The organism is Citrobacter sp. wls710, from assembly GCF_005281115.1.
Classification (GTDB): domain Bacteria; phylum Pseudomonadota; class Gammaproteobacteria; order Enterobacterales; family Enterobacteriaceae; genus Citrobacter; species Citrobacter werkmanii.
Genome location: NZ_SZXD01000058.1, coordinates 230,687 through 273,992, shown reverse-complemented (window position 1 = coordinate 273,992; position 43,306 = coordinate 230,687). Strand labels below are relative to the sequence as shown.

At 50.2% G+C, this 43,306-nt stretch carries 41 protein-coding genes, 2 tRNA genes, 6 other RNA genes, 1 pseudogene and 1 other annotated feature (1 of these 51 only partly in view); of the genes and pseudogenes, 21 read left to right on the top strand and 29 right to left on the bottom strand.

Annotated features, from left to right (window positions below; genetic code table 11):
- From FDX14_RS22865 to FDX14_RS22820, 10 genes are all read right to left on the bottom strand, one after another.
- Positions 1-66, bottom strand: a non-coding RNA gene (locus FDX14_RS22865) — RtT sRNA; the annotation flags it as partial.
- A gap of 45 nt (positions 67-111) precedes the next feature.
- Positions 112-242, bottom strand: a non-coding RNA gene (locus FDX14_RS22860) — RtT sRNA.
- 45 nt (positions 243-287) lie between these two features.
- A non-coding RNA gene (locus FDX14_RS22855) (RtT sRNA) lies at positions 288-418 on the bottom strand.
- 45 nt (positions 419-463) lie between these two features.
- Positions 464-595, bottom strand: a non-coding RNA gene (locus FDX14_RS22850) — RtT sRNA.
- A gap of 45 nt (positions 596-640) precedes the next feature.
- Positions 641-772, bottom strand: a non-coding RNA gene (locus FDX14_RS22845) — RtT sRNA.
- Positions 773-817: 45 nt separating this feature from the next.
- Positions 818-902, bottom strand: a tRNA-Tyr gene (locus FDX14_RS22840).
- A 36-nt stretch (positions 903-938) separates the two neighbouring features.
- A tRNA-Tyr gene (locus tag FDX14_RS22835) sits at positions 939-1,023 on the bottom strand.
- A 33-nt stretch (positions 1,024-1,056) separates the two neighbouring features.
- Positions 1,057-1,188: non-coding RNA, RtT sRNA (locus FDX14_RS22830), on the bottom strand.
- Positions 1,189-1,361: 173 nt separating this feature from the next.
- Positions 1,362-2,204: a formyltetrahydrofolate deformylase gene (purU, locus tag FDX14_RS22825; RefSeq protein WP_003020737.1), complete on the bottom strand. Its 843-nt coding sequence runs from the start codon at positions 2,202-2,204 to the stop codon at positions 1,362-1,364.
- 55 nt (positions 2,205-2,259) lie between these two features.
- Complete coding sequence (locus FDX14_RS22820) at positions 2,260-2,715, bottom strand: YchJ family protein (protein ID WP_042308037.1); 456 nt, start codon at positions 2,713-2,715, stop codon at positions 2,260-2,262.
- 111 nt (positions 2,716-2,826) lie between these two features.
- On the opposite strand from FDX14_RS22820, the gene rssA reads away from it, so the two are divergent.
- From rssA to galU, 3 genes are all read left to right on the top strand, one after another.
- Positions 2,827-3,738 carry a patatin-like phospholipase RssA gene (rssA, locus tag FDX14_RS22815; RefSeq protein WP_061381231.1) on the top strand — a complete coding sequence of 304 codons (912 nt, stop codon included), beginning with the start codon at positions 2,827-2,829 and terminating at the stop codon, positions 3,736-3,738.
- An 89-nt stretch (positions 3,739-3,827) separates the two neighbouring features.
- A complete protein-coding gene (gene rssB / locus FDX14_RS22810) occupies positions 3,828-4,841 on the top strand; it encodes a two-component system response regulator RssB (protein ID WP_038641109.1) in 1,014 nt (337 codons plus the stop codon).
- Positions 4,842-5,045: 204 nt separating this feature from the next.
- Positions 5,046-5,954, top strand: coding sequence for a UTP--glucose-1-phosphate uridylyltransferase GalU (gene galU, locus FDX14_RS22805; RefSeq protein ID WP_038641107.1), 909 nt, complete (start codon positions 5,046-5,048; stop codon positions 5,952-5,954).
- Positions 5,955-6,091: 137 nt separating this feature from the next.
- Here galU and hns read toward each other — a convergent pair whose 3' ends face one another.
- Complete coding sequence (hns, locus tag FDX14_RS22800) at positions 6,092-6,505, bottom strand: histone-like nucleoid-structuring protein H-NS (RefSeq protein ID WP_003020723.1); 414 nt, start codon at positions 6,503-6,505, stop codon at positions 6,092-6,094.
- Between the two features lie 629 nt (positions 6,506-7,134).
- Between hns and tdk the strand changes: the two genes are divergently transcribed.
- Positions 7,135-7,752, top strand: coding sequence for a thymidine kinase (tdk, locus tag FDX14_RS22795; RefSeq protein ID WP_042308040.1), 618 nt, complete (start codon positions 7,135-7,137; stop codon positions 7,750-7,752).
- A gap of 228 nt (positions 7,753-7,980) precedes the next feature.
- Here the strand turns inward: tdk and adhE are convergent, their stop codons facing one another.
- Positions 7,981-10,659: a bifunctional acetaldehyde-CoA/alcohol dehydrogenase gene (gene adhE / locus FDX14_RS22790; protein WP_061381232.1), complete on the bottom strand. Its 2,679-nt coding sequence runs from the start codon at positions 10,657-10,659 to the stop codon at positions 7,981-7,983.
- A 487-nt stretch (positions 10,660-11,146) separates the two neighbouring features.
- Here adhE and ychE point away from each other — a divergent pair, with 487 nt between their 5' ends.
- The 7 genes from ychE (at position 11,147) to FDX14_RS22755 (ending at position 19,072) form a co-directional block, all read left to right on the top strand.
- Positions 11,147-11,794, top strand: coding sequence for an NAAT family transporter YchE (ychE, locus tag FDX14_RS22785; RefSeq protein WP_042308505.1), 648 nt, complete (start codon positions 11,147-11,149; stop codon positions 11,792-11,794).
- 773 nt (positions 11,795-12,567) lie between these two features.
- The gene (gene oppA, locus FDX14_RS22780; RefSeq protein ID WP_061381233.1) at positions 12,568-14,199 is read left to right on the top strand and encodes an oligopeptide ABC transporter substrate-binding protein OppA; all 1,632 of its coding nucleotides are present in this window, start codon (positions 12,568-12,570) and stop codon (positions 14,197-14,199) included.
- Positions 14,200-14,319: 120 nt separating this feature from the next.
- Positions 14,320-15,240 (top strand): oligopeptide ABC transporter permease OppB, encoded by a 921-nt coding sequence (gene oppB, locus FDX14_RS22775; protein WP_137350297.1) that lies wholly within the window; start codon positions 14,320-14,322, stop codon positions 15,238-15,240.
- Positions 15,241-15,254: 14 nt separating this feature from the next.
- Positions 15,255-16,163, top strand: a complete 909-nt coding sequence (gene oppC, locus FDX14_RS22770; RefSeq protein ID WP_008784950.1) for an oligopeptide ABC transporter permease OppC — start codon at positions 15,255-15,257, stop codon at positions 16,161-16,163.
- Between the two features lie 11 nt (positions 16,164-16,174).
- Positions 16,175-17,188, top strand: coding sequence for a murein tripeptide/oligopeptide ABC transporter ATP-binding protein OppD (oppD, locus tag FDX14_RS22765; RefSeq protein WP_038641097.1), 1,014 nt, complete (start codon positions 16,175-16,177; stop codon positions 17,186-17,188).
- Entirely contained in the window at positions 17,185-18,189 is a 1,005-nt protein-coding gene (gene oppF, locus FDX14_RS22760; RefSeq protein ID WP_061381235.1) for a murein tripeptide/oligopeptide ABC transporter ATP-binding protein OppF, read from the top strand. The genes oppD and oppF overlap by 4 nt, the downstream gene beginning before the upstream one ends.
- 46 nt (positions 18,190-18,235) lie before the next feature.
- Entirely contained in the window at positions 18,236-19,072 is an 837-nt protein-coding gene (locus FDX14_RS22755; RefSeq protein ID WP_042308053.1) for an ion transporter, read from the top strand.
- Between the two features lie 33 nt (positions 19,073-19,105).
- On the opposite strand, the gene FDX14_RS22750 is transcribed toward FDX14_RS22755, so the two are convergent.
- Both FDX14_RS22750 and cls read right to left on the bottom strand, forming a co-directional pair.
- Positions 19,106-19,435, bottom strand: a complete 330-nt coding sequence (locus FDX14_RS22750) for an HI1450 family dsDNA-mimic protein (protein WP_003020691.1) — start codon at positions 19,433-19,435, stop codon at positions 19,106-19,108.
- Positions 19,436-19,469: 34 nt separating this feature from the next.
- Entirely contained in the window at positions 19,470-20,930 is a 1,461-nt protein-coding gene (gene cls, locus FDX14_RS22745; protein WP_038641094.1) for a cardiolipin synthase, read from the bottom strand.
- A gap of 142 nt (positions 20,931-21,072) precedes the next feature.
- Here cls and FDX14_RS22740 point away from each other — a divergent pair, with 142 nt between their 5' ends.
- Positions 21,073-21,246 carry a YciY family protein gene (locus FDX14_RS22740; protein WP_094301000.1) on the top strand — a complete coding sequence of 58 codons (174 nt, stop codon included), beginning with the start codon at positions 21,073-21,075 and terminating at the stop codon, positions 21,244-21,246.
- A gap of 50 nt (positions 21,247-21,296) precedes the next feature.
- Here FDX14_RS22740 and FDX14_RS22735 read toward each other — a convergent pair whose 3' ends face one another.
- Positions 21,297-21,593 carry a YciI family protein gene (locus FDX14_RS22735; RefSeq protein ID WP_042308055.1) on the bottom strand — a complete coding sequence of 99 codons (297 nt, stop codon included), beginning with the start codon at positions 21,591-21,593 and terminating at the stop codon, positions 21,297-21,299.
- A 224-nt stretch (positions 21,594-21,817) separates the two neighbouring features.
- Between FDX14_RS22735 and tonB the strand changes: the two genes are divergently transcribed.
- Positions 21,818-22,534, top strand: a complete 717-nt coding sequence (gene tonB / locus FDX14_RS22730) for a TonB system transport protein TonB (RefSeq protein WP_137350306.1) — start codon at positions 21,818-21,820, stop codon at positions 22,532-22,534.
- An 87-nt stretch (positions 22,535-22,621) separates the two neighbouring features.
- Here the strand turns inward: tonB and yciA are convergent, their stop codons facing one another.
- From yciA to FDX14_RS25555, 4 genes and pseudogenes are all read right to left on the bottom strand, one after another.
- Positions 22,622-23,023, bottom strand: coding sequence for an acyl-CoA thioester hydrolase YciA (gene yciA / locus FDX14_RS22725; protein WP_038640996.1), 402 nt, complete (start codon positions 23,021-23,023; stop codon positions 22,622-22,624).
- Positions 23,024-23,187: 164 nt separating this feature from the next.
- Positions 23,188-23,727: a septation protein A gene (locus FDX14_RS22720; RefSeq protein WP_042308056.1), complete on the bottom strand. Its 540-nt coding sequence runs from the start codon at positions 23,725-23,727 to the stop codon at positions 23,188-23,190.
- Positions 23,728-23,781: 54 nt separating this feature from the next.
- Complete coding sequence (locus FDX14_RS22715) at positions 23,782-24,525, bottom strand: YciC family protein (RefSeq protein WP_042308057.1); 744 nt, start codon at positions 24,523-24,525, stop codon at positions 23,782-23,784.
- A gap of 28 nt (positions 24,526-24,553) precedes the next feature.
- A pseudogene (locus tag FDX14_RS25555) lies at positions 24,554-24,640 on the bottom strand (YkgJ family cysteine cluster protein); the annotation flags it as partial.
- A 283-nt stretch (positions 24,641-24,923) separates the two neighbouring features.
- On the opposite strand from FDX14_RS25555, the gene ompW reads away from it, so the two are divergent.
- On the top strand, positions 24,924-25,562 hold the full coding sequence (gene ompW, locus FDX14_RS22710) for an outer membrane protein OmpW (RefSeq protein WP_137350296.1): 639 nt from the start codon (positions 24,924-24,926) through the stop codon (positions 25,560-25,562).
- A gap of 65 nt (positions 25,563-25,627) precedes the next feature.
- On the opposite strand, the gene FDX14_RS22705 is transcribed toward ompW, so the two are convergent.
- Positions 25,628-27,208, bottom strand: coding sequence for a phosphoethanolamine transferase (locus FDX14_RS22705; RefSeq protein WP_061381236.1), 1,581 nt, complete (start codon positions 27,206-27,208; stop codon positions 25,628-25,630).
- A gap of 699 nt (positions 27,209-27,907) precedes the next feature.
- Between FDX14_RS22705 and FDX14_RS22700 the strand changes: the two genes are divergently transcribed.
- Positions 27,908-28,180 (top strand): hypothetical protein, encoded by a 273-nt coding sequence (locus FDX14_RS22700; RefSeq protein WP_137350295.1) that lies wholly within the window; start codon positions 27,908-27,910, stop codon positions 28,178-28,180.
- A gap of 194 nt (positions 28,181-28,374) precedes the next feature.
- Positions 28,375-29,847, top strand: coding sequence for a GGDEF domain-containing protein (locus FDX14_RS22695; RefSeq protein ID WP_137350294.1), 1,473 nt, complete (start codon positions 28,375-28,377; stop codon positions 29,845-29,847).
- Positions 29,848-29,879: 32 nt separating this feature from the next.
- Here FDX14_RS22695 and trpA read toward each other — a convergent pair whose 3' ends face one another.
- The 6 genes from trpA to trpL form a co-directional block, all read right to left on the bottom strand.
- Positions 29,880-30,686, bottom strand: a complete 807-nt coding sequence (gene trpA, locus FDX14_RS22690) for a tryptophan synthase subunit alpha (RefSeq protein WP_137350293.1) — start codon at positions 30,684-30,686, stop codon at positions 29,880-29,882.
- Complete coding sequence (gene trpB, locus FDX14_RS22685) at positions 30,686-31,879, bottom strand: tryptophan synthase subunit beta (RefSeq protein ID WP_042308063.1); 1,194 nt, start codon at positions 31,877-31,879, stop codon at positions 30,686-30,688. Before trpB ends, trpA begins: the two co-directional genes overlap by 1 nt.
- A 10-nt stretch (positions 31,880-31,889) precedes the next feature.
- A complete protein-coding gene (gene trpCF, locus FDX14_RS22680; protein WP_137350305.1) occupies positions 31,890-33,248 on the bottom strand; it encodes a bifunctional indole-3-glycerol-phosphate synthase TrpC/phosphoribosylanthranilate isomerase TrpF in 1,359 nt (452 codons plus the stop codon).
- Between the two features lie 3 nt (positions 33,249-33,251).
- Positions 33,252-34,847 (bottom strand): bifunctional anthranilate synthase glutamate amidotransferase component TrpG/anthranilate phosphoribosyltransferase TrpD, encoded by a 1,596-nt coding sequence (gene trpD / locus FDX14_RS22675; RefSeq protein WP_038640980.1) that lies wholly within the window; start codon positions 34,845-34,847, stop codon positions 33,252-33,254.
- On the bottom strand, positions 34,847-36,409 hold the full coding sequence (locus FDX14_RS22670) for an anthranilate synthase component 1 (RefSeq protein ID WP_137350292.1): 1,563 nt from the start codon (positions 36,407-36,409) through the stop codon (positions 34,847-34,849). Before FDX14_RS22670 ends, trpD begins: the two co-directional genes overlap by 1 nt.
- Positions 36,410-36,432: 23 nt before the next feature.
- Positions 36,433-36,527: a sequence feature (Trp leader region), on the bottom strand.
- Entirely contained in the window at positions 36,504-36,548 is a 45-nt protein-coding gene (gene trpL, locus FDX14_RS22665) for a trp operon leader peptide (RefSeq protein ID WP_012905981.1), read from the bottom strand. (Overlaps the previous feature by 24 nt.)
- Before the next feature lie 135 nt (positions 36,549-36,683).
- Here trpL and rnm point away from each other — a divergent pair, with 135 nt between their 5' ends.
- From rnm to rluB, 3 genes are all read left to right on the top strand, one after another.
- Positions 36,684-37,562 (top strand): RNase RNM, encoded by an 879-nt coding sequence (gene rnm, locus FDX14_RS22660; protein ID WP_042308068.1) that lies wholly within the window; start codon positions 36,684-36,686, stop codon positions 37,560-37,562.
- Positions 37,559-38,179 carry an L-threonylcarbamoyladenylate synthase gene (locus FDX14_RS22655; RefSeq protein WP_042308069.1) on the top strand — a complete coding sequence of 207 codons (621 nt, stop codon included), beginning with the start codon at positions 37,559-37,561 and terminating at the stop codon, positions 38,177-38,179. The genes rnm and FDX14_RS22655 overlap by 4 nt, the downstream gene beginning before the upstream one ends.
- 100 nt (positions 38,180-38,279) lie before the next feature.
- Positions 38,280-39,155: a 23S rRNA pseudouridine(2605) synthase RluB gene (gene rluB, locus FDX14_RS22650; RefSeq protein WP_038640972.1), complete on the top strand. Its 876-nt coding sequence runs from the start codon at positions 38,280-38,282 to the stop codon at positions 39,153-39,155.
- A gap of 83 nt (positions 39,156-39,238) precedes the next feature.
- Here the strand turns inward: rluB and cobO are convergent, their stop codons facing one another.
- Positions 39,239-39,829 carry a cob(I)yrinic acid a,c-diamide adenosyltransferase gene (gene cobO / locus FDX14_RS22645; RefSeq protein ID WP_061381239.1) on the bottom strand — a complete coding sequence of 197 codons (591 nt, stop codon included), beginning with the start codon at positions 39,827-39,829 and terminating at the stop codon, positions 39,239-39,241.
- Complete coding sequence (locus tag FDX14_RS22640) at positions 39,826-40,587, bottom strand: YciK family oxidoreductase (RefSeq protein ID WP_137350291.1); 762 nt, start codon at positions 40,585-40,587, stop codon at positions 39,826-39,828. Before FDX14_RS22640 ends, cobO begins: the two co-directional genes overlap by 4 nt.
- 222 nt (positions 40,588-40,809) lie before the next feature.
- Between FDX14_RS22640 and sohB the strand changes: the two genes are divergently transcribed.
- Positions 40,810-41,856, top strand: coding sequence for a protease SohB (gene sohB, locus FDX14_RS22635; RefSeq protein ID WP_137350290.1), 1,047 nt, complete (start codon positions 40,810-40,812; stop codon positions 41,854-41,856).
- Between the two features lie 108 nt (positions 41,857-41,964).
- Here sohB and FDX14_RS22630 read toward each other — a convergent pair whose 3' ends face one another.
- Entirely contained in the window at positions 41,965-42,216 is a 252-nt protein-coding gene (locus FDX14_RS22630) for a YciN family protein (protein WP_003020616.1), read from the bottom strand.
- Positions 42,217-42,614: 398 nt separating this feature from the next.
- Here FDX14_RS22630 and topA point away from each other — a divergent pair, with 398 nt between their 5' ends.
- On the top strand, positions 42,615-43,306 hold the start of the coding sequence (gene topA / locus FDX14_RS22625; protein WP_137350289.1) for a type I DNA topoisomerase. The gene runs 1,906 nt beyond the window's last position; 692 of the gene's 2,598 nt are visible here — the first part of the coding sequence; its start codon is at positions 42,615-42,617; the stop codon falls past the right edge of the window.

Sequence of the window (43,306 nt, the reverse complement as noted above, 5' to 3'; positions counted from 1 at the left end):
GCTTTCTCGCTGACGCTCGAATCGAACCTTAGTCGAAGATTCTCATCCTTCCAGCATGGGCAGAATATAGGGCATTACAGTTAAATTGGGGGTTGATGCTTTATGAAGTGATGGTGGTGGGGGAAGGATGACTCAGCGCTGCGCGCTTCGCCCTTCGGGTCGTTGCCTGCGGCAACGCTTTCTCGCTGACGCTCGAATCGAACCTTAGTCGAAGATTCTCATCCTTCCAGCATGGGCAGAATATAGGGCATTACAGTTAAATTGGGGGTTGATGCTTTATGAAGTGATGGTGGTGGGGGAAGGATGACTCAGCGCTGCGCGCTTCGCCCTTCGGGTCGTTGCCTGCGGCAACGCTTTCTCGCTGACGCTCGAATCGAACCTTAGTCGAAGATTCTCATCCTTCCAGCATGGGCAGAATATAGGGCATTACAGTTAAATTGGGGGTTGATGCTTTATGAAGTGATGGTGGTGGGGGAAGGATGACTCAGCGCTGCGCGCTTCGCCCTTCGGGTCGTTGCCTGCGGCAACGCTTTCTCGCTGACGCTCGAATCGAACCTTAATCGAAGCTTCTCATCCTTCCCGCATAGGCAGAATATAGTGCAGTAAGGTTTGATTTTGCTGAAGTGCGACAGGGAAATGATGGTGGTGGGGGAAGGATGACTCAGCGCTGCGCGCTTCGCCCTTCGGGTCGTTGCCTGCGGCAACGCTTTCTCGCTGACGCTCGAATCGAACCTTAATCGAAGCTTCTCATCCTTCCCGCATAGGCAGAATATAGTGCAGTAAGGTTTGATTTTGCTGAAGTGCGACAGGGAAATGATGGTGGTGGGGGAAGGATTCGAACCTTCGAAGTCGATGACGGCAGATTTACAGTCTGCTCCCTTTGGCCGCTCGGGAACCCCACCAGGGGTATACTAATTTTATGAATCTACAGGAATGAATGGTGGTGGGGGAAGGATTCGAACCTTCGAAGTCGATGACGGCAGATTTACAGTCTGCTCCCTTTGGCCGCTCGGGAACCCCACCACAGGGTAAATTCATTATGCTGCTCGCATTCTATAGCGGTAAGGATTATTCGGAGCTAAAGCTCCTCACCCTTCGGGCCGTTGCTTGCGGCAACGTTCTCTCACTATCGCTCGAGTCGAACCTTGAAGTCGATGACGGCAGATTTGCAGTCAGCTCCCTTATTATCGCTCGGGAACCCCACCACGGGGTAATGCTAATTACTGGCCTGCTTCCTTTGGAAGCGGGGCGCATCATATCAGATGATGCGCCCCTGTAAAGTATTCCGTTGATAAAAAAGAACTGGTTGCCTGATTTTTACGCGTAAAGATGTAAAGGTAACCAATTATATTATCAATCGATTACAGAATAATCGTTCGGTTACCGTAAACAAAAACGCGTTGAGCCAGAACCTGATACAGCGCACGGCTTAATACATTTTTTTCAACGTCACGGCCGGCACGCATCATGTCCTCTGCGGTGTAGGTGTGATCAACATGAATTACGTCCTGCATAATGATAGGGCCTTCATCCAGGTTATCATTCACATAGTGGGCCGTTGCGCCAATGATCTTCACCCCGCGCTCGTAAGCCTGGTGGTATGGGCGAGCGCCAATAAACGCCGGCAGGAATGAATGGTGAATATTGATAATCTTATTCGGGAAGCGTGAAACAAAGGTCGGCGTCAGAACGCGCATATATTTTGCCAGCACAACATAGTCTGGTTGGTGCGCGTCGATAGCATCGGCCATTTTCTGATCATGTTCATCGCGGGTTAAACCCTCGTGGCTAACCAGCTCAAACGGAATATCAAAGCGCTCAACCAAAGGACGCAGCGTCTCGTGGTTGCCGATCACCGCAGCGATTTCAACATCCAGTCCGCCATAATTCGCTTTCATTAACAGATCGCCCAGGCAATGTGCTTCCTTGGTGACCAAAATGACGATACGGCGGCGTCCTGCTGGCGTTAATTCACGAATAGATCCTTCGGGTAAGGCGCTATCAAGATCGGCAAGCAGCGTGACGTCGTTAAAAATGCCCTCCAGTTCGGTACGCATAAAAAAGCGCCCGGTACGGTGGTCCACGAACTCATTGTTCTGCACGATATTCAATTCATGCTTGTAACAGATATTTGTAATGCGTGCGATCAGACCTTTTTGGTCCGGGCAAATAGTACGCAGCACTTTTCGTTGTAATGAATGCATTTGCAGCGGTGATCCTGTTGAGAATGTTTGCAAAATTGATACTGTCGGGCGTTGACTAGCCGCAGCACTTCTTAAATTTTTTACCCGAGCCACAAGGGCAGGTGTCGTTTCGTCCAATTTGAGGGCGTGTACCGTCTATATAGTACCACTGACCGTTTTCTTTTAAAAAACGAGAGCGTTCAATAATGGCGCCAGTTTTTCCCTGTTCAGAAAACCGCGCGACAAAACTGACGTAGCCGATATTTTCTGAATCTACCGTCTGTTGCTCAAAAACGGTCAGTCCCAGCCATTCGGTATGCGTAAATCCTGCGATAATGTCGTCACGAAACGCAGCGGCATGGCAGTCCGCATGCCAGGTCTTGATAAGGTAATCTGCGTCTTTCATCACAAAAGCGCAGTAACGAGAACGCATGAGGTGTGACGGCGTAGGTGCTACTTGCGCGCCGGACACATAACGGTAGCAACATAGGCTATACTCGACAGCGCTACCACAGGGACAAAGCTGAGACACAAAGTACTCCCTGGAATAAAAAAACGGCGTAAAAACGCCACGGTGGCACTATGTTAACTGAGCGGTAGCGATGTTGCTACGTCTGCAAGCCAGGGGAAGTTTGTACGTACAATGAGAAAAATTAAAATTGGGCTGGCGCTAGGTTCCGGCGCTGCGCGCGGCTGGTCGCATATTGGCGTAATTAAAGCCCTTAAGCATATGGGGATTGATGTAGATATTGTGGCAGGGTGCTCCATTGGTTCGCTGGTTGGCGCGGCCTACGCCTGCAATAAATTGCCTGCACTCGAACAGTGGGTTTGTTCATTCAGTTATTGGGACGTCTTACGCCTGATGGATCTCTCGTGGCGCAGGGGAGGACTATTGCGCGGAGAACGGGTGTTCAACCAGTACCGTAATGTCATGCCGGTAGAATCGATTGAACAATGCACACGCCGCTTTGCAACTGTTGCAACCAATTTAAGTACGGGCCGGGAACTCTGGTTCACCGAAGGTGATTTGCACCTGGCTGTCCGGGCATCCTGCAGTATTCCTGGTCTGATGTCCCCCGTAGCGCATAATGGCTACTGGTTGGTCGATGGCGCGGTGGTGAATCCCGTGCCCGTTTCCCTGACGCGTGCGCTGGGCGCCGATATCGTTATTGCGGTCGATCTGCAACACGATGCGCACCTGATGCAGCAAGATTTACTCTCCTTCAACGTCAGTAGCGATGCTGAATCAGGTGATGGCGCTGACGAACTCTCATGGCATGGCCGTCTGAAAGAGCGTCTGAGCAACATTACGGCGAGGCGGACAGTGACCGCGCCGACGGCGATGGAGATCATGACGACCTCTATTCAGGTTCTGGAAAACCGTCTGAAACGTAACCGTATGGCTGGCGACCCGCCTGATATCCTGATTCAGCCGTTTTGTCCGCAAATATCCACGCTGGATTTCCACCGCGCCAGTGCAGCAATTGCTGCCGGGCAGTTGGCGGTTGAGAAGAAAATGGATGAGCTTCTACCTCTGGTGAAGACCAACGTCTAGGCACTTTTTATCAATACTTAAGTTAAATCTGACAGGCGTGAGTAGCAATAGCATGCCACTATTTATTAAAGCCAGTCAGGGGGGAGAATATGACGCAGCCATTGGTCGGAAAACAGATTCTTATCGTTGAGGATGAGCCGGTATTCCGCTCACTCATGGACTCATGGTTTTCCTCTTTGGGAGCGACAACAGCGGTGGCCGGCGATGGGCTTGAAGCACTGGACTTACTAGGTCACTTTACGCCTGACTTAATGATCTGCGATCTGGCTATGCCGCGAATGAACGGTCTTAAACTGGTTGAGTATTTACGCAATCGGGGCGATCAAACACCGATACTGGTGATTTCAGCGACGGAAAACATGTCTGATATAGCCAAAGCGCTGCGACTCGGTGTCGACGACGTTCTTCTGAAACCGGTGAAGGATCTTAATCGCCTGCGAGAAACGGTTTTTGCGTGCCTGTATCCTAATATGTTCAATTCACGAGTTGAAGAAGAAGAGCGGCTGTTTCGCGACTGGGATGCCATGGTGGACGATCCTGCTGCTGCAGCTAAGCTGCTGCAGGAGTTACAGCCTCCAGTATCGCAAGTGATTTCACAATGTCGCATAAACTATCGGCAATTGGTTGCCGCCGATCAACCGGGACTGGTGCTGGATATTGCGCCGCTGTCGGATCACGACCTTGCTTTTTATTGTCTGGATGTCACGCGGGCAGGGGATAATGGCGTGCTGGCCGCATTATTACTGCGAGCCTTATTTAACGGCTTGTTGCAGGAGCAGCTAACGCAACAAAATCAGCGGTTGCCAGAGTTAGGTGCGTTATTGAAACAGGTGAACCATTTGCTGCGTCAGGCTAATTTACCCGGCCAGTTTCCTTTGCTGGTAGGGTATTACCACAGCGGGTTAAAAAACCTGATTCTGGTATCAGCAGGACTGAATGCGACATTAAATACGGGTTCCCATCAGGTACAAATCAGCAATGGCGTACCGCTGGGAACGCTCGGCAATACCTATCTTAATCAGTTGAGCCAGCGCTGCGAGTCATGGCAGTGCCAAATTTGGGGGGCGGGTGGTCGCCTGCGCCTGATGTTGTCTGCAGAATGAACAATTGAGCGGGGGAGGAATGAAATTGCTTCACCTCCCTCATGCTGCGAGTGCTACTATCAGCGCCAGATTTATTCGTATTTATCTTAATTATACCGACGTGCGTCCTTTTCAGACCAGAGGCTTACCGCTGTACTGATATACTTGGATGCGATACAGATTGATGAACACGTTCAATACATGAACAGTCCAGGAGAGTTTTAAATGGCTGCTATTAATTCAAAAGTCAAAAAGGCCGTTATCCCGGTTGCGGGATTAGGAACCAGGATGTTACCGGCTACGAAGGCAATCCCGAAAGAGATGCTACCGTTGGTTGATAAGCCATTAATTCAGTACGTGGTAAACGAATGTATTGCTGCGGGTATCACTGAAATTGTACTTGTAACTCACTCGTCTAAAAATTCCATTGAAAACCACTTTGATACCAGCTTTGAGCTAGAAGCTATGCTGGAAAAACGTGTAAAACGTCAGCTGCTGGAAGAAGTGCAATCTATTTGTCCACCGCATGTCACTATTATGCAGGTACGTCAGGGACTGGCTAAAGGTCTGGGACACGCAGTATTGTGCGCACACCCTGTTGTTGGCGATGAACCGGTTGCGGTTATCCTGCCAGACGTAATTCTGGATGAATACGAATCGGATTTATCCCGCGAAAACCTGGCCGAAATGATTCATCGTTTTGATGAAACTGGCAGCAGCCAGATTATGGTTGAACCCGTAGAAGATGTTACCGCTTATGGCGTAGTGGATTGTAAAGGCGTTGAATTAGCGCCGGGCGAAAGCGTGCCGATGGTTGGCGTTGTTGAAAAGCCGAAAGCTAATGTAGCGCCGTCTAATTTGGCGGTTGTGGGTCGTTATGTTCTCAGTGCGGATATCTGGCCTCTGCTGGCAAAAACGCCTCCGGGAGCGGGCGACGAAATTCAGCTGACTGACGCTATCGATATGCTGATTGAAAAAGAAACGGTTGAAGCCTATCACATGAAGGGCAAAAGCCATGACTGCGGTAATAAACTGGGCTATATGCAGGCGTTCGTTGAATATGGTATTCGCCATAATACCCTCGGCGCTGAATTTAAGGCCTGGCTGGAAGAAGAGATGGGTATTAAGAAGTAACCACCAGTAATTATCAGGTCAGAACGGTGCTGTTAATCCAGCGCCGTTTTTTTATACCTAATCCGGGGAGGGGCCATGCGAAGTACAGGTAAAAAAAATCCCGCCAGCGGCGGGATTTTAAGCAAACTATTTCTGAATTATTCCTTGATCAGGAAATCGTCCAGTTGCTTACCTTGTTCTTCCATCGCTTTTTTGATCACAGCCGGTGTACGACCCTGGCCAGTCCAGGTTTTAGTTTCACCGTTTTCGTCAACATAGCTATATTTAGCCGGACGCGCAGCGCGTTTAGCTTTGGTGCCAGATTTAACAGCAGCCATGCTATTCAACAGTTCGTTCGGATCAATGCCGTCAGCAATCAGCATTTCACGATATTGTTGCAGTTTACGAGTACGTTCTTCAACTTCAGCAGCGGCAGCGCTTTCTTCTTCACGACGCTCGCTAACTACAACTTCTAATTTTTCCAGCATTTCTTCAAGCGTTTCCAGAGTACATTCTCTTGCCTGCGCACGAAGAGTACGGATGTTGTTCAGAATTTTAAGTGCTTCGCTCATTGTAGTAATCTCAAACTTATATTGGGGGTGGTTTGTTGAGCTAATAATAGAGCGATAATTTCAGTTGTGCAATAGCCAGGAATGTAAGGAATTCAAAATTGCGCTTTATTTAGTATCAGAATTAATTCCTCTGTCTTAAATTCTCAGCGATGTTGGGCATAAAAAAGGCTTATTGGTGGGGGGGCTTCTCAACGGCTGAGAGTAAAAATTCAAGATTCAGGTCACATTTTATCGTGTGCAAATAGTATCACTTTGCAGTGATTTCAACCTTTTGTATTAGTTTTGCTTACGTGAATTCGCTATTACATGGCGGCGGTGGGGAGATTCAATAACAATAAGGGAACGGTTTCTTAATTGTCGACGCTTGATAAGCGAGACTGATAAATTTCATGAGCACTATTTGTGAAAGAATGTGTATATACGGTTCAGCTCCGGCTGTTTGGGCTAAGACGCCGCGCTATCATACTCCCACCCATAAAGGGCACCTGCATTTTCTGGTTATTAAGGCGGCACTGAGCGAGTCGGTACGCGCCTTTATACGTCTTTCGGGACAACGCTGCACCGACATGTTCGTGAAATATGATACAATCCAGCCCATATTTATTTCCCCAGATGAGGGTCTACGGTCAATGGCACAGCTATATTTTTACTATTCTGCAATGAATGCCGGTAAGTCGACTGCATTGCTGCAATCTTCGTACAATTATCAAGAGCGTGGAATGCGCGCTGTTGTATATACAGCGGAAATTGATGACCGTTTTGGCACTGGAAAAGTAAGTTCACGTATAGGTCTGTCGTCACCTGCAAAATTGTTTAACCAAAATTCATCATTGTTCGAAGAGATTCGCGCCGACAATGAGCAGCAAAGAATTCACTGCGTACTGGTTGATGAGTCTCAGTTTCTGACGCGACAACAGGTTTATGAATTATCTGAAGTTGTCGATCGGCTGGATATTCCCGTGTTGTGTTACGGCTTACGCACCGATTTTCGTGGTGAGCTATTCGGCGGCAGTGAATACCTGCTTGCATGGTCAGATAAGCTGGTTGAATTAAAAACTATTTGCTTCTGTGGCCGTAAGGCCAGCATGGTGTTACGTCTTGATCAGGCAGGAAGACCGTTTAACGAGGGCGAGCAGGTGGTTATAGGCGGAAACGAGCGCTATGTGTCGGTATGCCGTAAGCATTATAAGCAGGCGCAGTCTGAAGGCTCTCTGACGGCAATACAAGAACGACACAGCCACGATTAACCCTATGCGCTTCTGGGCGCTTATAAGCACAGGGTAGGCAACGAGTTCTCTACCCTGTCACACGCTCTTCTGACGCTATTCTGGCTTCTTCCCTGCATGTAATCTTCATCAGGCCATATCTCGCAAGTGGCCGAGTCAGGTATTACCTCATTTTTATAGCGTAAGGCACAAAAAAAACGGTCCCGAAAAGGGACCGTTTAGAGTCAGACTAAAACTTATCTGAACGAATTAAGCGGATTTCTTCGCTTTTTTCTCAGCTTTCGGTGCAGCTGCTACTTCAGGCTTAGCAGTGGTTTCACCTTCGGTGTACTCACGGCCGTAGTAGGTATCCAGCAGAATCTGCTTCAGCTCAGCAATCAGCGGATAACGCGGGTTAGCACCAGTACACTGGTCGTCAAACGCATCTTCAGACAGTTTGTCAACGTGTGCCAGGAAGTCAGCTTCCTGCACGCCAGCTTCACGGATAGACTTAGGAATACCCAGTTCAGCTTTGATTTCGTCCAGCCAGCCCAGCAGTTTCTGGATTTTCGCGGCAGTACGGTCGCCCGGTGCACTCAGACCCAGGTGGTCAGCGATTTCAGCGTAGCGACGACGTGCCTGAGGACGGTCGTACTGGCTGAATGCTGTCTGTTTAGTCGGGTTGTCGTTCGCGTTGTAACGAATAACGTTGCTAATCAGCAGGGCGTTCGCCAGACCGTGAGGAATGTGGAACTGAGAACCCAGCTTGTGCGCCATAGAGTGACATACACCCAGGAAGGCGTTCGCAAACGCGATACCGGCGATGGTCGCTGCACTGTGTACACGCTCACGGGCTACCGGGTTCTTGGAACCTTCGTGGTAGGACGCCGGCAGGTTTTCTTTCAGCAGTTTCAGCGCCTGCAGAGCCTGACCGTCAGAGAACTCAGAGGCCAGTACGGAAACGTAAGCTTCCAGAGCGTGAGTGACGGCATCCAGACCACCGAACGCACACAGGGACTTCGGCATATCCATCACCAGGTTGGCATCGACAATCGCCATATCCGGGGTCAGCGCGTAGTCAGCCAGCGGGTATTTCTGGCCGGTTGCGTCGTCGGTTACTACCGCAAACGGTGTTACTTCAGAACCGGTACCGGAAGTGGTGGTGACGGCGATCATTTTCGCTTTCACGCCCATTTTCGGGAACTTGTAGATACGTTTACGGATGTCCATAAAGCGCAGCGCCAGTTCTTCGAAGTGGGTTTCCGGATGTTCGTACATAACCCACATAATTTTCGCGGCGTCCATCGGGGAACCACCACCCAGCGCGATAATCACGTCTGGTTTGAAGGAGTTAGCCAGCTCAGCGCCTTTGCGCACAACGCTCAGAGTCGGGTCAGCTTCAACTTCGAAGAACACTTCGGTTTCAACGCCAGCCGCTTTCAGCACAGAGGTGATCTGGTCAGCATAACCATTATTGAACAGGAAGCGGTCGGTCACGATCAGCGCACGTTTGTGACCATCAGTAATCACTTCATCCAGCGCGATTGGCAGAGAGCCACGACGGAAGTAGATAGATTTCGGAAGTTTGTGCCACAACATGTTTTCAGCTCGCTTAGCAACGGTTTTCTTGTTGATCAGGTGCTTAGGACCAACGTTTTCAGAGATGGAGTTACCACCCCAGGAACCACAACCCAGAGTCAGGGAAGGTGCGAGTTTGAAGTTGTACAGGTCACCGATACCACCCTGAGAAGCAGGGGTGTTGATCAGGATACGCGCGGTTTTCATCATCTGACCGAAGTAAGCAACGCGTTCTGGCTGGTTATCCTGGTCGGTGTACAGGCAAGAGGTATGACCGATACCGCCCATCGCAACCAGTTTCTCAGCTTTGTCCACTGCGTCTTCGAAGTCTTTCGCACGATACATAGCCAGTGTCGGAGACAGTTTTTCGTGAGCAAAAGGCTCGCTTTCGTCAACAACCTTAACTTCACCGATCAGAATCTTAGTGGTTTCTGGTACGGAGAAGCCTGCCAGCTCAGCAATTTTGTAGGCCGGCTGACCAACGATAGCGGCGTTCAGCGCGCCATTTTTCAGGATAACGTCCTGAACAGCTTTCAGCTCTTTGCCCTGCAGCAGGTAGCCGCCGTGTGTGGCGAAGCGCTCACGTACTGCGTCATATACAGAGTCAACCACGACAACAGACTGTTCAGAAGCACAGATCACACCGTTGTCGAAGGTTTTAGACATCAGAACAGATGCAACAGCGCGTTTGATATCAGCGGTTTCGTCGATAACAACAGGGGTGTTACCTGCGCCTACGCCGATTGCTGGTTTACCAGAGCTGTATGCCGCTTTAACCATGCCTGGACCACCGGTCGCAAGGATCAGGTTGATGTCCGGGTGGTGCATCAGTGCGTTAGACAGTTCTACGGAAGGTTGATCGATCCAGCCGATCAAGTCTTTCGGTGCGCCAGCAGCGATTGCCGCTTGCAGAACGATGTCAGCAGCTTTGTTAGTGGCATCTTTAGCACGCGGATGCGGAGAGAAGATGATGGCGTTACGGGTCTTCAGGCTGATCAGCGATTTGAAGATAGCAGTAGAAGTCGGGTTAGTGGTTGGAACGATACCGCAGATGATACCAATCGGTTCAGCAATAGTAATGGTACCGAAAGTGTCGTCTTCAGACAGCACACCACAGGTTTTTTCATCTTTGTAAGCGTTGTAAATGTATTCAGAAGCAAAGTGGTTTTTAATCACTTTATCTTCGACGATGCCCATGCCAGATTCGGCAACGGCCATTTTCGCGAGAGGGATTCGAGCGTCTGCGGCAGCCAGAGCGGCGGCGCGGAAGATTTTGTCAACCTGTTCTTGAGTGAAACTGGCATATTCACGCTGGGCTTTTTTTACGCGCTCTACAAGTGCGTTAAGTTCAGCGACATTAGTAACAGCCATAATGCTCTCCTGATAATGTTAAACTTTTTTAGTAAATCATCTGCTCGATACGAGAGTATAGACAGACCGACGAAAATTTGTGTAACGGTTTGAAAATCAAACGGTTAATTAACGCCCACTTTACCTTGATTTACTAAAAGAGCTTATACGCAAGCGCCAGTTAACTCTCACGCTTTACCTCCAGGGGACGTAAGCAAGGTTACTCACTTCTGAGTAGTAATTGCGTGATCTGGATCAAAATTTCGCAAAGCTGACACCTTTCAGCAGGCCCTTTTAGCGTTTATCGGTAAGTGTTAAAAAATTGGTGTGGTGAATGCTAATCACATTAGCATATTTAATACATATTAATAACACTAAGTATTAGTAGCGTATTTACGTAGATATACGCAGATAGGAGGTGAAGTATGCTGACAAAAGGCGTATCTTCAGCGCGGATTTTATAACTTTTTATGACTCATTTTATCCGGCTAACGCTTCGGAGCTAACCGTGATCCAAACGCTATTTGATTTTCCTGTTTATTTTAAATTTTTTGTTGGGTTATTTGCCCTGGTCAACCCGGTAGGGATCATCCCTGTCTTTATCAGTATGACCAGCTATCAAACTGCGGCTGCGCGAAATAAAACCAATCTCACGGCAAATCTGTCGGTCGCTATCATCCTGTGGACTTCGCTGTTCCTGGGGGACGGTATTCTGCAACTTTTCGGTATTTCTATAGATTCGTTCAGGATTGCTGGCGGTATTCTGGTTGTGACCATTGCGATGTCGATGATTAGCGGAAAGCTTGGCGAAGATAAGCAGAACAAACAGGAAAAATCAGAAACGGCCATTCGTGAAAGCATTGGCGTGGTGCCGTTGGCATTGCCGTTGATGGCGGGGCCTGGGGCAATTAGCTCGACTATCGTTTGGGGGACGCGTTACCACAGTGCAATTAACCTGTTTGGCTTTTTTATCGCGATTGCGTTGTTTGCCTTGTGTTGCTGGGGGCTGTTTCGCATGGCACCGTGGCTAGTGCGCTTGCTGGGCCAAACGGGTATCAACGTCATTACGCGTATTATGGGGCTGTTACTCATGGCCTTAGGGATTGAATTTATTGTTACTGGTATCAAATCCATTTTCCCCGGTTTGCTTGCCTGATATTCCTTCTTGAGTACAAGCGGAGCCGCTGCAGGCTCCGCTTCCTTTCATTATCAGTAAAACTTCTCACTAAAGTTGATAATCAGCATAACAACAATGAAAAATGCTGATGGTTAACGATTTAGTTATTCATTGATTTTATGGATATAACACTCAGCGCTGCGTCAGAGTGAGCACGATATTGCTGTTATTTTATTAACATCATACTCTGGGGCTTGCTGTGGGATTATCGAAATGTTATTAGTTATTTCAGCGTTTTTTTTAGATGAATGTGCTAATTAACAACCAATTGTTAAATTTATGTGCATTTTGGCGTGGGGTTGAGACCGGACAGGGGAGTCAACCATGATAATCAGCTAATTCGTTGATTATTAATATTTTATTGTTATGGGTTTTCATTCGCAAGCCTTTGCCAGTGACATTTATTTCTAATAAAAGAGAATTAGTTAACAAATTTGTAAAATGTATTGGCGGTGAAGAAACGCATTTGGTACTTTCCGGCCAGGTATTTGGCAGAAGAATTGACGTTGATGAGAATGATTTTCAGTTGCCTTCTCTCAACAGGGTAATAGCGTGTTTCCGGCAGGGGAGACACGTAGATAATCGACGCAAGGCGGTCGTACGAATCGCCAGAATAAATAAAGTCGGTGATAGCAAGCAGTAAAACAATAAACCACCTGACGGCAGAAAATCTCCGGTGCCGTACAGGGATCCTGACAGGATTAACAGTCTGGTTAAAAAACCAGCCATAATAATGAGGGAGTACAAACACAATGACGATCATCACTAAAAAAAGTTTAGTCGCTGCGGGGATCCTCACTGCGCTAATCGCTGGAAATGTGGCCACGGCGGCAGTTGTGCCAGCGGGTGTGCAGCTTGCTGAAAAGCAGACTCTGGTGCGTAATAACGGTTCGGAAGTTCAGTCTCTCGATCCACATAAAATCGAAGGTGTACCGGAATCCAACATTAGCCGGGACCTGTTTGAAGGTTTATTAATCAGTGATGTCGATGGCAAACCATCGCCGGGCGTGGCTGAAAAATGGGATAATAAAGATTTTAAAGTCTGGACATTCCATCTGCGTAAAGATGCTAAATGGTCTGACGGTACGCCTGTTACCGCGCAAGATTTTGTGTATAGCTGGCAACGTTTGGCGAACCCAAATACTGCCTCACCGTACGCCAGTTATTTGCAGTACGGTCATATCGTCAATATTGATGACATCATCGCCGGTAAAAAGCCGGTCACCGATCTCGGTGTGAAAGCGATTGACGATCATACTTTTGAAGTCACCCTGAGCGAACCTGTTCCTTATTTCTACAAACTGCTCGTGCACTCTTCCGTTTCACCGGTTCCTAAAGCCGCCGTAGAAAAATACGGTGATAAGTGGACCCAGCCCGCGAACATTGTCACTAACGGCGCGTATAAACTGAAGGACTGGGTGGTTAACGAGCGCATTGTGCTTGAGCGTAATACCAACTACTGGGACAACGCCAAAACCATTATTAACCAGGTGACCTATCTGCCAATTTCTTCAGAAGTAACCGACGTTAACCGCTATCGCAGCGGTGAAATCGACATGACCTATAACAACATGCCGATCGAGTTATTCCAGAAACTGAAAAAAGAGATCCCGAACGAAGTTCACGTTGACCCGTATCTGTGCACCTATTATTACGAAATCAACAACCAGAAAGCACCGTTCAACGATGTTCGTGTTCGTACGGCTCTGAAGCTGGCGATGGATCGTGACATCATCGTCAACAAAGTGAAAAACCAGGGTGACCTGCCTGCTTATAGCTTTACCCCTCCTTACACCGATGGCGCGAAACTGGTTGAGCCAGAGTGGTTCAAATGGTCACAGGAAAAACGCAACGAAGAAGCGAAAAAACTGCTGGCTGAAGCCGGTTATACCGCTGAAAAACCGTTGACCTTTGACTTGCTGTATAACACCTCAGACCTGCACAAGAAGCTGGCTATCGCCGCAGCTTCTATCTGGAAGAAAAATCTGGGCGCCAACGTCAAGCTGGAAAACCAGGAATGGAAAACATTCCTCGATACGCGCCATCAGGGTAACTATGATGTATCGCGTGCGGGCTGGTGTGCGGATTATAACGAGCCGACTTCCTTCCTGAATATGGTGCTGTCCGACAGCTCGAACAACACCGTTCACTATAAGAGCCCTGCATTTGACAAGCTGATTGCAGATACCCTGAAAGTGACTGATGAAGCGCAGCGTAGTGAGCTGTATTCGAAAGCGGAGCAGCAACTGGATAAAGATTCTGCGATTGTACCGGTTTATTACTATGTTAACGCCCGCCTGGTGAAACCATGGGTTGGCGGATACTCCGGTAAAGACCCGATGGATAATATCCATGTAAAAGACTTGTATATTATCAAGCATTAATGGCAAGACGTGGGGCAATCATTTTGCCCCACAGTGTCTTTTTCTTCGAACTATTAACACCTCTTTACCTGAAGATCTGGGTAGAAGAGGTGTAAAGGCACACGCCAGAAGGTACGGGCAATGTTAAAATTCATATTACGTCGCTGTCTGGAAGCGATTCCGACGCTGTTTATTCTTATTACGATTTCATTCTTTATGATGCGCCTTGCGCCGGGTAGTCCATTCACCGGTGAACGCGCATTGCCGCCAGAAGTGCTGGCTAATATTGAAGCGAAATATCATCTCAACGATCCCATCTCCACACAGTATTTCAGCTACCTGAAACAGCTGGCGCATGGCGATTTTGGGCCATCCTTTAAATATAAAGATTACACGGTTAACGACCTTGTCGCTTCAAGTTTTCCGGTGTCAGCGAAGCTTGGCGCTGCGGCTTTTATTCTGGCGGTGATCGTTGGCGTTAGCGCTGGGGTAACCGCCGCACTGAAGCAAAATACGCGCTGGGACTACACGGTAATGGGGGTAGCGATGACCGGGGTGGTTATCCCCAGTTTCGTCGTCGCTCCCTTATTGGTCATGATATTTGCCATAACGTTGAAATGGCTGCCCGGCGGTGGCTGGAACGGCGGGGCGTTGAAATTTATGATCCTGCCGATGGTGGCGTTATCGCTCGCCTATATCGCCAGTATCGCCCGTATTACTCGCGGCTCGATGATTGAAGTGCTGCACTCAAACTTTATTCGTACCGCGCGAGCTAAAGGACTGCCGATGCGGCGGATTATTTTCCGCCATGCGTTAAAGCCTGCGTTACTTCCCGTGCTGTCTTATATGGGGCCTGCGTTTGTCGGCATTATTACCGGCTCAATGGTTATTGAAACAATCTATGGTTTGCCGGGCATTGGGCAACTGTTCGTGAATGGCGCTTTAAACCGCGACTATTCGCTGGTGCTGAGTCTGACCATTCTGGTCGGTACGCTGACTATTGTGTTTAATGCGATTGTCGATGTGCTGTATGCCGTTATCGATCCGAAGATTCGTTACTGATACTGGAGCTCGCTATGATGTTAAGTAAGAAAAACAGCGAGGCGCTGGAAAATTTCAGTGAGAAGCTGGAGGTTGAAGGTCGCAGCCTGTGGCAGGACGCGCGTCGACGTTTTATGCATAACCGCGCGGCGGTGGCAAGCCTGGTAGTGCTGGTGATTATTGCGCTATTTGTGACGCTGGCGCCAATGCTGTCGCAGTTTACCTACTTTGATACCGACTGGGGAATGATGTCCAGCGCGCCGGATATGGAGTCCGGGCACTATTTTGGCACCGACTCATCGGGTCGCGACCTGCTGGTGCGTGTGGCGATTGGCGGGCGCATCTCGCTGATGGTCGGTATTGCCGCCGCGTTGGTGGCGGTCGTGGTTGGCACGCTATATGGTTCATTGTCAGGTTATCTCGGCGGCAAAATCGACTCGGTGATGATGCGCCTGCTGGAAATCCTCAACTCCTTCCCGTTCATGTTCTTCGTGATTCTGCTGGTGACCTTCTTTGGGCAAAACATTCTGCTGATTTTTGTCGCTATCGGGATGGTTTCCTGGCTGGATATGGCACGTATCGTGCGTGGACAAACGCTGAGCCTGAAGCGCAAAGAGTTTATTGAAGCGGCGCAAGTCGGCGGGGTGTCTACCGTGCGCATCGTTATCCGCCATATTGTGCCAAACGTGCTGGGCGTAGTGGTGGTATATGCTTCGTTGCTGGTGCCCAGCATGATTCTGTTTGAATCCTTCCTGAGTTTTCTGGGGCTAGGGACGCAGGAGCCGTTAAGTAGCTGGGGCGCACTGCTGAGTGATGGTGCCAACTCAATGGAAGTATCGCCATGGCTGTTGCTGTTCCCGGCCGGTTTCCTGGTGGTTACTTTGTTCTGTTTTAACTTTATTGGCGATGGCTTGCGTGATGCCCTCGACCCGAAAGACCGTTAAGGAGCGCCGCCATGAGCGTAATTGAGACCGCAACCGCGCCGCTCGCGCAACAACAGGCTAACGCACTGCTGAACGTTAAGGATCTGCGCGTGACGTTTGCCACCCCCGATGGCGATGTTACTGCAGTAAACGATTTAAACTTTTCCCTGCGAGCCGGAGAAACGTTGGGTATTGTCGGTGAGTCCGGTTCGGGCAAATCGCAAACGGCCTTTGCCCTGATGGGGTTGCTGGCGGCGAATGGCCGTATCGGAGGTTCCGCAACGTTTAACGGGCGTGAAATATTGAATTTACCGGAGCATGAGCTGAACAAACTGCGCGCCGAGCAAATCTCAATGATTTTTCAGGATCCGATGACCTCTCTGAATCCGTACATGCGGGTCGGAGAGCAACTGATGGAAGTTCTCATGCTGCATAAAGGCATGAGTAAAGCAGAAGCATTTGAAGAGTCAGTAAAAATGCTGGATGCAGTGAAAATGCCGGAAGCGCGCAAGCGCATGAAAATGTATCCGCATGAATTCTCTGGCGGAATGCGTCAGCGCGTAATGATCGCCATGGCGCTGCTGTGCAGACCAAAATTATTGATCGCCGATGAGCCGACTACCGCGCTCGATGTTACGGTACAGGCGCAAATTATGACGCTGCTGAATGAACTGAAAAGTGAATTTAACACCGCAATTATCATGATCACCCACGATCTGGGGGTTGTCGCCGGTATTTGTGACAAAGTGCTGGTGATGTACGCTGGACGAACCATGGAATATGGCAGCGCACGGGATGTCTTTTATAAGCCCGTTCATCCGTATTCAATTGGTCTGCTGAATGCCGTACCTCGTCTGGATGCTGAAGGGGAAGAGATGTTGACTATCCCGGGCAACCCACCGAACCTGCTGCGTCTGCCAAAAGGCTGTCCATTCCAGCCCCGCTGCCCGCATGCGATGGAAATCTGTAGCAGTGCTCCGCCACTGGAAGAGTTTAGCCCGGGCCGCCTGCGCGCCTGCTTTAAACCCGTGGAGGAACTGGTATGAATACGGTCATCGAACAACGAAAAGTACTCCTTGAAATTGCCGATTTAAAGGTCCATTTCGACATTAAAGACGGCAAGCAGTGGTTTTGGCAACCGTCTAAATCCCTCAAAGCGGTTGATGGCGTGACCCTGCGATTGTATGAAGGTGAAACCTTAGGCGTGGTGGGGGAGTCCGGCTGCGGAAAATCGACCTTTGCTCGGGCGATTATCGGTCTGGTGAAAGCCACTGATGGAAAGGTCGCCTGGTTGGGTAAAGATTTGCTGGGGATGAAACCCGATGAATGGCGCGAGGTGCGCAGTGATATCCAGATGATTTTCCAGGATCCGCTGGCATCATTAAACCCGCGTATGACCATTGGTGAAATTATTGCCGAGCCGCTGCGGACTTATCATCCGAAACTGCCGGGGCAGGAAGTCCGTGACCGCGTGAAGGCAATGATGATGAAGGTTGGGTTGCTGCCAAACCTGATTAACCGTTATCCGCATGAGTTTTCCGGCGGCCAATGTCAGCGTATCGGTATTGCCCGCGCACTGATTCTTGAACCGAAGCTGATTATCTGCGACGAGCCAGTTTCTGCGCTGGACGTATCCATTCAGGCCCAGGTCGTTAACCTCTTGCAGCAGCTACAGCGTGAAATGGGGCTGTCATTAATTTTCATTGCCCACGACCTGGCGGTGGTTAAGCATATCTCCGATCGCGTACTGGTGATGTATCTCGGACACGCGGTGGAATTAGGCACCTATGACGAGGTGTACCATAATCCGCTACATCCTTATACCAAAGCGCTAATGTCTGCTGTGCCGATCCCCGATCCGGATATGGAAAGGAACAAAGTTATCCAGTTGCTGGAAGGCGAGTTGCCGTCGCCGATTAATCCTCCTTCGGGCTGTGTGTTCCGTACGCGCTGCCCGATTGCCGGACCAGAGTGTGCAAAAACACGCCCGGTTCTCGAAGGCAGTTTTCGACACGCCGTTTCCTGCCTGAAAGTAGACCCGCTATAATCGTGAGGGCTGACAAAGGTCAGCCCTTCTTTTTGGTGAGGTATTTGTGTCTGGCTTAGTTTCTTCTGTTCGCCGTACGCTTTATCGTACATTATTTGATTTAGACACACGCTCGGGGCGCCGTTTTGAAGGTATGTGCGCACTGTTCGCGCTGCTCAGCGTGATTGTTATCTTCGTTGAGTCCGGGGTCGGGACGCAATACCATTTGACCTTTGAGGAATGGCGCGTATTTGTCTGGCTGGAAGTCTTTATCACTCTGGTCTTTACTATCGAATATCTGCTGCGATTATGCTGCTGGGCCAATCCCGCTAAATATGTCTTTAGCTTCTGGGGGATTATCGATCTTGCCACCATTTTGCCACTGTATGTGATGTGGTTATGGCCGGAAATCAGTCTGAGTTATGTTTTCGCCTGGCGGGCGATGCGTGTCCTGCGCGTACTGCGAATTCTCAAATTGCTGCGCTTTATGCCTTCTCTGCGTATATTCTGGAGCGCAATAAAAAGCGCCCGTCATCAGCTAATCCTGTTCTATTCATTTATTGCTATTCTGATGATTGTTTTCGGCGCGCTGATGTATCTGATAGAAGGGCCCAAATATGGCTTTAGTACGTTGAATGCGTCAGTGTATTGGGCCATTGTCACGGTAACCACCGTCGGCTATGGTGATATCACTCCCCACACGCCGCTCGGGCGCATGGTAGCGTCAGTGCTGATTTTGATTGGTTATTCCGTGATTGCGATCCCGACTGGTTTGATAACGACGCATATGAGCAGTGCGTTCCAGCATCGGCAGAATCAGCGTAAATGTCCGCAGTGTCAGCAAAGTCAGCATGAGCACAGCGCGCAGTTTTGTAACCGGTGCGGAAGCAAATTACCGGGCTAAAAGTAAAAAAGCTGCGAGAGCAGCTTTTTTTAATTATTCGCGCCAGAGAATGTGGCAGAGCTTGTGATCTTTTTCGCGACACAACAGAACGCGGGCAAAAATATCGTTAATCTCGCCGTCTTCTGTATCTGCCAGACCAATCACCACTTCGGCAAAGAAGTCAGGATTCAGGTCAAAATCGACGTGTTCCTGCCAGTCCTCTGCCGGGTCAAATAATTCTGCACCGCCGCGCTCTTCAAACTGCAAATTGAACAGAATGATATCTGCCGGATCGAGGTTGTCCGCAGCCAGTTCGAGAAAAATATCGTAAGCCTGCTCAAGCGTTTCGTCTTCGGTCAGGCGGTTGTTCAAATCCATATCCATAATGACTACCTGTTTACTGTCTGATGGGCACGTTTTACAGCAACGGACTAAAGAAGTAAAACAGTCGCTCGGCAATCCGCTGCCAGAGTGGTCGTTTTACCCACAAACGAGCGTCAAGAAGGCGGGAACGAGAAATATAATCATCCTGCACTGCGGCGAGGTCGCCCCCGAATCCTGCGTCATCAATAACCAGCGTGATTTCAAAATTCAGCCACAAACTGCGCATATCCAGGTTAACGGTACCGACCAGGCTCAGTTCGCCATCAACCAGTACGCTCTTGGTGTGCAGCAAGCCGCCTTCGAACTGATATATTTTGACGCCCGCGGCCAGCAGTTCGGTGAAAAAGGCCCGGCTTGCCCAGCCAACCAGCAGGGAATCATTCTTCCGCGGAAGAATGATACTGACGTCGACCCCACGCTGTGCTGCTGTACAGATCGCATGTAGTAAATCATCGCTGGGGACGAAATAGGGCGTGGTCATAATTAAATATTCACGCGCCGAATAAGCAGCAGTTAATAGCGCCTGATGGATCAAATCTTCAGGGAAACCAGGACCCGAGGCGATAGTGTGAATGGTGTGACCGCTGGCCTGCTCAAACGGCATGATATTGACGTCCGGCGGCGGGGGTAAAATGCGTTTCCCGGTTTCAATTTCCCAGTCGCAGGAGTAGACGATGCCCATCGCGGTGGCAACAGGTCCTTCCATTCTCGCCATCAAATCGACCCATTGCCCCACGCCCGCATCCTGCTTAAAGAAGCGCGGGTCGACCATGTTCATGCTGCCGGTATAAGCAATATAGTTGTCGATCATCACCATCTTACGGTGCTGGCGCAGGTCCATTCGGCGCAAAAACACACGCATCAGGTTAACCTTGAGGGCTTCGACAACTTCAATACCCGCATTACGCATCATCGCCGCCCACGGGCTACGGAAGAATGCCACGCTGCCGGCAGAGTCCAGCATCAGGCGGCAGTGAACGCCTCTTCTGGCGGCCGCCATTAACGATTCGGCAACCTGATCGGCCATACCACCCGGTTGCCAGATGTAGAACACCATCTCGATGTTATGACGCGCCAGTTGAATATCACGGATCAGCGCCTGCATCACGTCATCGGAACTGGTGAGCAGTTGCAGTTGATTCCCCTTAACGCCGGCGATTCCCTGACGACGCTCGCACAGCTTAAATAATGAAGAAGCAACGCTGCTGTTTTCCTGCGCGAAAATATGTTCACAGGCTTTGAGGTCGTTTAGCCATTTGGCCGTGGAAGGCCACATTGCCCGGGCGCGTTCGGCGCGGCGTTTACCCAGGTGGAGTTCACCGAAGGACAGATAAGCTATGATCCCTACCAATGGCAGTATATAGATGATCAACAGCCATGCCATTGCGGAGGGCACTGCGCGTCGCTTCATTAGAATGCGTAATGTGACGCCAGCAATGAGTACCCAGTAACCCAGAATGACCAGCCAACTCACCACGGTGTAGAAGGTTGTCATAAATTTAAAAATCCTTTTGAAAGCGTATTGTTAAGAGTTTACGCATCAGGATAAATCTGGCAAATAAAAACACGGGAAAACCTCTGGTCTGCATTCGGTGTGGCGTTATAATGGCCGCTCAGTGACTGGAAGAGTAGTTAACATGAAGCGTAGTAGAACGGAAGTGGGACGCTGGCGGATGCAGCGTCAGGCTAGCCGCCGTAAAGCACGTTGGCTTGAAGGACAATCGCGTCGTAACATGCGTATCCACACCATCAGAAAGTGTATTCTAAATCATCAACGTAACTCGTTGCTGTTTGCAATCCACAGTATCTGATCTCAAAAGGGCACCGCTGGTGGTGCCCAATGTCTGCTTTCGTTCTGTTTTTAAAATACTTTCTTGTAGGGTTTTACTGAAACCTGCGCGTACACGCCAGCAGCCACATAGGGGTCGGCTTCTGCCCACGCCTGCGCGGCCTCGATAGATTCAAATTCTGCAATCACCGTCGAGCCGGTAAAACCCGCGACACCTGGATCGTTACTGTCAACGGCTGGCATCGGTCCTGCCGTGAGCAGTCGTCCTTCGTCATGCAGGAGTTGCAGACGGGCCAGATGAGCAGGGCGCACGGAAAGGCGTTTGTCGAGAGAGTCTGCGATATCTTGAGCATAAATAACGTACAGCACGGGTAGAGCTCCTTAATCGGTAAAAGTCGTTAATTACGTTATTGGAAAGGCATGTCAACTGCAACGTAAAGATAACGGATTTGTTAAGACCATATTGTCATGAAGGTTTTTTTACATAAAATCGTGTTTTAAATGCAGCTTACCGTCCAGACCTTATTGAATATGATTGCTATTTGCATTTAAAATCAGGGCCTGGTTTTTTAACTGAAACGATTATGACTTCAATGACCCTTGATTTACCTCGTCGCTTTCCCTGGCCAACGTTACTCTCCGTCGGCATCCATGGTGCTGTAGTGGCGGGTCTATTGTATACCTCGGTACATCAGGTTATTGAACTGCCTGCGCCAGCGCAGCCGATCTCCGTTACGATGGTCGCGCCTGCCGATCTCGAACCACCTCAGGCCGTTCAGCCGCCGCCGGAACCCGTCGTCGAGCCTGAACCGGAACCTGAGCTGATCCCGGAGCCGCCAAAAGAGGCGCCGGTAGTGATTGAAAAACCGAAGCCCAAGCCTAAACCGAAGCCAAAACCGGTGAAAAAAGTGGTAGAGCAGCCCAAACGTGATGCTAAACCAGCAGAGCCGCGTCCGGCGTCCCCGTTTGAAAACACGGCGCCAGCGCGTCCAACGACCAGTAGCGCGCCGGCAACCAGTAAACCGGCGGTAAGTGCGCCAGCAGGCCCACGCGCTTTAAGCCGAAATCAGCCACAGTATCCGGCGCGAGCACAGGCGTTGCGCATAGAGGGGCGCGTCAAAGTCAAATTTGACGTTACACCAGACGGGCGTGTTGAAAATGTGGAAATACTGTCCGCGCAGCCGGCGAATATGTTTGAGCGTGAAGTAAAAAATGCGATGCGCAGATGGCGCTATGAAGCCGGTAAACCAGGTTCCGGACTGGTAGTGAATATCGTGTTCCGTCTGAACGGCGCAACGCAGATCGAATAAGGCGCAAGCCGGATTTGGCGGTTCGCCGCCATCCGGCAATAAGCAATGAATTGTGTGATTGCCGGATGGCGATGCTATCGTGACTTATCAGCCCAGGGTAGGGATTGGGCGAGGCTTACCGTCTTTATCAACGGCAACATAGATAAACAGGGCTTCGGTGGCTTTATAGCGCTGGCCGATAGGTTCTGAAGCAACTTTCTTCACCCAGACTTCAATATTAATGCTGATCGAAGTCGTCCCGCGCTTCACGCAGCGCGCATAGCAACAAACCACATCACCTACGGCAACCGGGCGTAAAAAGCTCATTCCTTCAACGCGCACCGTTACCACACGACCATGCGCGATCTCTTTGGCCTGAATAGCGCCACCTATATCCATTTGTGACATCAGCCAGCCGCCAAAAATATCACCGTTCGCGTTGGTATCGGCAGGCATAGCCAGAGTGCGTAAAACCAGTTCACCCTGGGGAGTATTATTCGTTGTTGTCATTGTTGAACCGACTATAGAGAAAGATTACAGGCGCGATGCTACTAGAATTTGCACGTTGAGAACAGAGGGATGCGGCGTGTGGAGCGGAAGTTAGCCGGGTTAATGGCAATGAGGAACGTGAGGGGATAAAAATTCGCCAGATCGGTTGATCTGGCGAGCAAGTATTACGATTTATCTTCCTGCGGCAGATGGCGGTAAATATAGACACCGCTCAGCAGCGTGAACAATAAGGTCAGGGCTGTCAGGCCGAATACTTTAAAGTTGACCCAAATATTCTGCGGCAGCCAAAAAGCGATATAGATATTCGCCAAACCACACAGAATGAAAAAGATGGCCCAGGCTACATTAAGCTTCGACCACACTGGCTGCGGCAGGGTAAGCTCTTTGCCTAACATCCGCTGAATCAGCGGCTTTTTCATCACCCACTGGCTAACCAGCAGCGCACCGGCAAACAGTCCGTAAATCACCGTAACTTTCCACTTAATGAATTCATCGTTGTGGAAGAAGATAGTCAGGCCGCCGAATACGGCCACCAGAACAAATGTGATTAACGCCATCTTCTCGACCTTGCGATAGCGAACCCAGCTGTAAATCAGAACCACAGCCGTCGCAACAATCAGTGCCGAGGTCGCCGCGTAGATGTCGTAAAGCTTATAAAAAGCAAAAAAGACAACCAGCGGTAAAAAATCAAGAAACTGCTTCATTCATCGATTCCGTCATCAAAAGCACCAGGCATGCGCCCGGTATGCGTTCAGGGTTTATTGGCGAATCAGCATGTACAGGCGGAACAAATAGATCAGCAACACGGCGGAGATCATATTGCTCAGCGTATTCGCCAATACCGCGCCTACGTTCGGCGTAAGTACCGCAAAACTTGGCGCAAAAAGCAACAGCAGCGTTTTTGCCAGCAGCCAACCGATCACTGCCGGCGCTACCAGTCGCATATTAGACCATGCCAGACGCACACTGTTGCGCATAGCGGCAAAGACACCCATTTTATCCTGTACCAACATCACCGGTGCGAGTGCTAACAGGATGGCCAGCAGAATACCGGGCACAACCACCAGCATAATACCGATTTGTACCAGCAGAGTAGTCAGAAAAATCAGAATAAACAGCTTAGGCAGTACTGGCGCACTGGCGCCGATGGCGCGTAACGCGCTGACCCGATGACCTGCTGAAATCAGCTGAATCATCAGGATGATACCTCCCGCGAGGATGGCATTACCAATCAGGCCTGAAAATGTCGACGCCGCGGAAGCGCGTAGCAGAATTTGCTGTTGCTCCGGGGTCATATTTTGTACCAGATCAAACAGACCCACGCTACTGGTTAACTGATCCCCTTCACTGAGTTGCGCAATTTGGGCGTCGGTGGGAGAAAAGGCATGCCCTAACACCACTGTGATAAACGCGCACAACAACGATACCAGCAAGATGGTAATGAATTGATTACGGAAAAAGTTCCCCGTGTCACGGTAAACGGATTTCGCCGTGATAGACATGCACTCTCCTTGAGTTTTGCAGGTGTTCATTTGCGGGCAATTGTACCCTGGATAACTCTACAGTGGCAGCATCGCACGATGTATGGAAAGGCATATCTTTGTAAAGCTCCGGTAATTTTTGGCTATGACTTCAGCGTTATGCAAGAACGCTGGTTGTTCTCTGCCCATCATGAGCAAATAAGCAACGCTTATCATCAGCGGGTGTCGGACACTTGCATGGCGAAAATATATCAAAATTGATCTGAATTAATTTAACCAGGATTTTGAATGCAAGTTCTAACTTAATCTGGATCAATAAATGTTAAATTATCAAAGTCAATGTGATCCAGGTAAGATCACTTATTACTCCAATGTGGGTATATTTGTTCCGCTTTTATAACCATAACGATGGAGCGGACATGAAAAAATTAACAGTTGCAGCATTGGCTTTAACAACTCTTCTCTCTGGTAACGCATTCGCGCATGAGGCTGGAGAATTCTTCATTCGTGCGGGTTCTGCCACCGTCAGGCCGACGGAAGGTGCGGGGGGAACGCTGGGAAGTTTAGGCGGCTTTGATGTCAGTAATAACACCCAGTTGGGGCTAACATTCACTTACATGGCAACCGACAATATCGGTGTTGAATTACTGGCTGCGACGCCGTTCCGTCATAAAATTGGGACTGCCACGACGGGCGATATTGCCACTGTGCACCACTTACCGCCGACGTTAATGGCACAATGGTACTTCGGCGACTCCAGCAGCAAACTGCGTCCTTACGTTGGTGTCGGTGTGAACTACACCACCTTCTTCGATGAGGGCTTTAATGATAACGGCAAAAAAACCGGCTTATCGGACCTGAGTCTGAAAGATTCTTGGGGGGCGGCAGGGCAAGTCGGTATGGACTATCTGATTAACCGCGACTGGCTGATTAACATGTCGGTCTGGTACATGGATATCGACACCACCGCAAGCTATAAAATGGGTGGCGTCCAGCAGCGAGACAGCGTACGCCTCGATCCGTGGGTGTTTATGTTCTCTGCGGGTTATCGTTTTTAAATTTTTCTGTAAAGTTATTCTGCAAAACTGGTCGTAAAACGACCAGTTTTGCTAACTCTTCAGCATTAACGAACATCATTCCAATTGTATTTTTTTCCTGTGGTATCCATGACGAAAATCTCCTTTTTGTAGTTTATTAACCAGGATTTCATAGACTTTTTCGCATTACCCTGACGATGGATGCCAAGCCACAATTCTGCAAGCGAATTAAGATCATCGGAAGACCACGGAGTATTATAATCTCCGGTGAACTTTGTTTTTTCATCAACTAACTGGCTGTACCAAATATACATGGGGATTTGTAATGCCTCTTTAGGCGGTCTGACACCACCGTGGGAATAAACCACAGAGCGTGCAGGATCACGGATCAGCGCATGATCGGAAAAATACATTACTGATGAGCGAGTGTTTTCCAGTTCATTGAATATATTACCCATAAGTTTATCGGTATAGCGAATTGAATTGTCATAACAGTCATCGGCTTTGCTTTGGCCAAATAAGACAGTATCACTTTCTGGAAAACGTTGACAGGAAGGCTCATGACTGCCATATAAATGCAGGACAATAAGTTTCTTACCTGGTTTCTGTAATGCCTGATGCAATAACGGTAGCAAGGCCTCATCATAGCCATATTCTACCCATTCATGTTGATGTGCATTCATGGCAATCCCGGTAATTATATTGTTATGCGCACCTCCATTTCCCTGGCGACTGTACCAGTATGTATCATAGCCAGCCTGGTTTGTGATATTAATAATATTATCGCTGTAGTTACGAGGGTTACGGGTTTGCACTGAGTCAGCAGTAAGTGCCAGGGGGACGGCCATGATTGTTACCGGTGCAGGCGCAATCGCGTTCTGAAACAGTAAAAGTTGCTGCTTTTGTTTGATAAGTTCAGGTGTGGTATCCCTTGCGTATCCATAAATCCCCATGTTTAACGTACGCGCAGATTCCCCGATTATCAATATATAGTTTTCGATTCCTGTATCAGTTACTGTTATCTTATAATTTGGAATGTTTGTACCAATATCAGAAATTATGGCGTTATCTTGCATCGCCTGCATAAACTCTTTTCCGGTACTTACTGGAGTGGAGCGGATCACTCGTTGTACCAAACTTTCAACATTACTTTTTCTTATCTGGTGGAGATAAGCTTGCGAAAATAAAAGAAAAACTATTAAGCCCAAAATAACCATTGGGTAGTGGCGAAATCGATAGGGTACAGGTCTCGCGCCAGTGTTTATAGAGTAAATAAAAAATATTACAAGTGTAAAGAACGTAACACAGTCACGCCAATATAATCTCAGCATCGCCACTGCTTCGCTGGGCGTTGTATTCAAAATACTTAACGCAAATCCATAACTAAATTCTGAACTGTAATTATTCCAGGCATGCAGTTGAAGAGTAATATCACCTGCGACGGGTATTAAAATTAAAGCGGCCAGAATATTTCTGAAAAAGACATACTGTATGCAGCGCAATGAAAGCATGATCATGAAAAACACAAGCGTCCGATTAATTACAGCGTTATATTTTGCACTCAAAATATTAACGACTGCAATAATTAAAACAGAAATGATTAGCGGGATAATATTAAGTGGGCGCAAACCACTTCTGACCATTTGAAGGTTAAGTTGGATAGACATGATTTTTAATTTACGGACCCAAATATCCTGGCAAAGAAAATATTTTTAAGCATAAGAATTTCCTTCTTATGCGCTTTTATTGTTTATTCATGTAATTATCAAGGGTAAATAAGTTACATGTGGCAACCTCACAGACCTGTCCAGGGTGTGATTGCCTTTATGTCGCTTTATTCAATGCTATTTAGTCGTTGTCCTGTGGTTTGATTCCTTTGGCTATTGAAAATTGTACGGAGTAGATTTGAGTTAAGTAAAAATAGCGTTTGCTACGCTTTATGTCTGCATAACAATTAATTTACGATTTGGTAACATGACCTAGCTGAAATTATGACGGCCTTGTAAAAAATAACTGGATAACTCTGACACTATAATGATTTTAGCCTTGATGAGCCAATGCAATATTCATATTTAATATGATTTACCTGCAAATCATCACCAAAACTTTATGATATTGCTGCGTCAGCGTTTCTATGCTCATCTCTTACACATTAAAAACAACGACCGCATCTGAGATCAAATGTGGGTTGGGCCAGAGTCATTCGCTACCTGCGGATATGGACCTTAAAAGCATGAGGAAGCCGCGCTCGGTCACAGCCATAACTATGGCTGTGGTCAAGATTTGCCGCCAGAATCGTCAGTGCGTGCTTCTCCTTTTCGATGTAATGCTATTCTTTAAGCAAACTGGCTTTGAGAGTATTGACGATGTTAACCCGCCATCAGCTCCAGCAAAAAATCACACTTCTGGAATCATTCACCGGCGATGATACGGCTGAGTTTGCCCTGACTGTGGCGCGTGAGTTGCTGAATTGCTTGAATAAAATTGAGATTATAGAGAAACGTATTGCCACTCCGGTTAAACTGCCCTATTGCAGCGCCAGTCCAGTTTGTGAGATCGAAGCAGGGTATGCCGCCGGTGTGAACGACTGTAGAGAGGCTATTCGTCGGGCAGGGTATCCTATTGAAGGGGAGGATTAGTTTGCATTTATGTTAACAAAAATGTGCTTTTATTGTATAAGGTTGTAACTTTAATTCACGCCCAAGAGCGACGCTATTTCAAATCATCATTAGTCTCAGGAAGGTTAACATTCTCTATCAACATACAGCATCGTTATGCAGCAACATAATCGGATAACCGGTTTGGCAATACTGTTAACTATCAGGGTGGGCTCGTGAAGATTGTGCAGGATAAGCTCAGAAACAGGCAGGCACTGCTGGTATCGGGGCTGATTACTCTGGTATTTACCTCGTTGTTTCTGTTTATCATCTACGAACAGCGTATAGCCACCACCAGTGAAGGCATTAACCGCCTGCAAGCTCGGATGCTGGATATTTTCAATGACAATGAACTGATCGCTGATGCGATTGGTGAACGTTATCATCACATCAAAAACGACGATCAATGTGGCGATATATCGCAATTCACCCCCAGGAATAAAGATGAATGGGGAATTAACGCCGACCCAAAGCGGGTGCATTCGGCAACGGGGACAATCATTACCCAGCAAACCAGCCGTGGCGCTTTGTGTATGTATGCGGCGGCGGAGTTTATACGTGGCATGGTGAATGAGTTAAACCCGGGCAGTTTTGATGCGCATCGTTACATCATTGCTAAAAACTCGGATTATTTTTACTGGTTCATGGCGTCTGACTCGCGCCATTTCAGCTTCTCCAGTTCTGACATGGCGCGGAATATCACCAACTTTTTCTATCCGCCCGTCGATTTCTATACCCGACTGTTGCAAAAAAACGTCAAAAACAAAGCCCTTAGCTCCACGAACTTCTATACCGATAAAATTACCGGCGAAAAAGCTTACAGCGTGGTGAGCTATATCTACGATCTGTCTGGCAAAGAAATATCAGATCAAATCGTGGCCTATCTGGTCTATGACCATTCAAAGCCTGAGTTGCAGGAGGCGCTGGCTAATGCATTTGACTATCAAATGCCACAGAGTCTGAACGTGGCGCTGGTGAATTTAACCAACAATGAAAGCCTCTGTTTATCCGGTAAATGCGTGGATAAAACGCGCCTGATGGTGCGCAAGTTATCAGATAAATATGCATTGCACTATTCGCTGTCATTAGGCCGTTTTCTGACACGCGACACACAGGCTGGGATCGTGATTCTGCTGGCGCCGTTCTTTTTCATCATGATCAGTTGCTCACTAAAATCCTGGCTGAATGAAAGCGACCTCAAGGTTTATATAGACACGCTGACCGGCTGCTTTAACCGCCGAATTCTCGATATCATCAAACGTCGTGATTTATCGCACTGCTCGGTGGTGCTACTGGATTGCAATAAGTTCAAGACTGTAAATGATACCTGGGGTCATGCGGCAGGCGATCGGGCGCTGCAAATTATCGCTAACAGAATGCTGTCTAACACTCGAACCAGTCACGATATCGTGATTCGTACCGGCGGGGATGAGTTTATGATCCTGTTGTTTCGTTCGCAGGCAAGTGACGCTACGGCAATTGCGCAACGCATTAGCGGGCAGGTGACCAGTCATGTGTTTGTGGTGGACGGTCATACTGTGCCATTGTCAGTATCGTGGGGGATTGCGGAAGTGAACGGCGAGTTGGATGTGGCAATTCAGAATGCGGATAACGCCATGTATAAAATGAAGCACAAGAAAGAAGGGTAAAACCGCCAGGAGTCTCTGGCGGTTGATTTAGCTTAGTAAGGCGTGGCCGCTTTCATCGCGCTGACAAAGGCTTTCAGCTCCGCCAGCATCTGCTCAGGCGTGGCAACATTCTTCTCAATGATTTTCACAATCGCTGAACCGGAAATTGCCCCGGCAGCACCGGCTTCAATCGCGCCGGTCACCTGGTCAGGTGCAGAGATACCAAAGCCCTGTAATGACGGAGGAGCACCATATTCTTTCAGCTTTTGGACCAGATGATGCAGCGGTAACGCCGCACGATTTTCAGCGCCAGTCACGCCGGCACGCGAAAGCAGATAGGTATAGCCGCGACCGAAAGAGGCAATCTGGCGCAGCAGTTCTTCATCAGCGTTCGGCGGGCAGATAAAAATAGGCGCAATGTTGTGGCGGAGCGCCGCAGCTCTGAATGGCGCAGACTCCTCAACAGGCACATCTGCCACCAAAACAGAATCCACGCCGACTTTCTCGCACTGAGCGTAGAATTCGTCAATACCCTTGCTGAACACCAGGTTGGCATACATCAGCAGACCAATTGGAATGGTGGGGTGTTTCTGACGAATCAATGCCAGCATCTCAAAGCATTGTGACGGTGTCACGCCCGCGGCAAATGCCCGCAGTGTAGCTTCCTGTATGGTCGGACCGTCCGCCAGCGGATCGGAGAACGGAATGCCGAGTTCAAGCGCATCAGCGCCAGCTTCAATCAGCGTATCAATGATTTTCAGTGACTGTTCGACCGACGGATCGCCCAGGGTTACGAAGGGGACAAAAGCACCTTCTTTGCGGTCCTTCAGCTGTGCAAAAAGATTTTCGTAACGTTCCATCAGATTTCCCCTCGCGCTTTCAGAATATCGTGTACGGTGAAAATGTCTTTGTCGCCGCGACCGGAGAGATTAACCACCAGTAACTGCTCTTTTTCCGGATTTTCACGCATCATTTTCAGGGCGTGTGCCAGGGCATGGGAGGATTCCAGCGCCGGGATGATCCCCTCGTGCAGACACAGCGTTTTAAAGGCTTCCAGCGCTTCATCGTCAGTGATTGAAACATAATCGGCACGTCCGATGCTGTTCAGGTATGCATGCTGCGGCCCGACAGACGGGAAATCCAGACCTGCGGAAACAGAGTAAGACTCTTCAATTTGTCCTTCTTCAGTCTGCATCATCGGGGATTTCATGCCAAAGTAAATCCCGACACGACCATGTTTCAGCGGTGCGCCGTGTTCACCGGATTCGATCCCGTGACCGCCTGGCTCTACGCCAATCAGACCGACGCTGGTTTCATTAATAAAATCGGCAAACATGCCGATGGCGTTAGAACCACCGCCCACGCAGGCGATAACAGCGTCCGGCAAACGACCTTCTTTTTCCAGAATCTGCGCTTTTGTTTCTTCGCCGATCATGCGCTGGAACTCACGTACAATGGTCGGGAAGGGATGCGGTCCCGCCGCTGTCCCGAGCATATAGTGCGCGGTATCGTAGCTGCCAGACCAGTCGCGCAGGGCTTCGTTACAGGCGTCTTTCAGCGTTGCAGAACCGCTATGAACAGGAATGACTTCTGCTCCCATCAGACGCATACGGAAAACGTTAGGCGACTGACGCTCAACGTCTTTCGCACCCATATAAATACGGCATTTCAGACCCAGCAATGCACTGGCCAGCGCCGATGCAACGCCGTGCTGACCCGCGCCGGTTTCGGCGATGATTTCCGTTTTCCCCATACGCTTCGCCAGTAACGCCTGACCCAACACCTGGTTAGTTTTGTGCGCACCGCCGTGCAGTAAATCTTCACGCTTAAGATACAGCGTGGTGTTGGTCCCGTTAGTAATGTTCTGGCATTTGGTCAGCGCGGTTGGACGACCAGCATAGTTTTTCAGCAGATCGGTAAACTGCGCCTGAAACTCAGGATCTTTTTGCGCACTGACGAAAGCTTCTTCCAGTTGACGCAGGGCAGGCATCAGAATTTGTGGCACATACATACCGCCAAATTCACCAAAGTACGGATTGAGTAATGTTGTCATGTCCTTTTCCTTAATATGCGCGCAGCGTCTGAAAGACCGAAGCCAGGAGTCGTGCATCTTTGATGCCCGGCTGTGACTCTACGCCAGAATTAAAATCGAGCCCGGCACAGCCGGTTTTTGCCGCGTTGACACAGTTATCGGCGCCAAGTCCGCCAGCCAGTAAAACGTTATCCAGCGATTGCCCGCCTAAAAGCGACCAGTCGAAGCGTTGACCGCTACCGCCCTGGCCGTTGTCGAACACGTACTTATCGACATGCTGATAATCCCTGGCTGGCAATGTTTCGCTCACGCTCAGCGCTTTCCAGATTTGCACCTGTTTGGGCAGCGCATCGCGCAGGGCGTCAACATAGGTCTGATCTTCGCTGCCATGCAATTGCACTGCACTCAGTCCCAGGGCCAACACTTTGTCGCACACCTCGGTAATCTCGGTGTTACGGAACACGCCGACATACTGCAATGGCGCACCGCTTATCACTTCTCGCGCCTGCTCAACGCTAACCGCGCGCGGAGATGAGGGCACGAAAATCAACCCGCCATATATGGCACCCGCTTCATATGCCGCGTTTGCATCCTGAGCCCGGGTCAAACCGCAGACTTTGTTCTCACCAAGCAGAACCCGACGCACGGCGGCGTGCAGGTCATCATGCGACATCAGCGCAGAGCCAATCAGAAAACCGTTGGCGAAGTGGCTAAGTTCGCGTACCTGGCCGTAGGTATTAATACCGGACTCGCTGATGACGGTTACGCCATGACCCAGTCGCGGCGCCAGTTGGCGGGTGCGGTTCAGGTCAATCGACAGATCGCGTAAATCACGGTTATTGATACCAACGACTTTGGCGCCCAGAGCGATAGCACGCTCCAGCTCTTCTTCGTTACTGACTTCGGTCAGAACACCCATCTTCAGACTATGGGCCACGGCGGCGAGTTGACGATATTGCTCATCGTCCAGCACTGACAGCATCAGCAGGCAGGCGTCCGCCTGGTAGAAACGCGCCAGGTAAATCTGGTAAGAATCGATAATAAAGTCCTTACACAGGATGGGCTGCGACGCGATACGGCTGACGATGGGCAGGAAATCAAAGCTGCCCTGGAAATATTTTTCATCGGTCAGTACGGAAATCGCAGATGCATAATGTTTATACACGTCCGCAATCAGTGCCGGGTCGAAGTCATCACGAATCACGCCTTTCGATGGTGAGGCTTTTTTGCACTCCAGAATAAAGGCGGTACGCGCGCCTTGCAGCGCATCGTAGAAATCACGAGCGCTGGGTTGTACGTCATTTTGAAAGCTGGCCAGCGGTTGTTGTTGTTTCCGGGCTTCTACCCAAATCGCCTTGTCAGCGACAATTTTCGCTAAAACGGTTTGCATCATTTACCCTCTTGCTGCCAGCGCAGTGACACGGTCATAGGCCGCGCCGCTACGCAGCACATTAATCACGGTTTGCGCATTGGTTTTTAAATCTTCTTCACCGTGCAGGCGCATTAACATGGCGACATTCGCGGCAACGGCTGCTTCATGAGCGGCTTCACCTTTACCTTGTAACAAGCGACTAAGAATGTCACGGTTTTCTTCCGGCGTGCCGCCCGCCAGCTGTTCCTGATGGTACGGCGTCAGGCCAAAGTCTTCCGCCGTCAGTTGATAGCTCTTGATTTCGCCATCATGCAACTCTGCCACAATAGTCGGCGCATGCAGCGAAACCTCATCCATGCCGCCGCTATGTACGACCGCGGCACGCTGATATCCCAATACGCGCAGCGTTTCGGCAATCGGTAGCACCAGTTCCGGGCTGTAAACGCCGATCAGCGCCAGCGGTGGATGCGCCGGGTTAATCAACGGACCGAGTACGTTAAACAGCGTGCGGGTTTTCAACTGTTGGCGTACCGGCATGGCGTGGCGAAAACCGGTGTGGTATTTCGGTGCAAACAAGAAGCACACACCAAGATCGTCAAGCGCCTGACGGGATTTATCGGCGTTCATGTCCAGATTAATGCCAAACGCCGCCAACAGATCCGAAGATCCAGATTTACTGGAGACGCTGCGGTTGCCGTGTTTGGCCACTTTCAGTCCACAGGCCGCCGCAACGAAAGCGCTGGCCGTGGAGATATTGATACTGTTACTACCGTCACCGCCGGTACCGACAATATCGGCAAACAGATAATCAGGGCGCGGGAACGGGGCGGCGTTTTCCAGCAGCGCGGTTGCCGCACCGGCAATTTCATGCGGGTGTTCGCCACGAATTTTCATGCTCACCAGTGCCGCAGCGAGTTGTTCCGGCTTCAGTTCACCGCGTACTACGGCAGAGAACAGCTGGTGGCTTTCCTGCTGGGATAGCGTCTGAGCCTGATACAGTTTCTCCAGAATAGGTTGCAGCGTATTGGTCTGCTCGAGTTTCTGTTGCGCCCAGGCCAGCGTTTGCTCCAGCAGAAGCGCGCCCTGGGTGGTGAGGATCGATTCCGGATGGAACTGGAAGCCACACACGCGATCGGTATCGTGACGGACCGCCATCACCATGCCGTTAAAGTGGGCGTTGATGGTCAATCCGGCCGGAACGTTGCTGCCTACAAGCGAGTGGTAACGCGCTACCGGCAATGGATTCGCCAGACCGCTGAACATTGCCTGACCGTCGTGTTCAATGCTGGACGCTTTACCGTGCAGGATCTCGCCTGCCTGACCGACATAGCCGCCGTAGGCTTCAACAATCGCCTGATGCCCCAGACAAATACCGATAATCGGTAACTTGCCGCGCAGGCGAGTTAACAGCTCCGGCATGCAGCCCGCTTCGCTTGGCGCACCGGGCCCCGGAGAGAGCATCAGCACCGGGTTTTTCATGGTTGCTAAGCGGTCAATTAACGTCTGGGCCGGAATATGGTTGCGGTAAATCACCACGTTATGACCGTTAGTACGCAGCTGATCCGCCAGGTTATAGGTAAATGAGTCGATGTTATCGAGCAGCAGAATGTCAGCCATTAGAAAGTCTCCTGTGCGTGGTGCGCGGTGGCGATAGCACGCAAAACCGCACGCGCTTTATTACGGGTTTCATCGGCTTCAGACTGCGGAACAGAATCCAGAACAATCCCGGCACCGGCTTGTACGGTGGCAATACCGTCTTCCACGAGGGCGGAACGAATCACAATACAGGTATCCAGATCGCCATGGGCGGTAAAGTAGCCTACCGCGCCGCCATAGCTGCCACGGCGACGACCTTCGGCCTCGGCGATAAGCTGCATGGCGCGAACTTTCGGCGCACCGCTTAGCGTGCCCATATTCATACAGGCGCGGTACGCATGCAGCACATCCAGATCGCTACGCAGTTCGCCGACTACGCGGGAAACCAGGTGCATCACGAAGGAGTACCGATCCACTTTGGTGAGGTCTGCAACGTAGCGGCTACCCGGCGTGCAGATGCGCGCCAGGTCGTTACGCGCAAGGTCAACCAGCATCAGGTGCTCGGAAAGTTCTTTATGATCGGTACGCATCTCCAGCTCGATACGGCTGTCGAGATCGCGGTCCAGCGAGCCATCCGCCCGGCGACCGCGCGGACGCGTTCCGGCAATCGGGTAGATCTCAATCTGCCGGCTGGTGGCATCATATTTCAGCGAGCTTTCCGGAGAGGCGCCGAACAGCGTGAAATCGTTGTCCTGCATGAAAAACATATACGGGCTGGGATTACTTTTCTTCAGCACATAGTAGGCCGCCAGCGGTGACGGGCAGGGCAATGAGAAACGGCGGGACGGAACTACCTGGAAAATCTCGCCTGCGCGAATGGCTTTTTGCATCCCGCGCACCACAGCGCCAAATTCTTCATCGCTCTGGTTACATTCGCAGCGCATCTGCGGAATTTCTGTCACGGGCAGCGGCGGTGCAGGCTCGGTAAGCTGCTGACTCAGTTGCGCCAGACGAGCGTTCAGACGCTGTTTTTCGCCATCGCTGGGGGTAAACACGCTGGCCTGAATGCGGGTACTTTTCTTCTGGTGGTCGATGACCATCAGCGTCTCTGCCAGATAAAAGCAGTAGTCCGGGCAACGATTGCCCGCCTCAAGCTGAGGTAAATCCTCAAAACCGGCAACCAGGTCATAGGAAAACAGACCGCCGAAGAACATCGCTTCACGTTCTTGCGCAGGGACATTGATCAGTTCCTGTAATAAACGAAAAGCGTCAAATACGGAAAGGGAACATAAGCGGGCGTCCTCATCCAGCAACGGGCTTACATTGGGAAATTTCAAATGGCGAATGTTCGGCTGTTGTTCGTTTTCAACGCCAGCAGGCAGCGCAGCATCCAGCAGGGGTAGCAGCGATGCGCCGTTCGCGGAGAGGGCCTTGATAGTGACAGTGTCACCCAGAGCGGTGATGCGCAACGCGCTGTCGACCAGCAACAAGCTCTTCAGATCATCTTTGCTATTAATATCTGCGGATTCAAGCAGCAGCGTCGCTGGACGTGCGCCACACACCTGATGAAACAGCGCTGTTGGATTCTCACGGTAGGCGGCATCGCAGGTAAGCAGTTCGAGTGTCGGTTTTTGTGTTTGCATCGTTATTCTCATTAATTTTGTTCAAAAAAAAGCCCGCTCAGTTGGCGGGCCGGGTATCTGGTTGCATATTGCAGACGTAAGACACTGCCCGAAATCAGGAAGTGCGCCACCAACCGTGCAGGACAAATGTTGCTTTCATCTCAGATACCTTCTTCATGTGAACTTGCGTACTAGTTAACTAGTTCGATGGAGTAAAGTCAACACCTGATTTCAGTAAATTTGTCGAAACCGCTATGATGGGCGCGTTACGACATTTATTTAAACGGGAGCCGCCTTGAGCGACACGAATTACGCAGTGATTTATGACCTGCACAGTCATACTACAGCCTCTGATGGGCGATTAACCCCTGAAGCCTTAGTACACCGTGCGGTAGAGATGCGAGTCGGTACACTGGCGATCACCGATCATGACACCACGGCTGGTATTGCGGCGGCAAGAGAAGAAATTTCACGTTCGGGTTTAGCGTTAAATCTGATCTCAGGTGTTGAGATTTCTACGGTGTGGGAAAATCATGAGATCCATATTGTGGGTCTGAATATTGATATTTCTCATCCACTGATGTGCGAGTTTTTGGCGCAACAAACGGAACGTCGTCAGCAGCGCGCGCGCCTGATTGCTGAACGACTCGATAAAGCGCATATTCCCGGCGCATGGGAAGGCGCGTTGCGTCTGGCTGATGGCGGGGCGGTCACTCGGGGTCATTTTGCGCGTTTTCTGGTGGAGTGCGGAAAAGCCACGACAATCGCGGATGTTTTTAAAAAATACCTTGCCCGTGGGAAAACCGGTTACGTTCCGCCGCAGTGGTGTACAATAGAACAAGCTATTGATGTCATTCATCATTCTGGCGGTAAGGCAGTTCTGGCTCATCCTGGGCGGTACGATCTTAGCGCTAAGTGGCTGAAAAGACTGGTTGCATACTTCGCTGAACACCGTGGTGACGCGATGGAAGTGGCGCAGTGCCAACAGTCTCCCAATGAACGCACCCATCTGGCGACGCTTGCGCGCCAGCATCAATTGTGGGCATCGCAGGGATCTGATTTTCATCAGCCCTGCCCGTGGATTGAACTGGGTCGTAAACTCTGGTTGCCCGCGGGCGTAGAAGGCGTCTGGCAACTCTGGGAACAGCCCGAGACCACAGAGAGGAAAGTATGAGCCAGTTTTTTTATATTCATCCCGAAAACCCACAACAGCGACTGATCAATCAGGCCGTTGAAATCGTGCGTAAAGGTGGGGTGATCGTCTATCCAACCGATTCCGGCTATGCGTTGGGCTGCAAAATTGAAGATAAAGGCGCGATGGAGCGCATTTGTCGCATTCGTCACCTGCCGGATGGGCACAACTTTACGCTGATGTGCCGTGACCTGTCCGAACTGTCGACCTATTCGTTTGTCGATAACGTGGCTTTTCGTTTGATTAAAAATAATACGCCAGGCAACTACACCTTCATCCTGAAAGGGACGAAAGAAGTGCCGCGCCGTTTGTTGCAGGAAAAACGTAAGACCATCGGCCTGCGTGTGCCGTCGAATCCGATTGCGCTGGCGCTGCTGGAAGCACTGGGCGAGCCGATGCTCTCTACATCGCTGATGCTGCCGGGCAGTGAATTTACCGAGTCTGACCCGGAAGAGATTAAGGATCGTCTGGAGAAGCAGGTGGAGCTGATTATCCACGGCGGCTATCTCGGCCAGCAGCCGACCACGGTCATCGATTTAACTGACGATTCCCCGGTGGTCTTGCGTGAAGGCGTCGGCGACGTTAAACCTTTCTTATAAGGGCGCGAACCGCTATACTACGCGGCCTTAAAATGGCGCTGACTGGCGCCGTTGATTCTCCTGTTCGACGCCTGTGAAGGCGACATCTAAAGGAAGCTCTATGAGCGAAAAGTTACAAAAAGTGCTGGCGCGCGCCGGCCACGGTTCTCGCCGTGAAATTGAAACCATTATTGCCGCGGGCCGTGTGAGCGTTGATGGCAAAATTGCCACGCTCGGCGATCGCGTTGAAGTGACGCCGGGTCTGAAAATCCGTATCGACGGTCATCTGATTTCAGTTAAAGAGTCTGCGGAACAAATCTGTCGCGTTCTGGCCTATTACAAACCAGAGGGTGAACTGTGTACCCGTAACGACCCGGAAGGTCGTCCGACCGTATTTGATCGTCTGCCAAAACTGCGCGATGCGCGCTGGATTGCCGTGGGGCGTCTGGATGTGAATACCTGCGGTTTATTGCTGTTCACTACCGACGGTGAACTGGCAAACCGTCTGATGCATCCAAGCCGTGAAGTTGAGCGTGAATATGCGGTGCGTGTGTTTGGTCAGGTTGATGACGCGAAACTGCGCGATCTGAGTCGTGGCGTACAGCTGGAAGATGGTCCGGCGGCGTTTAAAACAATCAAGTTCAGCGGTGGTGAAGGGATCAACCAGTGGTACAACGTCACGCTGACTGAAGGACGTAACCGTGAAGTACGTCGCCTGTGGGAAGCTGTAGGCGTGCAGGTAAGTCGTCTTATCCGTGTCCGTTACGGCGATATCCCGCTGCCGAAAGGCCTGCCGCGTGGCGGCTGGACGGAGCTTGATCTTGCGCAGACCAACTATTTACGTGAACTGGTGGAGCTGAAGCCGGAAACGACCTCTAAAGTTGCCGTCGAGAAAGATCGTCGTCGTATGAAGGCGAACCAGATCCGTCGTGCGGTGAAGCGCCACTCACAGGTCGGCAGCAGCCGTCGTCCGGGTGGTCGCAGCAACAACGGTTAATCATGACCAGGCCTGATAAGCAAAGCGCCATCAGGCGTTAGCGTGGAGCCGGATGCGGCAAAAGCGCCTTATCCGGCCTGGTGTCAGTAATCAATTCCCATCTGAGCCTTCACGCCTGCTTCAAACGCGTGCTTAACCGGGCGCAGTTCGCTCACCGTATCTGCTAACTCCAGAATATCGCGATGACATCCCCGACCGGTGATAATCACCGTCTGATGGGCAGGACGCGCATTTAAGGCATTGATAACCTCTTCAAGCGGCAGATAGTCGTAGGCCACCATATAGGTCAGTTCGTCCAGGATAACCATATCCAGTTCAGCATCAGCCAGCATTCGCTTTCCATGTTCCCATACGGCCATACAGGCTGCGGTATCCGACTCGCGGTTTTGCGTGTCCCAGGTAAATCCTGTCGCCATAACCTGAAACTCTACGCCATGGGGTTCGAGTAAGTTTCGTTCACCGTTTGGCCAGGTCCCTTTAATAAACTGCACCACGCCGACTTTTTTACCATGGCCCACCGCGCGCGTGGCGGTCCCGAACGCAGCGGTGGTTTTACCCTTACCGTTTCCGGTGAACACGATAATGATCCCGCGTTCATCCTTTGCAGCGGCAACGCGGGCATCAACCCGCTCTTTAACGCGCTGCTGGCGCTGCTGGTAGCGTTCTTCACTCATTGAGCTATTCCTGGTTTACGGCCCGGCTGGGCATCGAAAGTCATACCGGTTTTACGGCGGCTGTCATCGCCCATCAGCCACAGGTAGAGCGGCATAATATCGGCGGGGGTTTTCAATTTTTGCGGATCTTCAGTTGGAAATGCACTGGCTCGCATCCCGGTACGCGTACCGCCTGGATTGATACAGTTTACGCGCAGGTGACGGTTCTGATATTCATCTGCCAGAACCTGCATCATGCCTTCGGTAGCGAATTTGGAGGTAGCATATGCGCCCCAATTGGCGCGTCCCTGGCGACCGACGCTGGAAGAGGTAAAGACCAGCGATCCGGCATCGGATTTCAGCAATAGCGGCAGCAATGCCTGGGTCAGCATAAAGGTGGCATTCACATTTACCTGCATGACATCTTGCCAGATCTGCGGATTTTGTTCACTCATTGGACGAATATCACCCAGTAATCCGGCATTATGTAGTACGCCATCCAGACGTGGAAAATGTGCGGCAATGCGCTGTGCGAGCTGGTGGCATTCTTCAGAAGTACAAGTGAGCAGATCCAGCGTGAACCAGTGTGGCTGCGTACCGTTTTCATCGGCAATAGTGCGGGCAACCTGGCGCAGTTTTTCTTCGTTACGCCCAAGCAGAATAACGGTCGCGGCGTAACGCACATAGGTCTGTGCAGCTTCACGTCCGATACCATCACTGGCACCGGTAACCAGAATAATGCGGTCCTGTAAAAGGTCTTGTTTAGGTTGGTAATGCACGGCTACTCCTCGGCAACGCTCTGGCCATCTCGTTCGCGATAACGTTTCGGCTTTATGCCTTAAACCCTGTTCTTTTTCAATCAGCCAAAGGCAATAACACCGCAAAATGAACGCTTTGTCATGCTTTTTGCTGATTCAGCACCAGGATGGATGAAGCAAGACGGGTTAAGCAGCCTGTTGTACACTGAGCGGGAATAGCGTTGTTTAACCAAGGTGGGTCTCGTGGAATTGTTGTCTGAATATGGGCTGTTTTTGGCAAAAATTGTCACTGTCGTGGTGGCTATTGCGGTAGTTGTGATGCTGATTGTGAACGCGACACAACGCAAGCGTCAGCGCGGGGAGCTGCGGGTAGTTAACCTCAGCGAGCAATATAAAGAGATGAAGGATGATCTGTCGCTGGCATTACTGGACGGGCATCAGCAAAAATTCTGGCATAAGGCGCAGAAAAAGAAACAGAAACTGGAAGCGAAGGCAGCCAAGGCAAAAGCGAAACTGGGAGACAGTACGTCATCTGATAAACCACGTGTATGGGTGCTGGATTTTAAAGGCAGCATGGACGCCCATGAGGTCAGCGCGTTACGGGAGGAAGTGACGGCGGTGCTGGCAGTGGTTAAACCGCAGGATCAGGTGGTGGTTCGCCTGGAAAGCCCGGGCGGTGTGGTTCATGGTTATGGCCTGGCTGCATCGCAGTTACAGCGTCTGCGCGATAAGCAGATTCCGTTGACCGTAACGGTGGATAAAGTCGCCGCGAGCGGTGGGTATATGATGGCCTGCGTAGCCGATAAAATTGTCTCGGCACCGTTTGCTATCGTCGGGTCGATTGGCGTCGTGGCGCAGATCCCGAACTTTAACCGCTTTCTGAAAGGGAAGGATATTGATATCGAACTGCACACCGCCGGACAGTACAAGCGTACGCTGACGCTGCTGGGTGAAAACACGGAAGAAGGGCGGCAGAAATTCCGCGAAGATCTGAATGAAACCCATCACCTGTTTAAGGATTTTGTGCAGCGCATGCGTCCGACTCTGGACATTGAGCAGGTTGCCACCGGCGAACACTGGTTTGGGCAACAGGCGCTGGCGAACGGGCTGGTGGATGAAATCAATACCAGTGATGAAGTGATCCTCGGGCTAATGGAAGGGCGCGAAGTGTTGAGCGTTCGCTATATGCAGCGCAAAAAACTGATGGATCGCTTTACCGGGAGTGCGGCCGAGAGCGCCGATCGTTTGCTGCTGCGCTGGTGGCAGCGGGGACAGAAACCGCTGATGTAAAATTGTCATTGCCGGATGGTGATGCTAAAGCATCTTACCCGGCCCACAGGATGACAACATCCTGGGCCGGATATGGCAGAGCCGCCATCCGGCAAATCATTTCTTGTATCAATCGATCAAGTGATACTTTTCAGAAAGTACGTGCGCCAGGTGCTTAAACATATTAAACACTGCCGTACTTTTGGGCGTCGGAAGCCCTTGCTCGTCTAAAAAGTAATCGCCGCTGAAAACCAGCACGCCATTTCGCTGCGTAACGCCGGTGGCGACAATCCCCGCCAGCGTGTCCTCATGCTCACGAATGATTTTGTTGGCTTCAATCAGCAGCGTTTCGCGATCGATAGGTTGCGTGTCTTTATGCATTATTTACTCCTTAAACAAGGACATTAGTCTACGCCGAGCCCGGCTTATGGGCAAATATTCCCTGACATAAATGAAGGTCTTACGTCAGGGTTGCAACTGGCGAGATTTGTTTTTGCATGCTAATAAAGTTGCGTAACGCATTTTATCAGGTACAGTGTGACGCTTTCGTCAATCTGGCAACAGATTTGCTTGACATTCGACCAATACTTCGTCGTGCTATAGCGTTTGTGAGCAAAAAAGCCTGTTAACTCAGTTACATGAGAGTTACATTACAAGCGCGAATCAGTTTAAGGGGTTGATATCCGCCGACGCAGAGACCATATCGATGTCTCGTCGCCAGTGGAAGGTGAATCAACGTGCGACGCATTCTGGAAGAATCAAATTAGGTAAAGGTGAATATGGGTAAAGCTCTTGTCATCGTTGAGTCCCCGGCAAAAGCCAAAACGATCAACAAGTATCTGGGTAATGACTACGTGGTGAAATCCAGCGTCGGTCATATCCGTGATTTGCCGACCAGTGGCTCAGCAACTAAAAAGAGCGCCGACTCAACCTCCACCAAAACGGCTAAAAAGCCCAAAAAGGATGAACGTGGCGCTCTCGTCAACCGCATGGGTGTTGACCCGTGGCACAACTGGGATGCGCGCTATGAAGTGCTGCCTGGTAAAGAGAAAGTTGTTTCTGAACTGAAGCAACTGGCTGAAAAAGCCGACCACATCTATCTCGCAACCGACCTTGACCGCGAAGGGGAAGCCATTGCATGGCACCTGCGGGAAGTGATCGGCGGCGATGACACCCGCTACAGCCGCGTGGTGTTTAACGAAATTACCAAGAACGCTATTCGTCAGGCGTTTGAAAAACCGGGCGAACTGAACATCGACCGGGTTAACGCGCAACAGGCGCGCCGCTTTATGGACCGCGTGGTGGGCTATATGGTGTCGCCGCTGCTGTGGAAAAAAATTGCGCGTGGTTTGTCTGCAGGCCGCGTACAGTCGGTTGCTGTACGTCTGGTGGTTGAGCGTGAACGTGAAATCAAAGCATTTGTCCCAGAAGAGTTCTGGGAAATTGGTGCTGACACGACCACGCCTGGTGG

Coding starts and splice junctions, on each gene's coding strand:
- purU (WP_003020737.1), bottom strand. CDS start 2,204: ATGCATTCATTACAACGAAAAGTGCTGCGTACTATTTGCCCGGACCAA.
- rssA (WP_061381231.1), top strand. CDS start 2,827: ATGAGAAAAATTAAAATTGGGCTGGCGCTAGGTTCCGGCGCTGCGCGC.
- rssB (WP_038641109.1), top strand. CDS start 3,828: ATGACGCAGCCATTGGTCGGAAAACAGATTCTTATCGTTGAGGATGAG.
- galU (WP_038641107.1), top strand. CDS start 5,046: ATGGCTGCTATTAATTCAAAAGTCAAAAAGGCCGTTATCCCGGTTGCG.
- hns (WP_003020723.1), bottom strand. CDS start 6,505: ATGAGCGAAGCACTTAAAATTCTGAACAACATCCGTACTCTTCGTGCG.
- tdk (WP_042308040.1), top strand. CDS start 7,135: ATGGCACAGCTATATTTTTACTATTCTGCAATGAATGCCGGTAAGTCG.
- adhE (WP_061381232.1), bottom strand. CDS start 10,659: ATGGCTGTTACTAATGTCGCTGAACTTAACGCACTTGTAGAGCGCGTA.
- oppA (WP_061381233.1), top strand. CDS start 12,568: ATGACGATCATCACTAAAAAAAGTTTAGTCGCTGCGGGGATCCTCACT.
- oppB (WP_137350297.1), top strand. CDS start 14,320: ATGTTAAAATTCATATTACGTCGCTGTCTGGAAGCGATTCCGACGCTG.
- oppC (WP_008784950.1), top strand. CDS start 15,255: ATGATGTTAAGTAAGAAAAACAGCGAGGCGCTGGAAAATTTCAGTGAG.
- oppD (WP_038641097.1), top strand. CDS start 16,175: ATGAGCGTAATTGAGACCGCAACCGCGCCGCTCGCGCAACAACAGGCT.
- oppF (WP_061381235.1), top strand. CDS start 17,185: ATGAATACGGTCATCGAACAACGAAAAGTACTCCTTGAAATTGCCGAT.
- FDX14_RS22750 (WP_003020691.1), bottom strand. CDS start 19,435: ATGGATATGGATTTGAACAACCGCCTGACCGAAGACGAAACGCTTGAG.
- cls (WP_038641094.1), bottom strand. CDS start 20,930: ATGACAACCTTCTACACCGTGGTGAGTTGGCTGGTCATTCTGGGTTAC.
- FDX14_RS22740 (WP_094301000.1), top strand. CDS start 21,073: ATGAAGCGTAGTAGAACGGAAGTGGGACGCTGGCGGATGCAGCGTCAG.
- tonB (WP_137350306.1), top strand. CDS start 21,818: ATGACCCTTGATTTACCTCGTCGCTTTCCCTGGCCAACGTTACTCTCC.
- yciA (WP_038640996.1), bottom strand. CDS start 23,023: ATGACAACAACGAATAATACTCCCCAGGGTGAACTGGTTTTACGCACT.
- FDX14_RS22720 (WP_042308056.1), bottom strand. CDS start 23,727: ATGAAGCAGTTTCTTGATTTTTTACCGCTGGTTGTCTTTTTTGCTTTT.
- FDX14_RS22715 (WP_042308057.1), bottom strand. CDS start 24,525: ATGTCTATCACGGCGAAATCCGTTTACCGTGACACGGGGAACTTTTTC.
- ompW (WP_137350296.1), top strand. CDS start 24,924: ATGAAAAAATTAACAGTTGCAGCATTGGCTTTAACAACTCTTCTCTCT.
- FDX14_RS22705 (WP_061381236.1), bottom strand. CDS start 27,208: ATGTCTATCCAACTTAACCTTCAAATGGTCAGAAGTGGTTTGCGCCCA.
- FDX14_RS22700 (WP_137350295.1), top strand. CDS start 27,908: ATGTTAACCCGCCATCAGCTCCAGCAAAAAATCACACTTCTGGAATCA.
- trpA (WP_137350293.1), bottom strand. CDS start 30,686: ATGGAACGTTACGAAAATCTTTTTGCACAGCTGAAGGACCGCAAAGAA.
- trpB (WP_042308063.1), bottom strand. CDS start 31,879: ATGACAACATTACTCAATCCGTACTTTGGTGAATTTGGCGGTATGTAT.
- trpCF (WP_137350305.1), bottom strand. CDS start 33,248: ATGCAAACCGTTTTAGCGAAAATTGTCGCTGACAAGGCGATTTGGGTA.
- trpD (WP_038640980.1), bottom strand. CDS start 34,847: ATGGCTGACATTCTGCTGCTCGATAACATCGACTCATTTACCTATAAC.
- FDX14_RS22670 (WP_137350292.1), bottom strand. CDS start 36,409: ATGCAAACACAAAAACCGACACTCGAACTGCTTACCTGCGATGCCGCC.
- FDX14_RS22655 (WP_042308069.1), top strand. CDS start 37,559: ATGAGCCAGTTTTTTTATATTCATCCCGAAAACCCACAACAGCGACTG.
- rluB (WP_038640972.1), top strand. CDS start 38,280: ATGAGCGAAAAGTTACAAAAAGTGCTGGCGCGCGCCGGCCACGGTTCT.
- cobO (WP_061381239.1), bottom strand. CDS start 39,829: ATGAGTGAAGAACGCTACCAGCAGCGCCAGCAGCGCGTTAAAGAGCGG.
- FDX14_RS22630 (WP_003020616.1), bottom strand. CDS start 42,216: ATGCATAAAGACACGCAACCTATCGATCGCGAAACGCTGCTGATTGAA.